This is a genomic window from Candidatus Pantoea formicae (assembly GCF_011752625.1).
In the GTDB taxonomy this organism is placed as follows: Bacteria; Pseudomonadota; Gammaproteobacteria; order Enterobacterales; family Enterobacteriaceae; genus Pantoea; species Pantoea formicae.
On record NZ_VWXD01000013.1, the window covers coordinates 1 to 57,671 of the forward strand.

The 57,671-nt window shown below is 54.0% G+C and carries 35 protein-coding genes (1 of these 35 running past the window's edge); 15 read left to right on the forward strand and 20 right to left on the reverse strand.

Annotated features, from left to right (window positions below; translation table 11 throughout):
• Positions 1-399: 399 nt before the first annotated feature.
• Complete coding sequence (acuI, locus tag F3J38_RS23630) at positions 400-1,383, reverse strand: acrylyl-CoA reductase (NADPH) (RefSeq protein WP_167142808.1); 984 nt, start codon at positions 1,381-1,383, stop codon at positions 400-402.
• 549 nt (positions 1,384-1,932) lie between these two features.
• Between acuI and F3J38_RS23635 the strand changes: the two genes are divergently transcribed.
• A complete protein-coding gene (locus F3J38_RS23635; RefSeq protein ID WP_167142811.1) occupies positions 1,933-4,083 on the forward strand; it encodes an ornithine decarboxylase in 2,151 nt (716 codons plus the stop codon).
• Between the two features lie 55 nt (positions 4,084-4,138).
• On the opposite strand, the gene F3J38_RS23640 is transcribed toward F3J38_RS23635, so the two are convergent.
• The 4 genes from F3J38_RS23640 to mutY form a co-directional block, all read right to left on the reverse strand.
• The gene (locus tag F3J38_RS23640; protein ID WP_167142814.1) at positions 4,139-5,566 is read right to left on the reverse strand and encodes an amino acid permease; all 1,428 of its coding nucleotides are present in this window, start codon (positions 5,564-5,566) and stop codon (positions 4,139-4,141) included.
• 485 nt (positions 5,567-6,051) lie between these two features.
• The gene (gene mltC / locus F3J38_RS23645) at positions 6,052-7,131 is read right to left on the reverse strand and encodes a membrane-bound lytic murein transglycosylase MltC (protein ID WP_167142817.1); all 1,080 of its coding nucleotides are present in this window, start codon (positions 7,129-7,131) and stop codon (positions 6,052-6,054) included.
• A 54-nt stretch (positions 7,132-7,185) separates the two neighbouring features.
• Positions 7,186-7,458: an oxidative damage protection protein gene (locus F3J38_RS23650; protein ID WP_034823278.1), complete on the reverse strand. Its 273-nt coding sequence runs from the start codon at positions 7,456-7,458 to the stop codon at positions 7,186-7,188.
• Positions 7,458-8,543 (reverse strand): A/G-specific adenine glycosylase, encoded by a 1,086-nt coding sequence (gene mutY / locus F3J38_RS23655; protein ID WP_167142820.1) that lies wholly within the window; start codon positions 8,541-8,543, stop codon positions 7,458-7,460. The genes F3J38_RS23650 and mutY overlap by 1 nt, the downstream gene beginning before the upstream one ends.
• Before the next feature lie 154 nt (positions 8,544-8,697).
• On the opposite strand from mutY, the gene trmB reads away from it, so the two are divergent.
• The 3 genes from trmB (at position 8,698) to F3J38_RS23670 (ending at position 10,721) form a co-directional block, all read left to right on the forward strand.
• On the forward strand, positions 8,698-9,417 hold the full coding sequence (gene trmB / locus F3J38_RS23660; protein WP_167142823.1) for a tRNA (guanosine(46)-N7)-methyltransferase TrmB: 720 nt from the start codon (positions 8,698-8,700) through the stop codon (positions 9,415-9,417).
• The gene (locus F3J38_RS23665; RefSeq protein ID WP_167142827.1) at positions 9,417-9,743 is read left to right on the forward strand and encodes a YggL family protein; all 327 of its coding nucleotides are present in this window, start codon (positions 9,417-9,419) and stop codon (positions 9,741-9,743) included. The genes trmB and F3J38_RS23665 overlap by 1 nt, the downstream gene beginning before the upstream one ends.
• Before the next feature lie 258 nt (positions 9,744-10,001).
• Positions 10,002-10,721: a YggN family protein gene (locus F3J38_RS23670; RefSeq protein WP_167142830.1), complete on the forward strand. Its 720-nt coding sequence runs from the start codon at positions 10,002-10,004 to the stop codon at positions 10,719-10,721.
• Between the two features lie 183 nt (positions 10,722-10,904).
• Here F3J38_RS23670 and ulaA read toward each other — a convergent pair whose 3' ends face one another.
• The 3 genes from ulaA to F3J38_RS23685 are packed head-to-tail and all read right to left on the reverse strand — an operon-like array spanning position 10,905 to position 13,088.
• Positions 10,905-12,281: a PTS ascorbate transporter subunit IIC gene (ulaA, locus tag F3J38_RS23675; protein ID WP_167142833.1), complete on the reverse strand. Its 1,377-nt coding sequence runs from the start codon at positions 12,279-12,281 to the stop codon at positions 10,905-10,907.
• Positions 12,282-12,325: 44 nt separating this feature from the next.
• Positions 12,326-12,595, reverse strand: a complete 270-nt coding sequence (locus F3J38_RS23680; protein WP_084936559.1) for a PTS sugar transporter subunit IIB — start codon at positions 12,593-12,595, stop codon at positions 12,326-12,328.
• Between the two features lie 46 nt (positions 12,596-12,641).
• On the reverse strand, positions 12,642-13,088 hold the full coding sequence (locus F3J38_RS23685; RefSeq protein ID WP_167142835.1) for a PTS sugar transporter subunit IIA: 447 nt from the start codon (positions 13,086-13,088) through the stop codon (positions 12,642-12,644).
• Positions 13,089-13,506: 418 nt separating this feature from the next.
• Here F3J38_RS23685 and F3J38_RS23690 point away from each other — a divergent pair, with 418 nt between their 5' ends.
• Entirely contained in the window at positions 13,507-14,241 is a 735-nt protein-coding gene (locus F3J38_RS23690; RefSeq protein ID WP_167142838.1) for a GntR family transcriptional regulator, read from the forward strand.
• A 44-nt stretch (positions 14,242-14,285) separates the two neighbouring features.
• On the opposite strand, the gene hemW is transcribed toward F3J38_RS23690, so the two are convergent.
• Genes hemW through F3J38_RS23710 form a run of 4 tightly spaced genes read right to left on the reverse strand, consistent with a single transcriptional unit; the run spans position 14,286 to position 17,312 of the window.
• Complete coding sequence (gene hemW, locus F3J38_RS23695) at positions 14,286-15,431, reverse strand: radical SAM family heme chaperone HemW (RefSeq protein ID WP_167142841.1); 1,146 nt, start codon at positions 15,429-15,431, stop codon at positions 14,286-14,288.
• Positions 15,424-16,017 (reverse strand): XTP/dITP diphosphatase, encoded by a 594-nt coding sequence (locus F3J38_RS23700; RefSeq protein WP_167142844.1) that lies wholly within the window; start codon positions 16,015-16,017, stop codon positions 15,424-15,426. Before F3J38_RS23700 ends, hemW begins: the two co-directional genes overlap by 8 nt.
• 20 nt (positions 16,018-16,037) lie before the next feature.
• Positions 16,038-16,592 carry a YggT family protein gene (locus F3J38_RS23705; protein WP_084936564.1) on the reverse strand — a complete coding sequence of 185 codons (555 nt, stop codon included), beginning with the start codon at positions 16,590-16,592 and terminating at the stop codon, positions 16,038-16,040.
• 12 nt (positions 16,593-16,604) lie between these two features.
• Positions 16,605-17,312, reverse strand: a complete 708-nt coding sequence (locus F3J38_RS23710; RefSeq protein WP_167142847.1) for a YggS family pyridoxal phosphate-dependent enzyme — start codon at positions 17,310-17,312, stop codon at positions 16,605-16,607.
• 16 nt (positions 17,313-17,328) lie between these two features.
• Between F3J38_RS23710 and F3J38_RS23715 the strand changes: the two genes are divergently transcribed.
• A complete protein-coding gene (locus F3J38_RS23715; RefSeq protein WP_167142850.1) occupies positions 17,329-18,321 on the forward strand; it encodes a type IV pilus twitching motility protein PilT in 993 nt (330 codons plus the stop codon).
• A 9-nt stretch (positions 18,322-18,330) separates the two neighbouring features.
• On the opposite strand, the gene ruvX is transcribed toward F3J38_RS23715, so the two are convergent.
• The 8 genes from ruvX to metK all read right to left on the reverse strand — a co-directional run bounded on the left by ruvX (position 18,331) and on the right by metK (position 26,462).
• Positions 18,331-18,747: a Holliday junction resolvase RuvX gene (gene ruvX, locus F3J38_RS23720; protein ID WP_167142853.1), complete on the reverse strand. Its 417-nt coding sequence runs from the start codon at positions 18,745-18,747 to the stop codon at positions 18,331-18,333.
• On the reverse strand, positions 18,747-19,310 hold the full coding sequence (locus F3J38_RS23725; RefSeq protein WP_167142856.1) for a YqgE/AlgH family protein: 564 nt from the start codon (positions 19,308-19,310) through the stop codon (positions 18,747-18,749). The genes ruvX and F3J38_RS23725 overlap by 1 nt, the downstream gene beginning before the upstream one ends.
• An 82-nt stretch (positions 19,311-19,392) precedes the next feature.
• Entirely contained in the window at positions 19,393-20,337 is a 945-nt protein-coding gene (gene gshB, locus F3J38_RS23730; protein WP_167142859.1) for a glutathione synthase, read from the reverse strand.
• Between the two features lie 78 nt (positions 20,338-20,415).
• Entirely contained in the window at positions 20,416-21,147 is a 732-nt protein-coding gene (gene rsmE, locus F3J38_RS23735; RefSeq protein ID WP_167142862.1) for a 16S rRNA (uracil(1498)-N(3))-methyltransferase, read from the reverse strand.
• A 73-nt stretch (positions 21,148-21,220) separates the two neighbouring features.
• Positions 21,221-21,928 (reverse strand): deoxyribonuclease I, encoded by a 708-nt coding sequence (gene endA, locus F3J38_RS23740; RefSeq protein WP_167142865.1) that lies wholly within the window; start codon positions 21,926-21,928, stop codon positions 21,221-21,223.
• A 76-nt stretch (positions 21,929-22,004) separates the two neighbouring features.
• On the reverse strand, positions 22,005-22,517 hold the full coding sequence (locus F3J38_RS23745; protein WP_167142868.1) for a SprT family zinc-dependent metalloprotease: 513 nt from the start codon (positions 22,515-22,517) through the stop codon (positions 22,005-22,007).
• Positions 22,518-23,405: 888 nt separating this feature from the next.
• Positions 23,406-24,800 carry a sugar porter family MFS transporter gene (locus F3J38_RS23750; protein ID WP_167142871.1) on the reverse strand — a complete coding sequence of 465 codons (1,395 nt, stop codon included), beginning with the start codon at positions 24,798-24,800 and terminating at the stop codon, positions 23,406-23,408.
• A gap of 510 nt (positions 24,801-25,310) precedes the next feature.
• Positions 25,311-26,462, reverse strand: a complete 1,152-nt coding sequence (gene metK, locus F3J38_RS23755; RefSeq protein ID WP_167142874.1) for a methionine adenosyltransferase — start codon at positions 26,460-26,462, stop codon at positions 25,311-25,313.
• A gap of 795 nt (positions 26,463-27,257) precedes the next feature.
• Between metK and speA the strand changes: the two genes are divergently transcribed.
• From speA to F3J38_RS23800, 9 genes are all read left to right on the forward strand, one after another.
• Positions 27,258-29,237 (forward strand): biosynthetic arginine decarboxylase, encoded by a 1,980-nt coding sequence (gene speA / locus F3J38_RS23760; protein ID WP_167142877.1) that lies wholly within the window; start codon positions 27,258-27,260, stop codon positions 29,235-29,237.
• Positions 29,238-29,981: 744 nt separating this feature from the next.
• Positions 29,982-30,671 (forward strand): EAL domain-containing protein, encoded by a 690-nt coding sequence (locus F3J38_RS23765; protein ID WP_167142880.1) that lies wholly within the window; start codon positions 29,982-29,984, stop codon positions 30,669-30,671.
• Positions 30,672-30,988: 317 nt separating this feature from the next.
• Complete coding sequence (locus F3J38_RS23770; protein ID WP_167142883.1) at positions 30,989-48,379, forward strand: Ig-like domain-containing protein; 17,391 nt, start codon at positions 30,989-30,991, stop codon at positions 48,377-48,379.
• Between the two features lie 80 nt (positions 48,380-48,459).
• A complete protein-coding gene (locus F3J38_RS23775) occupies positions 48,460-49,914 on the forward strand; it encodes a TolC family outer membrane protein (protein WP_167142886.1) in 1,455 nt (484 codons plus the stop codon).
• The gene (locus tag F3J38_RS23780; RefSeq protein ID WP_167142889.1) at positions 49,911-52,097 is read left to right on the forward strand and encodes a type I secretion system permease/ATPase; all 2,187 of its coding nucleotides are present in this window, start codon (positions 49,911-49,913) and stop codon (positions 52,095-52,097) included. The genes F3J38_RS23775 and F3J38_RS23780 overlap by 4 nt, the downstream gene beginning before the upstream one ends.
• Positions 52,097-53,320, forward strand: coding sequence for an HlyD family type I secretion periplasmic adaptor subunit (locus F3J38_RS23785; RefSeq protein ID WP_370661739.1), 1,224 nt, complete (start codon positions 52,097-52,099; stop codon positions 53,318-53,320). Before F3J38_RS23780 ends, F3J38_RS23785 begins: the two co-directional genes overlap by 1 nt.
• Positions 53,321-54,052: 732 nt before the next feature.
• Complete coding sequence (locus tag F3J38_RS23790) at positions 54,053-55,036, forward strand: KpsF/GutQ family sugar-phosphate isomerase (RefSeq protein ID WP_167142895.1); 984 nt, start codon at positions 54,053-54,055, stop codon at positions 55,034-55,036.
• A 90-nt stretch (positions 55,037-55,126) separates the two neighbouring features.
• A complete protein-coding gene (locus tag F3J38_RS23795) occupies positions 55,127-56,275 on the forward strand; it encodes a capsule biosynthesis protein (protein ID WP_167142898.1) in 1,149 nt (382 codons plus the stop codon).
• A gap of 11 nt (positions 56,276-56,286) precedes the next feature.
• Positions 56,287-57,671 carry the 5' portion of a polysaccharide biosynthesis/export family protein gene (locus tag F3J38_RS23800; RefSeq protein ID WP_167142901.1) on the forward strand. The gene runs 292 nt beyond the window's last position, so 1,385 of the gene's 1,677 nt are visible here — the first part of the coding sequence; it begins with the start codon at positions 56,287-56,289; its stop codon lies off the right edge, out of view.

Here is a 57,671-nt window from a genome sequence, read left to right on the forward strand (position 1 = left end):
CCTGACGGACCGGCGCAGACGGGACTTTCCCTGTCCCGGCTGCACCTTTCGCCAGCATCCATGCTGGCTCTCCTGGCTTCCTCATTCCGTTCAGCGCTGCGAAATGCCCGCCCCAGAGCGGCACCAGTCTGCTTGCTGACATCTGTTTACGCTGTTGGAAAGGGCGAGATGTTTCAGGAGGTAGCATTTTTACTGCTATAAAGGGCGCGATGGCTCAGGCGACAGCGCTTTTATTGCTACAGAGGGCACATTGTTTGAGGGAGCAGCCGAGGTGCTGAGGCCCGCACCAACATGCCCACCCGCGCATAATAAAAAAGGCCGCCATTTTAAGAAAATGACAGCCTCACCTGAAGAGCCCCTTAACTGACAAGCATTACGCCATTTATGGCGCCCAAAACGTTAACGGCAATCCACAATTAATCGTCCGCGTACATTCCCTGCCAGCAATGCCTCTGCACCTTCACGCGCTTCACTGAGCGGTATCACCTTGGTGAGTTGCTCCAGCAGCGCGCTATCCACTAATTCGGCCAAACGCTGCCACGCCTTTTCACGTAACGGCTTAGCGCACATTACGCTATCCACACCGGCCAACACCACGCCGCGCAGGATAAAGGGTGCTACGCTGGTGGGCAGGTCCAGACCTTGTGCCATGCCACAGGCGGCTACCACACCATCACGTTTAATGCCTGCCAGCACGTTGGCCAGCGTATGGCTGCCGACGCTATCGATGGCCGCAGCCCAACGCTCTTTCGCCAAGGGTTTGCCGGGGGCGCTTAATTCAGCACGATCAATAATCGCGGTTGCGCCCAGGGTATTGAGCAGGTAATCGCTATCGCTGGCGCGACCGCTGGACGCGACAACTTCATAGCCTAAACGTGACAGTAAACTGACGCTGAAGCTGCCGACGCCACCGCTGGCACCCGTGACCAGCACCGGGCCGTGCTGCGGCGTAATGCCCTGTTTTTCCAGTGCCAGCACGCACAGCATGGCGGTGAATCCGGCGGTGCCGATCGCCATGGTTTGCAGTGGGCTAAGCGCTGCTGGCACTTTCACCAGCCAGTCACCTGAAACGCTGGCCTTCTGTGCCAACCCGCCCCAATGTTTCTCGCCCACGCCCCAACCGGTGAGGAGGGCGACATCATCCTGCTGCCATTCGGGATGGCGGCTGCTGATCACACGGCCAACGAAATCGATACCGGGAACCATCGGGAACTGGCGCACAATCGGGCCTTTATTGCAGATGGCTAACGCGTCTTTGTAATTAAGCGTGGAGTAGCTAACTTCGAGGGTGACATCCAGATCGGGCAACTGTTGCTCTGACAGGTCTTGCAGAGTAGTGCGGTAACCCTGTTCATCATTTTCAATGACCAATGCCTTGAACATGCAGCCTCCGGCTGATTGAGGAAAGTGCGGGTCATATTACTCTCCTGAGATAAGGGGGCAACATCGCTTCAGTCATACCTTGCATAAATTCTCATAACACAAGGATATTTAAGCGTTTTTATAACGAGCCCGCTTGATAAATACTTATTAATCATATGTTTATTAATTGCGTTTTATGCGTATCAAACTCGGTGCAGTGGGTTGTTCCAGCAAAAAAAAGATGCCATCATTGCGCCCCAGTTAATGACTCATCTCTCCAACACTGAGGACGCCGCCATGGTCGGTACAATGCACTCTTGCACTTGTTCCCGCTCGCTTTACGATAAGCGTCTCTCCGTCATCTGTTGTTCGCATTTCTCGCTCACCATGCGGTGAGGCCAGTTTAACCTGACTGCTGTTGGACATGATTAAAGACAGACACGATCTGACTTTACTGATGTCTATCGGTTATGGCGGTTGCACCGCTCGAATTGACGTTATTCGCCGGGGAAATTTCCTCATTGCTGTGCCATTGGCACCCACTCATCCTTCATTACGGGGATTTGTGCTATGAACCCATTGAAAATCGCTGCCAGCATAGCTGTAGCGCCAAGCCTGAGCCTGAACACCACGCGTGATGTGGTGACGCTGGACAATACTGATTTTACCGATGTGGCGGCCGTTGTCGTCTCACTGGCGGATACACGCAGCGGCGTGTTAACGCTGTTGCGCCAGACTGGCTTTAATTTGCCGGTGTTTGTCGCGAATGCGTTCGATGAAGAAGTGCTGAAATTGCCGGGTGTGACCGGTGAGATCAACGGCGCACCGGAAGAGTGGGAAGCGTTGGAAGAGGCCGCTTTGGCCTATGAATCCGACCTGCTGCCGCCATTTTTCGATACGCTGACGCGCTATGTCGATATGCAGAACAGCACCTTTGCCTGTCCGGGCCATCAGGGCGGGGCGTTTTTCCGCAAACATCCAGCGGGACGTCAGTTCTATGAGTTCTATGGCGAGAACGTATTTCGTTCCGATATGTGTAATGCCGACGTCAAGTTGGGCGACCTGCTGATCCATGAAGGTTCAGCGAAAGATGCACAGAAGTACGCAGCGAAAGTCTTCAACGCCGACAAAACCTATTTCGTGCTGAACGGCACCTCCAGCGCCAACAAAGTGGTGACCAACGCCATGCTCACGCGCGGCGATCTGGTGCTGTTCGACCGCAACAACCACAAATCCAACCATCACGGTGCCTTGATTCAGGCAGGTGCAACGCCGGTATATCTGGAAGCGGCACGTAACCCGTTCGGCTTTATCGGTGGGATTGATGCGCACTGCTTTGACGAAGCTTATCTGCGCGAGCAAGTGCAAAAAGTCGCACCGCACCGCGCTAACGAGCAGCGCCCGTTCCGCCTGGCGATTATCCAGCTCGGCACCTACGATGGCACCGTCTACAACGCGCGTCAGGTGGTGGATCGCATCGGTCATCTTTGTGATTACATCCTGTTTGACTCCGCGTGGTTAGGCTATGAGCAGTTTATCCCGCTGATGGCAGGTTGCTCTCCGCTGACGCTGGAGCTGAACGAGAACGATCCCGGTATTTTCGTCACTCAGTCGGTGCACAAACAGCTGGCAGGCTTCTCGCAGACCTCGCAGATTCACAAGAAAGACAACCACATCCGTGGTCAGAAGCGCTTCTGTCCGCACAAGCGCCTTAACAATGCTTTTATGCTGCACGCCTCAACCAGCCCGTTCTATCCGCTGTTTGCCGCGTTGGATATCAATGCGCGCATGCACAAAGGCGAAGCCGGACGCAGCATGTGGCACGAATGCGTCACCATTGGCATTGATGCGCGTAAAGCGATTCTGGAACGCTGTGAGATGATTCAGCCGTTCTTGCCAGAGAGAGTGCACGGCAAGTTGTGGCAGTCGGCGGAAACGGAAGTTATCGCTGCCGATCCGGCCTACTTTAGTCTTGCGCCGGGTGAGAAGTGGCACGGCTTTGAAGGGTACGCCAGCGAGCAATATCTGGTCGATCCCTGCAAGCTGCTGCTGACGACGCCAGGCATTGATGCCGCAAGCGGCGAATACACCAGCTTCGGGATTCCGGCGACCATTTTAGCTAACTACCTGCGTGAGAACGGTATCGTGCCGGAGAAGTGCGATCTTAACTCCATTCTGTTCCTGCTGACGCCAGCGGAGAATCCGGAGAAGATGGCGCATCTGGTGGCGATGCTGGAGCAGTTTGAACACCATGTGAAAGAGGATGCGCTGCTGGCTGAAGTGCTGCCAAGCGTCTATCGCAAAAACATGGAACGTTACAAAGGCTATACGCTGCGCCGTCTGTGTCAGGAGATGCACGATCTCTACGTCAGCTATGATGTGAAAGATCTGCAAAAAGCGATGTTCCGCGAGGCCTGCTTCCCGAAAGTGGAAGTCAATCCGCAGGATGCGCATCAGGCTTATATTCGTGGTGAAGTTGAGTTGGTAGCGATTGCCAAAGCAGAAGGGCGTATTGCTGCCGAGGGCGCATTGCCTTATCCACCGGGCGTGCTGTGCGTGGTGCCTGGCGAGGTGTGGGGTGGTGCGGTACAGCAATACTTCCTCGCGCTGGAAGAGGGTATCAACTTGTTGCCGGGCTTCTCGCCGGAACTGCAGGGTGTTTACACTGAGGAAGACGAAAGCGGTCGTAAGCATTTAGTCGCCAACATGATGCTCAGCTAATCGAGTAAAAAGGTGTGCGGCGCATTAAAGCCGCACACCATCATGCTTTTAGATATTAGTGCCGGGCCACCTGAATTTTCTCTTTCGATATTCTGGCGGTACTAAATATGGCTTCCTGCTTTTTACGTTTCCCTGTGACGTATATCCCGGCACAAAGCACCAACAGCGTCACTCCCATCGTCATCAAACTTTCGTAGCGATACTGCGGTAAATAAAACATATATCCCAACACGCTGAGAATCATCAAAATACTCAGCCAGGTTAACCATGGGAAAAACCACATCTTGAAGTCGGGTGTGATGCCGCGTTTTTCCAGTGCGCTGCGCATTCTCAATTGTGAAACCGCAATCACCAGATAAACAATCAGTGCGATGGCGCCGGTGGTGGAGATGAGGAAGGCGAAGACTTCACCGGGGAAAGCATAGTTTGCGATACAGGCGACAAAGCCCGCCAGTGTGGAGCCCAGCACGGCAACGCGTGGCACGCTACCCCGAGTGACAGTGGCGCATGAAGCGGGTGCATTACCGCGTTTGCCAAGAGAATAGAGCATGCGAGATGCGGTATATAAACCCGAGTTCATGCAGCTGCATACGGCAATCAGCACCACCACATCCACCACCAGTTTGGCACCGGGGAAATTGAGGGTAGAGAGCACATACTGGAAGGTTCCCTGCTTGAGCAGTTCGGGATCATTCCAGCTGATGAGCGAGACCACCAGGAAGATTGAAAGCAGATAAAACAGGGCGATGCGATACACCACCAGATTAATGGCACGGCTGATTTTTTTACCGGGATCTTTGGACTCCACGGCGGCAATGGTGACCACTTCGGCACCAAAAAACGAGAAAATAGTCAGCAGAATCCCCGTCAATACTGCGCCAAAACCGTGGGGCATAAAGCCGATGTTATTGTAGAGATGAGCAACACCACTGACATTGGCCAACGGCCAGTGACCGAATATCGCCATTAAACCAATACCAATAAAACCAATGATGGCGACGACTTTAATAATGGCGAACCAAAATTCAAACGCACCAAAATTTTTCACACTAAACAGGTTTGTTACGGTCAACAGCAAGATAATGGCGGTGGTAAATTGCCAGGCTGCGATGGAAGGAAAATAGGCATGCAATATATCTGCACCGGCAATCGCTTCGACCGGAATCAACAATACCCAAAACCACCAATATAACCAGCCGATAGTGAAACCCGCCCAAGGGCCAATCGCTTTCGCGGCATAGGTGGAAAAAGAGCCGGTATCGGGTTGCAGTACGGCCATTTCACCCAGCATCCGCATAACCAGTAATACCAGCACACCGGTCATAGCGTAAGAGAGGAGAACTGCCGGGCCAGCGGTAGCGATGGCATTGGCGGAGCCAACAAATAATCCAGCACCAATGATCCCGGCAATCGAGATCATGCCAATTTGTCGATCCGAAAGGCCATCGCCTAACGAATTATTTTTTGCGGGTGAATGGCTCATATATATCCTCTTATCCTGTCAGGCATGACATTTGATCACCCATAAGCACGTATTGGATGAGAATGTTTTATTGACGGGTTTCATGTTATTAAAAAATAAATATCGAAAGCGCGTTTCGATACTATTTCCAAATCAGAGGTGACAGTGGTTATTTAATTTGATGTTCAATCCAGACGATCAGTTGTTGTTGAAATAATCATTGCACCTTATTTAAAAAGTGGTCAATGAGCATGAGTTCGTCTAATGGGATGAAAAGTGAAGATAATAGAAGATTAAGAAAAGACGAGAAAACCATTGTAATTAAAAACAACAGGTTAGCATTGGTGTTTTATAATCATACTGATTTCTTATTTTTGTGAGGTTAGGCGAATTTCACTTCAGGCATGAATTTTTCTAGGGCAAATAAAAACAGGCAGAGGAGAAGTCAATCTTTTCTCCGCTGCCTGTCATGACAATAACTAATGCACCATCCTAACCCTAAGCGATCAATACCGATGATAACTACGCTGCGCCTGGTTCACCTTATACAGATAGCGGCGTGACTCGCCCGATGGGTGGCTGGTGGTCAGCGTCTGATACACTTCATTCGGCGACATGCCGTTAATCAGCGAGAAGGCACGATCTTTATCACTCGAGAACACGCGCAGCACGCTACCCGCGCCGCCGTTATAGGCGGTGATCACTGCGTAGCGGCGTGACACCGGATCCTGAATCCCACCTAAATAACTCTTCTGCAGCAGTGACAGATAGGCCGTACCCGCATCAATGTTATTGGCCGGATCGAGCAGATAGCTACGGCTCGGTTTACCCCATTTGCCCTTCATGCGGAACACATCCACACCAGCGGTATGCTGAACCACCTGCATCAGGCCCAATGCGTCGGAGTTACTGACCGCATAGGGGTTGAAGCTTGATTCGGTCTGCATAATCGCCAGGATAAGTGACGCATCCACGCCATACTCTTCCGCTGCTTTACGCACCAGCGGCAGATATTTGTGCGCACGTTTGTCGAGGTGGTTCGGCACCATCGGAATGGTAACAGACCAGATCACGTGGAGGCCGGAAGTGCGTTTTTGCAGTTTGTTCTGGATCAGATAATCGGCAAAGCTGGCTGCGCGACCCTGCCAGCGAATCGGCTGTCCGGTGTTATCCAGTACCTGGCCGTAAAGCAGCGGTTCTTTACTGATCTGAATATCGTTGGCATCGGAGTAGAGATCGACATTGCCTGGATCGTCACCGATCAGCAGCGTGGTGATGATCGCCTGACGCAGGCTGGCCATCGGATCGGTGCCCGCAATGGTCTCAATGGTGATGCTACCGCTGTCGAAGTTAATGTGGCTACGGGTGTAATAGCTGTCGCTATATTTGACGTAATCTTTCGGTCCGGCGATCAGAACCTCGTTGATTCCCCAAATATTTTCAATGTTGGCGGCGAATTGCCCCATCAAAATGTCGAAACCGTTGGTGTCCTTGACCCACTCTTCGTGATACTGCGATTTTTTTTGTCCGGAGCAGGAAACCAAAAGTGGGGCAATCACTAACAGCGCTATCAGTTTTTTATTCATTGTAAATGGGTGCCTGATTCGAAAAAGAGGGCCTCAAAGGGAGGCCCTGAACGATTATTTTTCTGGCGGGGTGAAACCTTCGATGTGCACATCTTTGCCTTCAAACAGGAAATTGATCATCTCCTTCTCCAGCACTTTGCGATCTTCCGGGTTCATCATGTTGAGCTTCTTCTCATTGATCAACATGGTCTGCTTGGACATCCACTGCTGCCAGGCTTCTTTGGAAATCTCATTGTAGATGCGCTTACCGATCTCGCCTGGATAGAGCTGGAAATCCTGCCCTTCAGCGTCGCGTTGCAGAAACGTACAAAAAATGGTGCGGCTCATTACTCTTCCTCTTGGATCACGCGCGTGTGCAGTGCCAGTTGCTGGGGATGGCGCAATTCATGCAGCAAGCGCTCAACTGGCGCAGCCAAACCCACTGACGGTGGTTGCGCTAAGTTATACCAGAGACCGCTCGCTTCATCCATCAGCGACCCGGCAGAAGGCCACGCCAGCCACATAGGCACAATGTCTAAGTGGAAATGGCTGAAGGTATGGCGAAAGGCCGTCAGCTGCTGCGGTTTAGCGTGAATACCCCGTTCGGCTAACCAGTCAGTTAGTGCTTGCTCACTGGTGAACTGCGGGAAGCAGAATAACCCGCCCCATAATCCCACTGGCGGTCGTTGTTCAAGGAACACGTCGTCGCCGTGCTGAATCATCAGGAACCAGCCGGTGCGCTCGGGAATCGTCACTTTGGGTTTCTTGCCGGGATACTCCGCCCAACTGCTGTTGGCGTAAGCCACGCAACCGCTGCTGACCGGGCAAATCTCACACTTAGGGCGTGAGCGAGTGCACACTAACGCACCGAGATCCATCATCGCCTGGTTAAACTGGCTGACGCCTTCAGCAGGCGTGACCTCTTCGCTGATCTGCCACAGCCGTTTTTCAACGTCTTTCTTGCCCGGCCAGCCGCCAACGGCATAACAACGTGCCAGCACGCGTTTGACGTTGCCGTCGAGAATCGGGAAATGCAGGCCCAGTGATAATGACAGGACGGCACCTGCGGTAGAACGGCCGACGCCAGGCAGTGCGGCGACATCATCAAAATTACGCGGGAATTCACCGCCGTGTTTGTCGACCACTTGCTTCGCGGCTTTATGCAAATTGCGCGCACGGGCGTAATAGCCGAGGCCGGTCCACAGGTGCAGCACTTCATCCAGCGGCGCTGCCGCCAGATCGGCAATCGTGGGGAAGCGCGCCATAAAGCGTTCAAAGTAAGGAATAACGGTGGCAACTTGCGTCTGCTGCAGCATTACTTCAGAGAGCCACACCTTATAAGGTGTCTTCTCCTGCTGCCACGGCAGAGTTTTGCGGCCAAAGCGGTGATACCACTCCAGCACCTGTTGCGCGAACTGCGGCGCTTGCATCATTAGAAGGAAATTTTCCCTGTTTGCTCTACAATCAGGCAGGAATTCCAGCACAGAGACATCGGGGTGTAAACCGGAAGATTGCAAAGGCTTGCTTCTGCTATCTAACTTTGCATAATGCCCGTTTCCCAGAATAGGCTAACCAGCAGGCTTCAACATGATTAATGACGTCATCACCCCAGAATTTGATGAGAACGGGCGGCCATTGCGTCGCATCCGCAGTTTTGTGCGCCGCCAGGGGCGCTTAACGAAAGGGCAGCAGCTCGCGCTCGATAATTACTGGCCGGAGATGGGCGTCGAATTCCAGCAGGAGCCGCTGGATGTGGCCGCACTGTTTGGTCGCGAAGCGCCAGTGGTGCTGGAAATCGGTTTTGGCATGGGCGCTTCACTGGTGACCATGGCGCAAAATAATCCACATCAGAACTTCCTCGGCCTTGAAGTGCATGCGCCGGGCGTGGGTGCCTGTCTGGCTTCCGCGAAAGAGGCGGGCGTGGAAAACTTGCGCGTGATGTGTCACGACGCCGTTGAAGTGCTGCAGAAGATGATCCCGGATAATTCGCTGCGCATGGTACAGCTGTTCTTCCCGGATCCATGGCATAAAGCGCGCCACAACAAACGTCGCATTGTGCAGGTACCTTTTGCCGAGCTGGTGATGCGCAAGCTGAAGCTGGGCGGCGTATTCCACATGGCGACTGACTGGGAAGATTATGCGACTCACATGCTGGAAATCATGAACAGCGTGGATGGGTATAAAAACCTGTCAGAAGGTAACGATTACGTGCCGCGTCCCGAAACGCGTCCGTTAACTAAATTTGAGCAGCGCGGGCAGCGACTGGGCCACGGTGTTTGGGATCTGATGTTTGAGAGGGTGAAATAATGGCCGTACAGCGTAGCCGTCGTTTACGTAAAAAACTGCATATCGATGAGTTTCAGGAATTAGGTTTTTCTGTGGCTTGGCGCTTTGCTGAAGGCACCACAGAGGAGCAGATTGATGCCATTCTGGATCAGTTTATTACTGAGGTGATTGATCCGAATGGTCTGGCGTATGACGGTAGCGGTTATCTGGTGTGGGAAGGTTTGGTTTGCCTGCAAGAAACCGGTAAATGCACCGACGAGCACCGCGAGCTGGTGCGTAAGTGGCTGGAACAAAAAAATCTCACCGACATTCAAGTGACTGAACTCTTCGATGTTTGGTGGGACTAAGTAAGTTATTAGTCTGAGATAGCGCTTCAGGCTAGCTCACTTGCGCTTTTGGCGCCGGGCAGTGCTCACACAAGTGGCGATAGCGACTTGAACGCCCAAAGGGCGTCTCCGAAAGGGGCGAGCAACACGAGTCATCTTTATGCACTCAGGTGCGCTTCGATTGCTGCGCGCTGACCGTCATTAAATTCGCCGCGCCGCCTACGCCTGACCTGCTTTAACAGCAAAGGCGTAGGCGGCTTTTCATTTAAGGAAGATTTCATGGTTCGTAAGGCTCTTCTTACCGCACTGCTGCTGGCTGCGGCGACGCAGGCGCAGGCTGATTATCAGTGCAGCGTTAATCCAAAGGATGATGTGATCATCAAACCGCAGAGCGTGCAGGTGGTGGGCACCAGCGGTAATCTTGAAATCTCACCGCAGGGTGATGTGACCTTCAACGGGCAGAAAGCCAACGTCGATAACGCCACGCGCCAGAAAGCCATTGATTATCAGAATGCCTTACGCCGTGATTTACCTTGGGTGGATAACGGTGCATCCACGCGTCTGGAACGCAGCCGTGTGGCGCTGGACAAAGTGATTGTGGAAAAACTCGGTGCCAACAGCAACGTGCGCAATCGTCTGACCACTCTGGATGGTCAGTTAAAGCAGCAGATGAATCGCATTATTGAGCATCGCCCGGACGGTTTAACCTTCCACCATCAGGCGATAGATCAAGTGCGCGCTGACGGCGAAAAACTGGTGCAGAGTACGTTGGGCGGCATTATGCAGGACAGCCTGAACGAGATGGGCAGCAGCAAGGCGGCCAGCGGCAGTAATCCACTACAAGCGATCATGGGCAACTTGGGCGGATTACAGCAGGCGGTTCAGGCCGAGTGGAACAATCAGGAACAAGATTTCCAGAACTTCGGTCATGAGGTGTGCAACCGGGTGACCGATCTGGAAGGTCAGCGTAAGGCTCTGATGCAGGGCGTTAAAGGCTAAAAACGTCGCTATCGTCTGGTAGGTTAAACGGCACCAGCCTGCTCTGAAACGCCAGTGCGCGCAGTAAAAAGGGCACGGACTCCGGCATTCTCACCAAAACGAAAAAAGCTGCCACTTTTAACAGTGACAGCTTTTGTGAATATGGCCTTAACTGACGAGCATTACGCCGCGATGCAGGGCTAATTACTCGCTCTTCGCTTCCTCTGCCGTCGCCTTGTTGCTGGCAACGTAGTTGTAGATAACCAGCAGGGCAAAGATACCGGTGATGACCATCATGATGACACCCTTATCCAGGTAGCGTGCCATATTGCCAAGGATGATGCCGGTGACGCCAAAATCGGTGTCTGAGAAGGTGGTATTGGTTAATCCAATCGCACCGAGCACTGGCAGCAGGGCGACCGGGAGGAACGTAATCAGAATACCGTGGGCAAAAGCGCCCAGCATGGCTCCACGTTTCCCGCCGGTGGCGTTACCAAATACGCCCGCCGTTGCACCACAGAAGAAGTGCGGCACCACACCCGGAAGAATCAGCACCCAGTGCAGTTGCCCCAGGAAGAACAACCCCACTAATCCACCCACGAAGCTGGAAATAAAACCCACCAGAACCGCATTCGGTGCGTACGGGAAGACAATCGGGCAATCCAGTGCCGGGCGAGCATTTGGCACCAGTTTCTCGGAGAAGCCCGTGAAAGCCGGCACAATCTCCGCCAGAATCAAGCGCACCCCTTGCAGGATAATGAATACGCCCGCCGCAAAGGTAATCGCCTGCACGAACGAATAAACCAGGTAGTTCTGACCATGACTAAATTGGCTCTCTACATATTCTCGGCCCGCAGAAACCGAAAGAATAAAGTAAATAATCATCATGGTGAGTGAGATGGAGATGGTGCTGTCGCGCAAAAAACTGAGGTTTTTTGGCATGTTCATCTCTTCAGTGGATTTGGAGCCTTTACCCACTAACGAGCCGATCCAACCAGACAGCACGTAACCCACAGTACCCGTGTGTGCCAGGGCGACCTGATCGTGTCCAATGATTTTGCGCATATGCGGCTGAGCGATGGCCGGGAAAATCGCCATCAGCATGCCGAGCGTCAGAGAACCGGTATAAATCAGCTGCACACCTTCGAAACCCGCCACTGACAAAATAATGGCAATCATACAGGCCATATAGAAGGTCACATGGCCTGAAAGATAGATGTATTTCAGTCGCGTAAAGCGGGCAACTATAATGTTCGCCACCATACCAAACGCCATAATCAGCGTGGTCGGCGCACCGTACTTCTCTAAAGCAATGGATACCATCGCTTCATTGTTTGGAATAATTCCCTGTACATCAAAGGCGTGCTTAAAGATGTCGCCGAGTGGCGTTAACGACCCCACCAACACCGTTGCACCGCCAGCCAATACCAGAAAACCCAAGATAGTTTTAACCGTACCTTTGATGATGTCTGGGAACGGTTTTCTCTGTGCGATCAGTCCAAACATGGCCACCAAACCGACCAGAATGGAGGGGACTTTCAGCACATCCACAACTACCAATAAAAGGTTTTGAATAAACATAGTAACCTCAGCGGTAAGTGTTCTATTTCAGTAGGTTGAGTGAATTATTTATTAAAATAGGCGCGGACTTTCTGCTCAATTTCTTTGAGGTCAATGATGTTGTTGATGATGATCACTTTGTCTTCTGGAAGGTTGGCGCTGTAGGCGATGTCTTTTGCCATCACGAACACATCTGCCACATCCGGCGTGACTGACCCCAGATCGGAGTGCTCGACATCGGCGGTCACATCAATCAGCTTCAGCACTTTTTTGATGTTCATTTCCATCATGAAACTGCTTCCCAGGCCTGAGCCGCAAACTGCCATAATTTTCATCTTATACCTCGTTGATTTTTATAAACTAATGCCAAATTAAACGGATTTAGGATAACAACAGACGGCTGAGTTCAGCCTGGTTAGCCGCGCTTAACACCTGCGCCATTTTTTCTTCATCAGAGAGCACTTCAGCCAATTGAGTAATCATTTCTATATGGCTGTTGCTGTCGGGTGCAGCGAACATGAACAGGATGTCGACTGGGTCATTTTCATCTGCATCAAAATTGACGCCCTGAGCCAGTTTAAGCACCGATAAACCGAGTTTTTCTGCACCTTGTTCTGGTCGCGCATGCGGCATGGCGATACGTGGGGCGATGACAAAGTAAGGGCCAATATCCTGCTTCTGCTGGATGATGGTATCCACGTAACGCTGAGAAATGGCCTGTTCCTGCAACAGCGGCCGTGCCACGGCTTCGATGGCGGTTTGCCAGTCTGGAACACTTTCGAGGAACTGAATTTTTTCTTCATTCAGCCATTTAGCAAGATGCGCCATGTTGATCTCCTGAAGTCGAGATGACTGTGGCCACCGGCTTTATAACGATGAGATGTACAGTCATGTTTGAATGAATTTCCCTGGTGTTGATGTTGTTTTTAATCGACAGTCTTATCTGAGTGCACTTAAAACAAGTGGTTATTTTTATAAGATAATGATTTTTATCTATTACTTTATGATTTCACTTCGTGCATCGATGTTATAAAAGATGTCTAGTCATCTCGATAATGCTCCTAGACCTGTACAGATACAATATGTAAGATTGAAATCTGGCTGGACAGGTTGCACCTGAATGTAAAAGCGTTAACTGGATCACATCCATAAGCGGTAAGGGTGGCGCGAATAAAATAAATTCAGGCATACGTGTTGAGTCACCGAGCGCAGATTTGCACTCATACACTTATTGGGAAGCACGTTGATGATCGATGGCATTACTGAGAAGCAAAAAGAGGTTGTCGATTACCTCCTGCAAAAAATCAAAGACGATGGCTTGATGCCGGGTGACAAACTTGACACCGAAATCGCTATCGCTAAAAACATCGGTATCACCCGTGCCACGGTCCGCGAAGCCACCCGTATCCTGATTGAGCAGCAGCGTATTTACCGGGTGAAAGGCTCGGGTCTGTTTGTCGGCTCAACCGGCAAAAGCGATCATGTTGGTCGGTTTCACGCGCTGTCCCCCTTTGATTTCCAGGCGCAGAAGAAAGGGTACAAAGGGGTCAGGAAAGTGATCACCGTCAGTATCATGAAAGTACCAACGGCAGAAATGGCGCAGGCGTTACGCATTAAGAGTGGCGACCAAATTTATAAAGTGGTGCGTCTGATGAGTTTTGATGATATTCCCGTGGCGCTGGAATATAACCATTTCCCAGTCAGCATGTTTAGCAGCATGGAATTCAGCAAACTGGAAATATCGAAATACTCTTACATTGAGCAAATTACAGGCAAGAAAGTCCAGCGCAGGGAACAGCATTTAAATGCCATCAATGTGACCGATGAAGAACAACTTAGGCTGCTGAATTTTAACGAAAATGATGCGGCTTTAGAAATCTATGAAACGGTCTATCTTGATGATGGTTTGCCCTGCGAAGTGAACAGAGCCATTATTAATACGCAGCTTCTACAACTGCGGCAAAATACGGAAAGACCTTAACTGATGACCCAGTCATATTGCTCAATCACTGGGCCATCAGAATGTCATGACTTCTCTTCAGGCAAAAACAGTTCCAGTAGCGAATTCAGGAAGAGTTTTCCTTTCTCGGTGATTTGCCACTGTTCTGCCGTTTCATCCACGTAACCCGCGGCAATCGCTTCGTCTAGCTGTGTACGAATCACGGCTTCATCCAGCCCGGTATAGCGACGGAAATCAGCGCGCGGAGCAGCCTCCAACAGGCGGAAGCGGTTCATAAAGAATTCGAACGGCTTGTCGTGATCCTCAACTTCATGCTGCTTATCGAGGTAGTTGCCTTTCATGAAACCGCGCGGATGGCGTGTTTTCACCGTACGCACAATACGGCCATCCGGTTGCGTTAGCTTGCCGTGGGCGCCACACCCAATACCGAGGTAATCACCAAAACGCCAGTAGTTGAGATTATGCTCGCAGCGATAGCCCGGCTTAGCGTAGGCCGAGGTTTCATACTGCTGATACCCAGCCGCGCTGAGCAACTGATGGCCCTGTTCGAAGATATCCCACAGCGCGTCGTCATCCGGTAACACCGGCGGGCGCGAGCTAAACAGCGTGTTGGGTTCAATCGTCAGTTGATACCACGACAGATGCGGTGGATTGAGCGCAATCGCCTGACGTAAATCGTCCAGCGCCTCTTCCAACGACTGATCCGGTAACCCGTGCATCAGATCGAGGTTAAAGCTGCGCAGGCCGAGGCCTTCGGCCAAATGTGCCGCGCGTTTGGCTTCTTCTGGCCCATGAATACGACCAAGGCGTTCAAGCTTTTGCGGACTGAAACTCTGCACGCCAATCGAAATACGGTTAATACCGGCTTTCTGATAGGCACTGAAGCGGTCAGCTTCCACGGTGCCTGGGTTGGCCTCCATGGTGATTTCCGCATCAGGCGCCAGTGGCAGACGTGCACGCACACCGTCCATCAGCATCTGCATGGCATTGCTGCTCAGCAGGCTCGGCGTGCCACCACCAATAAAGATCGTGCGCACTTCACGTCCTGCGGTGAGCGGTAAATCCTGTTCAAGATCGTTGAGCAAGTGCTGCACATACTCGATATGCGGCACTTCTCCCTTCAAGGCGTGCGAGTTGAAATCACAATAGGGACACTTCTGCACACACCACGGGATATGGATGTAAAGGCTTAGCGGTGGTAACTCAGGCATTGCGCATCGCTTCCAGCAACAGCGTCAATGCTTTGCCACGGTGAGAAACGGCGCGCTTTTCATCTTTACTCAGCTCGCCCGCGGTTTTACCCAGCTCAGGGATATAGAAGATAGGATCGTAGCCGAAGCCGCCTTCGCCTGCCGCCGCGCGCGTGATTTCTCCGTCCCAGCTGCCGTGGAACACCAACGGAACCGGATCTTCAGCATGACGAACGTAGACCAGCACGCAGTGGAATTGTGCCTGACGCTGACCGTCTGGCACATTTTCCAGCGCGACTAACAGCTTATCGAGGTTCTGCTGATCGCTGGCGTCGAGGCCCGCATAGCGCGCCGAGTAAATACCCGGCGCGCCACCGAGTGCATCTACTGCCAGACCCGAGTCATCGGCAATGGCCGGTAAGCCGGTAATCTGCGCCGCATGACGCGCTTTAAGGATGGCGTTTTCAATAAAGGTCAGGCCGGTCTCTTCGGCTGACTCAACGCCCAGTTCGGTTTGCGCCACGATATCAAGGCCGAAAGCCGCTAACAGATCGGCCAGTTCACGAACTTTGCCCGGATTACCGGTGGCGAGAACAACTTTTTGCATAACAGTTCCAGATTAACGAATTAGAGCAGGTACCAGAGACCTGGGAACAGGTCCATGCCGAGGAAATTCAGCGCGTACAGCACCAGAATCACAATCATGGCAGAAAAATCGATGCCGCCCATGGCAGGCAGAATACGGCGAATCGGTGCCATCAGCGGTTCAGTCAGTTGGATTAACACGTAGTCAATCGGGCCGCGGCCTTGGCTGATCCAGCTCATCAGCGAGCGAATGATGATCACCCAGAACACCAGATAACCGGCAGATTTTAACAACGACAGCAGCCCCACCAGCAGGTTGGTTGGGTCCACAGAGAATACGCCGACCTGAATCAGTAGCAGCACGGGATATTTCAGGGTCGTCAGCACAAACGCCAGCACCAGCGAGGCGGTATCAATCGGGCCCAGCGCAGGCAAGATGCGACGCAGCGGCTTAATGATTGGCTGGGTGATCTTCACCACGAACTGTGACAATGGGTTGTAGAAGTCACAGCGTGCCCACTGCATCCAGATGCGCAGCAGCAGCACCATCACGTACAGGTCGATCAGCGTTTTGACTAAAAACGTCATTGTTAACATGAGGTTCCTCAATTATTGTTGTGAAGGTCGCGCATAATCCCGCGCGCCAAAAACGGCGGTGCCAATTCGCACCATGGTGCTGCCAGCGGCGATTGCCGCATCCATGTCGTCGCTCATTCCCAGAGAAAGCGTATCGACCTCGGGGTAATCCTGTTTTAGGGCGTGAAACGCGCTCGCCATTTGCTGGCAGACCGCCAGCTGTCGATCATAATCCGCTTCCGGTGCTGGGATAGCCATCAGCCCGCGCAGGCGCAAACGCGGCAACGCGGCAATCTGCTGAGCCAACCCGGGAATGGCCTCCAGCATGATGCCAGATTTGCTGTTCTCGTCACTGATATTTACCTGAATTAACACATTCAGTGGCGGCAGCGCGTCCGGGCGCTGGTCATTCAGGCGTTGCGCAATGCGCTGGCGATCAACGGTGTGACACCAGGCAAAATTCTCCGCCACCAGGCGACTTTTGTTGGATTGTAGCGGCCCAATAAAGTGCCATTGCAGATCAGGATGTGCGGCCAGCTCTGCCACTTTTTCAACCCCTTCCTGCACGTAATTTTCACCGAATGCCTGCTGTCCGGCGGCAATCGCTTCTGCGACTGCACTCGCAGGTTTGGTTTTGCTCACGGCAAGCAGGGTAATTTCTTCTGGCGCGCGGCCGCAACGTGCGGCGGCAGCGGCGATGCGTGCGCGCACTTGCAGTAAGTTGTGCTCAATGGAAGTCATAGTCAGGAGAAGTTAAATGGATTTGGATGAAGTTGTGGCCCTTAGTGTAAAGCATAACGCCGCCGATCTGCACCTTTGCAGCGGACATTTGCCGCACTGGCGCTGTCATGGCGTGCTGGCGCCGATTCCGCAGCAAAACGTTCTGGGAGGCGAGTGGCTGGAAGCCTTTGTTCAGCAATGGTTAAACCAGGTTCAGCAGGCGGAACTGGAGGAGAGTGGGCACGTGGATTTTGCCCTCACGTTGTCAAGCGGGGTGCGACTGCGTGCGAATCTGTTTATGCAACGCCATGGCTTGTCGCTGGCGCTGCGGCTGGTTGCCAGCCAGGCCCCGGATATCACCAGCCTGCTGTTACCGGATGTGGTGTCATCCTTGATGCAACTCGATGAAGGGCTGATCTTAATCACCGGTGCCACGGGCAGTGGTAAATCCACGACGCTGGCGGCACTGGTGGATAACCTCAACCGTGAGCAGGCACGCCATATCATTACGTTGGAAGATCCGATCGAGTTTGTGCATCACAGTCGGCGATCGCTGATTCAGCAACGGGAAGTGGGCGTACACGCGGCTTCATTCGAACATGGCTTGAAGGCGGCTCTACGCGAAGACCCCGATGTGATTCTGCTGGGAGAGTTGCGAGACAGTGAGACGATTCGGCTCGCGCTGACTGCCGCAGAAACCGGTCATCTGGTGCTGGCAACCTTGCATACGCGCGGCGCAACTCAGGCGGTGGATCGCTTGGTGGATGTGTTTCCCGCTGAAGAGAAGAACCTAGTGCGCACTCAGCTGGCGGGCAGTTTGAAAGCGGTGCTGGCGCAGCGACTGGTCCCCGCAAGAGCAGGCGGTCGAGTGGGATTGTATGAAGTGCTGGTGGCGACGCCAGCGGTGGTCAATTTGATTCGCGAAGGAAAGATGCACCAATTGCCTGGCGTGTTACAAACCGGCGCACAGGCAGGCATGCAGACCTTCGCGCAAAGCGAGCAGGCGCGACGAGTTGCAGGATTGATTTGAATAACAGGCTTAGTGCGTATCGAACCAATCTTCGAGAATGATCACCGCCGATTGCGAATCGACCTGGCCTTTTTGCAGCGCACGAAAGCCGCCGCGTTCGAACAGGTCGGCACGAGCCTCAACGGTACTCAAACGCTCATCTTGCAACTCAACGCGTACCCCAAATCGGCCATGGATGCGATTAGCAAACTTACGGGCACGGTCGGTTAAGGGTTGTTCGGTGCCGTCCATATTCAGCGGCAAACCCACCACCACATAATTTGGCTGCCACTCTTTCAGCAGTTTCTCAATCAGTTTCCAGTCGGGCGTACCGTCCTGCGCTTTCAAGGCGGTAAGTGCGCGAGCCGTGCCAGTCAGTTGTTGGCCGACGGCCACGCCAATACTTTTGGTGCCGAAATCAAATCCCAGCAAGGTTTCACTGGCCATCAGGCGTGTCCTGCATCGCTGGTCATATTATGGATATCGACCCCCATGCTGCGTGCGGCTTCACGCCAGCGTTCAGCAATCGGAGTATGGAACAGGATGTTGGTATTCGCGGGCGTGGTCAGCCAGGCGTTTTCCAGTAATTCATTTTCCAGCTGGTCTTTTTCCCAGGCACAGTAACCCAGCGCCACCAGCACGTTCTCCGGCTGTGAAGCAGTACCAATTGCTTCCAGCACATCGCGTGATGTGGTGATCACGGTGTTGTCGGAAATACGGATACTGGAGGAGTAAACTTTCTGCGCAGAGTGCAAGATAAAACCACGGTCTTCCGCCAGCGGCCCACCCGAGTAAACCGGCTTATCCAGTTTGATGGCGGGGTCGCGATCGGTAGCGCTGATTTTAAGCTTCTTCAAAATACCTTCGACGGTTAAGTTCTCCATTGGCTTATTCACAATCAAGCCCATGGCACCATCTTCATTGTGCTCGCAGATATACACCACCGAGCGTTTGAAGAGCGGATCCTGTAGCGACGGCATCGCAATCAAAAAATGGTGCTGTAAATTCATTATCACTCGTGTTTCAACAATTACCGGCATGGCCAAAGCCACACCGGTTTTGGGTTCTTGCGGCGCTTACGCGCCGCCGACATCAGCCCAAACGTTTTTCAATGGCATCCATCAGCATGCCGGTGATTGAAATCGGGAATGCGGCTTCGATTTCACGCACGCAGGTTGGGCTGGTAACGTTAACTTCGGTGAGTTTATCACCAATGATGTCCAGGCCGACAAAAATCAACCCTTTGGCTTTCAGCGTTGGGCCAACGCGACGGGCAATTTCCCAATCGCTATCGCTCAGCGGACGCGCTTCACCACGGCCACCTGCGGCCAGGTTACCACGGGTTTCACCGCCTTGCGGAATTCGCGCTAGGCAGTAAGGCACCGGTTCACCATCCACCACCAACACGCGTTTGTCGCCATCTTTAATCGCTGGCAGGTAGTTCTGCGCCATGCAGAAGTTCTGACCGTGGTTGGTCAGGGTTTCGGTGATCACACCGAAGTTGGGATCATCCTGCTTCACGCGGAAGATAGATGCGCCACCCATACCGTCCAGCGGCTTGAGGATCACATCACCGTGCTCCTGCCAGAAAGCGCGCAGCTGCTCTTTGTTGCGGGTGACCAGCGTATCGGGGGTCAGATCGGCAAACCATGCGGTGTAGAGCTTTTCGTTACAGTCACGCAAGCTCTGCGGTTTGTTCACAATCAGGGTGCCTTGCTCTTCTGCGCGCTCCAGCAGGTAGGTCGCATAGATAAATTCGGTATCAAATGGCGGATCTTTACGCATCAGCACGACATTCAGATCGGCCAGTGGGATCAGCTGCTCACTGCCGAACTCATACCACTTGTCGTAGTTCTGCTCGACGCTCAGCAGGCGTGTGCGTGCATAGGTCACGCCACCGCGCAGGGAGAGATCGCTCATCTCCATGTAATGAATTTCGTAACCACGGCGCTGTGCTTCCAGCAACATGGCGAAGCTGGTGTCTTTTTTAATGTTGATGGACGAAATTGGGTCCATAACGATGCCAAGCTTGATCATTATTCTCTCCTCAAAGGGGGAATCAGCTTCCCGTTCCGTGTGTTGCACGTGCTTCTCTCTGTAGCCCGGAATTATCGCTTAACCGAGGTCACCAAACCTCACCTGAAGTGCCGTAATGGCGGTGAGAGCGGTTGTTTCGGTGCGCAACACGCGCGGGCCGAGCAGAATATCAGTGAAACCTTGCTGTGCGGTCATTGCTATTTCATCAGCAGACAAGCCGCCTTCTGGGCCAATCAACAGACGAACACGTTCCACGGGTTGCGGCAGCGTATTAATACTCTGGCTGGCACGCGGATGCAGATTCAGCTTCAGACCGTTATCCGCTTCGGCGCACCAGGCTTCCAGCGTCATCGCTTGGCGGATTTCCGGCACGCGATTACGGCCGCACTGTTCACAGGCGGCAATCGCGATTTTCTGCCACTGCTGAATCTTTTTCGCCAGTCTTTCGGCATCCAGCTTTACGCCGCAGCGCTCAGAAAACAAGGGGGTAATCACATTCACGCCGAGCTCGATCGATTTCTGTATCGTGAATTCCATTTTTTCCCCGCGCGACATGACTTGTCCGAGGTGTAAATGTAGCGGGGATTCACGGTCATCAGGCTGACTGGCAAGGATATTTACTTTTACACGCTTTTTATCGGCTTGGGTGATTTCGGCGCTAAAAGTCAGATTACTGCCATCAAACAGCTCAATATGTTGACCCACGGTCATACGCAGCACGCGTCCAACGTGGTTAGCGGCATCCTCATCGAGGAAGACTTCACTATTCACGTCGAGGGGTTCGGGATGATAAATGCGAGGTATACGCATGCGGTTCCTGCCAGCGTTATGCCGTGCCAGCGGGCACGGCGCAATCGAAAAAAGCTAGTGTAGGGTAGCGCTTTTAGCGCTGGCAAGCCTGTTGTACATAGGGATTGTGATTTCCTTGTACCTGCGCGATGCGATTGTCACGTTCACACTCCCACGCCGTGACCGGATATTGCTTGTTCCAGGCGGTAAATAGCTGGGTTTGCTGGCGTGACAAATTGAGATGATATTGATCGCGCATGTAGAAGTAGGTGCGGGCGATGGCACCGCGAGCACGTTCTGGCGGTTGGGCCAGCTTCTGCTTAAAGTCGATCTTCATTGAGCACTGCCCGTATGGCTGATCGCCACCGTTCCACTGGCTGTACTGGAAGTTATTGCGGTCGCCATTCACTTCACCAATCGCCGGTTGCAGGTTATGCAGGTCACTCTCAATGCGACGATAGTCAGCATCTTTACTGCAGTTTTTACGTCCGCCGTTTTGCCAGCACTGTCGTTGATGGCCGAACTCCCATGCGGGCATCACATGTTCCCACTCAATGCGTTCCGCTCGGTTAGCATTTTTACGAATGTTATAGCCGCAGCTGCTGAGGTCGGGCACGCCTTTCTTGCCGTGCCAGCTGATTTTGCAGCCGCAGTAGAAATCGGCTGGGGCATCAGCATTAATCTGCGCCGCGACGGTTTTAGCCTGCTGGAAATTGTTCTGATGATAATTCGAAAAGCTCAGACTGAAGGCACTAAGGGGTGCCATTAGTAAGGTGAGTAACAACAGCGTTTTGCGAGACATATTCCAAAATTAACCTGGTGCGGAAAAAGGCGGCAGGTTAACAGAATGGCAAGAGGGGTGATATCAGATTCGCGGACTAACTTGCTGTAAATTCACCGGGTTGCAGCAGCGTTCCGCAATGCACACAGCGATATTCGCTTTCGCCGCGCAGCACGCGGTTGTGGCGGCGTACCGTGAGCTGATGCTGCTGACAGCGGCAGCGATAGGGGAAGGTGTTGCTGCGCACCGAGGCGATTTCAAACTGATGTGTGCGACGGGCGGGTACGCCCAGAACGCTCTCCATCATCCACTTCCACTCTTTGCCGTGCGGCGGTACGCGACCAAAGGTTTTCCATACCAGTAGATGCGCCAGTTCATGCGGCACCACTTCATCAATAAATGGCTGTTGGTTTTCCAGCAACAGCACGGGATTCAGACGGATTTCCCATTTTTCCAACCAGGCCGTGCCAGCGGCGGTTCCTCGCTGCTGATAAACCAGTTTTGGCTCGTCATAGTGACGTTCCAGCTTGTCATTGGCGAGCTGCAAAAAATGGCGCAGAGATCGCATCACGGCTTGTTGCAGGGCGATAGGAAGGCGAGGTGTTTTCATGTTCGGCAGAATAAGGTGTCGCGATAAACAGATCAACTGAGCGCGATAAATTGCACTGCTGCAGAGCCTGGCGCATTGGGTCTTGGCGTCGCTTGTTGCGTAAAAAAGCCACCTTGCGGAAAGATGTTTGTCAGTTAAGCATGGGGTGATATTGCAGTTTGGTCAGTCAAGCATGTTGTGATAACGCAGTCTGGTGCCGCTCTGGGGCTGGTGTTCAGGTGATAACGCAGTCTGGTGCCGCTCTGGGGCTGGCTGTCCTCGCGCCGCTGACGCGGTACCTTCACTTCACTCGTCAGCCTGACGGACCGGTGCAGACGGGACTTTCCCTGTCCCGGCTGCACCTTTCGCCAGCATCCATGCTGGCTCTCCTGGCCTCCTCATTCCGTTCAGCGCTGCGAAATGCCAGCCCCAGAGCGGCACCAGCCTGCTTGCTGACATCTGTTTACGCTGTTGGAAAGGGCGAGATGTTTCAGGAGGTAGCATTTTTACTGCTATAAAGGGCGCGATGGCTCAGGCGATAGCGTTTTTATTGCTCCAGAGGGCACATTGTCTGAGGCCACAGCGCCTCGGCTGCTGCAACGGGCTATTCGCAGCGCTGAGGCGGAGACGTTGTGCCAGGAGCCAGGCGCAGGGATGCGACAGGCAGTTCGGGTAGGCCAGGACGGCCGTACCCGAACGTTCCGGCCGGCACAACGTTGCAGCCGAGGGTACCGCGAAGCGGCGCGAGGACGGCCCGGCAGCAGCCGAGGTGCTGTGGCCCGCACCAACATGCCCGCCCGCACATAATAAAAAAGGCCGCCATTTTAATAAAATGGCGGCCTCATCCGAACAGGAGCTTAACTGACAGGCATTACACCTTGCGGCAGCCCTTGTTCTCGTTTCTCAGCCTTACTGCTGGCCGATATCACGCAGTTTTTTACCCGACATCAGGTTGCGCTCGATGTGCTCCAGCGAGACGTTTTTGGTCTCTGGAATCAGCGCCACGGTCAGCAGGATAAAGAAGACATTCAGACCCGCATAGACCCAGAAGGTCGGCGCGTTGCCCAGCGTGTTCAGCATGGTCAGGAAGGTCGCACCAACGATCATGTTCGCAATCCAGTTGGTTGCGGTAGAAACGGTGATACCAAAGTCGCGGCCTTTCAGCGGCTGAATCTCTGAACACAGTACCCAAATCAACGGACCGGCAGACATCGCAAAACCAACGATAAACATCAGCAGCATCGCTACAGCAAAATACTGTGCAGAGGCAGAGTTAATGCCAACGTGCAGCATGGTCCCCAGGATGCCCATACCGGCAGCCATCACGATGAAGCCCAGTACCAGCGTCGGTTTACGACCCCAGCGATCCACCAAACCGATGGCAATAAAGGTCGCCAGTACGTTCACCAGACCGACAATCACCGTGCCCCACATTTGCTGAGTGGTGTTGGCGAAGCCGGCAATCTCAAAGATTTTAGGCGCGTAATACATGATGACGTTCATACCGGTGAACTGCTGCATCACCTGTAGCAACACGCCGAGGAACACGGCACGGCGGAAGTGGCTGTTGCTCTGAAACAGCTGCCAGCCAGACTGTTTGATCTTCAGGCTTTCACGAATCTCATCCAGCTCACGTTTAGCTTGTTCGCTGGTATCACGCAGACGGTCAAGCACTCGCTGTGCACTGCGGAAATCACCTTTTGCCGCTAGCCAGCGTGGGCTGTTGGGCAAGAAGAACACGCCAATCAGCAGCAGAACGGCAGGGATGGTGATGACGCCCAGCATCCAGCGCCATGCACCGGCATCACTGAACGCGGTGTCAGACAGGTAAGCTGCCAGAATCCCGATGGTGATCATCAGCTGATACAGTGAAATCATACTACCGCGAATTTTTTCTGGCGCGATTTCAGAAAGATACAGTGGGGCGGTATAAGAGGCGACACCCACGGCCAGGCCGAGAACCACACGAGCCGCAATCAGCATATCCGGGCTAGTGGCCATGGCGGACCACAAGGAACCGATGACGAACAGGATGGCACCCGCCATCAGGCTCTTTTTACGGCCCAGGTGAGAAGACATCCAACCGCTACCAATGGCACCGACTGCCGCACCAAACATCATGGAACTGACGATCCACTCTTGCTCATGTGCAGTGACGTTGAAATCTTTTGCGATAAAGGGCAGGGCACCAGCGATAACGCCGATATCCAGGCCAAACAGCAGGCCGGCCAGAGCCGCTAAGAAGCAGACAAACAAGGTCATGACCTTGTTTGATGTTCTGCTCTTATGAGTAGTACCAGGCATAATGCCTCCGAAGTTTATCCATCATTGTTTTTATCAATGTTATGAAACCTGTCGGCGGAAAAAAGTGAGTTCGATCACATCAGTGTAATCGGTTACACGCACTGAAACCCTGAAATCCAGCATTTTCCGCCCGAAATAGTCACGTAACCAGTAAGGTATAGCACCCTTTAAGTTTCTGACATCACTCTAAATATCGGCTATCAGACGACGCTGAAAATAACGCATTTTCACAGGAATAACTACGCTGAAAATTCTCTAAATTACAGATAACAAAAGAATTTCAAAATGTAATCGTTAACACTTTGTTGTAAGCAGAGTGATCAGAGTGTAGACAATGAAAAAAAAGCTGTGCGCGGTAGGCTGAGCAGCGAGCGTGAATGGCAATTAAGCGACAGGTGGCGAGGATGATTAGAGAAACGCGATGAATCGCACAGTGCTGATGCATAAGCCCTGCGGCAGGCACAAAAAAGCCCGCATTAAGCGGGCTGATTTTCGCTGGACTGAAATGAATTACAGGCCCGCAGCCTCACGCAGCTGAGCGGCTTTATCAGTCTGCTCCCACGGGAAGTGCTCGCGACCAAAGTGACCGTAAGCGGCGGTCTCTTTGTAGATTGGCTTCAGCAGATCCATCATTTGGATCAGACCGTATGGACGCAGATCGAAGAACTCACGCACCAACAGGGTCAGTTGCTCGGTAGAGACTTTCTCAGTACCGAAGGTTTCCACCATGATGGAAGTTGGCTCAGCCACGCCAATCGCGTAGGAAACCTGAATTTCACAACGGTCGGCCAGACCCGCAGCCACGATGTTTTTCGCCACATAGCGGGCAGCGTAAGCAGCAGAACGGTCAACTTTAGAAGGATCTTTACCAGAGAATGCACCGCCACCGTGACGTGCCATGCCGCCGTAGGTATCAACGATAATTTTACGACCAGTCAGACCGCAGTCGCCCATTGGGCCGCCGATCACGAAACGACCAGTTGGGTTGATGTGGTATTTGGTGCTGGCATTCACCCACTCAGCAGGCAGAACCGGCTTGATGATCTCTTCCATCACAGCTTCACGCAGATCGGCTGTTGAAACGTCTTCAGCGTGCTGAGTAGAAAGAACAACTGCATCGATACCGACAATTTTGCCGCCATCGTACTGGAAGGTGATCTGGCTTTTCGCATCCGGACGCAGCCATGGCAGTGAACCGTTTTTACGCACTTCAGCCTGACGCTGCACCAAACGGTGTGCGTAGGTGACAGGGGCTGGCATCAACACATCAGTTTCGTTGGTAGCATAGCCAAACATCAGGCCCTGGTCGCCCGCGCCCTGTTCCAGCGGATCGGTACGGTCAACACCTTGGTTAATGTCTGGAGATTGCTTACCAATCGCGCTCAATACTGCGCAGGAGTTAGCATCAAAGCCCATATCGGAATGCACATAACCAATTTCACGTACGGTATTACGGGTGATCTCTTCGATATCCACCCACGCGCTGGTGGTGATTTCACCGCCAACCAGCACCATACCGGTCTTCACGTAAGTTTCGCAGGCCACGCGTGCTTTAGGATCCTGTTCAAGGATGGCGTCCAGCACTGCATCGGAAATTTGGTCAGCGATTTTATCAGGATGTCCTTCTGATACGGACTCAGATGTAAAAAGGTGTTTAGCCATTCTGTTCTTTACCTTACAAATGGTTTGAATTCGACTGCATAGCGTAAGTGGACCAGGCCGACTCGACGCCCCTTCAGGCAAAGCCGCGAGCAATAGGGAGTATGGGTACGTAGCACCGACACCGCCTGGATGTTAATCAGTTTAGATGGACAACCATCTGGACGGCTATTCTAGGTTACTCAGTGAGCACATTTCCAGTGCTTTTTCAGATTCAGCACGTTTACGCAAGCGTAAGAATGGAACAAATTCCTGACACCACACACAATTCATGGACAAAGATTTTGCTTTTTCACTCTTCTGGCTGTATAAAACGCCGCTGTTGTTTTAAAGGATGACGTCGCTGTACGTCTCGCCGTCAGAGCCGTTCTCTGGCTTTCACCCAAGCCGTTTTTCGTTTGCTTATGGCAGACGTTGGAGGTGATAAAAGTAATGAACCACACTTCTTTTCTTTTCGGTTCTCTGCGCTCTTTAGGCGCGCTGGCAATCCTTCCCCAATCCAGTTCTGTTCTTTTCTCTCGCCGAAGTTTTATGCGTTGCGGTAATTATCCCGACACGAGCGCCGGCTAAGCTATTCCCACATTTCTAATGCTGTGTTTCACTCGCTATTGGCCGTGAAAATCGTAGGCTTTCGCCCCGTTTTTTACTGAATTTGGCGTGGTGTTTTACACTTAGAGTCAGCAACGTGCATGGCAACCCGATAGGCGGAGCTCAGCAAGATGGGGAAATCTTTACCCGGACTTAAAGCAATAAAACCCGGCAACTGTTTCATATTTCAACGGAAAATTGAGGTTCGCGATGTCTGACGACATGAAGAATATCAAGGGTTCGTCAGCTGGCGAACAGGGTGTACTCCGCTCCATGCAGGAGGTGGCGATGAACGATCAGGAAGCGAGCAGAATGCTGCGTACCTACAATATTGCCTGGTGGGGTAATAACTATTATGACGTCAACGAGCTGGGACATATCAGTGTGTGCCCGGATCCGGACCAACCGGAGGTACGCGTTGACCTGGCGAAGCTGGTGAAAGAGCGTGAGGCGGACGGTCAGCGTTTGCCTGCGCTGTTCTGCTTCCCGCAAATCCTGCAGCATCGTCTGCGCTCCATCAACGCCGCCTTTAAGCGGGCGCGCGAATCCTACGGCTATAAAGGTGACTATTTCCTGGTCTACCCGATCAAGGTTAACCAGCATAAACGCGTCATCGAATCGCTGGTTAACTCCGGTGAGCCGCTGGGACTGGAAGCCGGTTCAAAAGCCGAACTGATGGCGGTACTGGCACATGCCGGAAAAACCCGTTCGGTGATCGTCTGTAACGGCTACAAAGACCGTGAATATATTCGTCTGGCACTGATTGGTGAAAAACTGGGTCACAAGGTTTACCTCGTGATCGAGAAGATGACCGAAGTGCGTTTAGTGCTGGAAGAAGCGGAACGTCTGAACGTGATCCCGCGCCTCGGCATCCGTGCGCGTCTGGCCTCGCAGGGGTCGGGCAAATGGCAGTCGAGCGGTGGTGAAAAGTCCAAGTTTGGTCTGGCCGCATCGCAGGTCTTGCAACTGGTAGACATCATGCGCAAAGCAGGTCGTCTGGATAGCCTGCAACTGCTGCATTTCCATCTCGGTTCGCAGATGTCGAACATTCGCGATATCGCGACCGGCGTGCGTGAGTCCGCGCGTTTCTATGTCGAGCTGGCTAAGCTCGGCGTGAATATTAAATGCTTCGATGTCGGCGGCGGTTTGGGCGTTGATTATGAAGGCACGCGCTCGCAGTCTGATTGCTCGGTCAACTATGGTCTGAACGAATACGCCAATAACGTCATCTGGGCGATTGGTGATGCCTGTGAAGAAAACGGTCTTGAACATCCAACGGTGATCACCGAATCAGGCCGTGCGGTTACCGCGCATCATACCGTGTTGGTTTCCAACATTATTGGTGTCGAGCGCAACGAATTCAGCACCCCAGTGGCACCGGATGTCGATTCACCGCGTCCAATCCAGAGTCTGTGGGACACCTGGCAGGAGATGCACGAGCCGAACGTCCGCCGTTCGCTGCGTGAATGGCTGCATGACAGCCAGATGGACCTGTTCGATATCCACACCGGCTACTCTTCGGGCACGTACGATCTTGGCCAGCGAGCATGGGCTGAACAGCTGTACTTAAGCATCTGCCACTATATTCAGCAGCATCTTGATCCGAGTAACCGTGCGCATCGTCCAATCATTGATGAACTGCAAGAGCGCATGGCGGATAAGATTTACGTCAACTTCTCGCTGTTCCAGTCAATGCCGGATGCTTGGGGTATCGATCAGCTGTTCCCGGTTCTGCCGCTGGAAGGGTTGAACAAAACGCCTCAGCGTCGTGCTGTACTGCTCGACATCACCTGTGACTCGGATGGCACCATCGATCACTACGTTGATGGCGACGGTATTGCGACCACGATGCCGATGCCAGAATACGATATCGACAACCCACCGATGCTGGGCTTCTTTATGGTGGGAGCCTATCAGGAGATTCTCGGCAACATGCACAACCTGTTTGGTGATACCGAAGCGGTTGACGTGTTTGCCTTCCAGGACGGCAGTGTAGAAGTGCAGCTGTCGGATGAAGGCGATACGGTGGCCGATATGCTGCAGTATGTGCAGTTGAATCCTAATGATCTGATGACCCTGTTCCGCGACCAGGTCACCCAGCAGAAGGATATCGGTGAAGACCTGCGCGCGCAGTTCCTCGAAGAGTTCGAAAGTGGCTTATACGGCTATACCTATCTTGAAGATGAGTAACAGGCGCTAGTGGCGAGTTTTCACTCGCACGGTAGGTATTAATCGAGTGAGGGCCCTAACAAAGGCCCTCACTTTTTTTTGAAGTTATTTATTTCAATGATTAATTTCATTTGAATTGTGATAAATGTCACAAAGCTAATTAAACGCCCCATGATGTTTAAATGGTCTTTAAAATACCGCTTCACTATCCCTTTCATTTACCTAATAAAGCAATCTACACCACGTTTCCAGAATCGCAATACCCCTCTTTTAACTACTGATTTATCAACCATTAGCCAGTCATGCTGTTATGTTTTTCTTTCGATTTATAATGAAAACTTAAACATTAATGATTGAATAGTCACTCTCAGTGATTTCATTTTTTGGAGTTTATTGGAGCCTGGGTTCTGAAAAGAATGTAAGTGCATTTTGAGTCAAAAATAAAAAACACAATTTGTTGACTAATTTTTTTTGATTTAAAATCAATTGAGTACACTTTTATCATTCTGTCAATAGTCACTTTAACTTAAATTTTTATAGGAATTATCTGATCTCTTTTCGCATTTAAAAGAAACTAATCATCGTTATTGATAGCTTTAAACGATTGAAGTTGTTATTGAGGTTGACTGAAATCTATTTTTCAAAAGGAATGTTGTACGTTAGGCTTCCGTTAACGTGTTAAGTTTTGTCGATGTTTTCCTTACATCTAACTTGAGAAATACTGACATTTCAGAGGTATCAATCAGTTGCCTAAGGGATGGTGTAATGTGCAATCAACCTAATTTCGTTTTTTTGCTGGAACCTGTACACGCTATATCCGGCGAGTTGATTGCGTGGGAACTGTTAACACGTTTCCCAGATGATGCAGACACAAATAATAAACGTAACCCGAACAGGGATGCAGGGTTCTTCAGTCGGCTTCCTGCTGACGATAAATGGCAGTTATTCCTCCACCAGATCGGAAAACTTATTCAGCTATACAAAGAAGGATTTCAACAGGTCATTAGTGTCAATGTGGATAGAGATATCGTTGCCGGTATTTTTGAAGATATTGAAATACAACAAAAACTGGCTCAACTCACGCTGCTGCGTTTAGAGATATCCGCATTCTTCACTGCGCGATTTAACAGCGCCGATCTGTTGATATTAAAAGGTGTTGCGAAAGTGACGCCAGCTCCTCTTTGGCTTGATGATTTTGGTCCAGGTTATTCCAACCTGACCATGCTCGATAGCGGAATATTTGAAATCGTCAAGATTGACAAAGAATTTTTTTGGCAATTTGGCGACGGTCACATTTTTGACACGCTACTTACTCACCTCAATCAATTATGCGATGGCGTCATTGTTGAGGGGGTTGAAGACCAGACGCAGATTGACCTGTTGTCACGTAAAGCGATTTACGGCATGCAGGGCTATCACTGGAAGAGTGTCTACTTAACTGATTTGCTTAAATAATCCTGAAAATGGCTCTGGTGCAGTCTATTCCGTCGGGGAAGCAAAAATGTCTAATAAAGGGTTTGTCGCATTCCATCTGATTTGTGCCCGCCCAATGGAAAATAAAGACATTTTTCCCGTTGTACTGCTGAAAAATAAACCCAGTCCATTCTCCGGGTGGAGGCTTAACTCGGCTCAGCGCGACTTCATCATCAGTTTGTATGAGGTCGACCAAGAGAAAAGGTGAATAAACGCATGGGTTATTCACTATTGAAGCCGGTATCTACGGATGCCGGGCGTTTTTATGGAATTTAATAACTGCGCGGGATTTCGATAACATGAATAATATCTCTATCACTCCTAAAGGTGGGACGGTTGACTCAGTAGTCAATGGCAGCCAAGTCAATTTAACAGCACCCAGTGTTGTTAAACTCCACCTTAATCAATCAGATATTAAGTCTTTCACACGCAATGGTAATGATTTAGTCGTCACCACTAAGTCTGGTGAAGTCCTTGTTATTCACAATTTCTACACTGCAGCCGGCGATAGCGATCTGGTGCTTCAAGACGACAAAGGCGCGCTGTGGTGGGTTGAAGATCCCGGCACTGAAGGATTCCATTACGTCTCTATTGACACCACCGAAGGGTTATTAGCGGAGAACACCACCAACGATGGCACGATCGCGGCCTTTGGTATCGGTGGTGCGGCGCTAGCGGGCTTGGGTGCGATGTTTGCAGGTTCTTCCGGCGGTGGCGGCGGTAATGCGCCGGCCAATGATGGCAATACCGGCGGCGGCGACAACGGCGGTGGAAATAACGGCGGCGGTAACAACGGCGGCGGTAACAACGGTGGGGGCGATAATGGCGGTGGCAACAATGGCGGTGGTGATACCACAGCGCCTTCTGCTGCGACCAATCTGGTCTTAACGGACAATGTCGGCACGATTCAAGGCGCCATCGTCACTGGCACGATCACTGACGACAACACCCCAACCTTAACCGGCACAGCTGAAGCCGGTGCCACAGTGAGCGTCTACGATGGCAGTACCTTGCTGGGTACGGTAGTCGTAGGTGCTGATGGTACCTGGAGTTTCACTTCTCCCGCGCTGGCGGACGGTCAGCACAGCCTGACCACCACCGTCACCGATGCCGCAGGCAACACCAGTGCAGCCAGCGATCCCATCACCTTTACCGTTGACACCATCGCGCCTGCGGCGGCGGCAGGGTTGGTGGTCAGTGATGATGTGGGCGGCACTCAAGGGGCGTTAGCCGCAGGTTCAACCACCGATGATAATACCCCGACGCTCAGCGGGACAGCCGAACCAGGGACTTACATCAGTGTTTATGACGGCACAACGCTGTTAGGTACGGCAACAGTGGGGGCAGATGGTACCTGGAGCTTCACCACTCCGGCCTTAAGCAACGGCGCGCATAGCCTGACGGTTACCGTGACGGATGCCGCAGGTAACGTGAGCTCAGCCACCGATCCGTTCAACTTTAGCGTGACAGCAGACTTGCCTCCAGCGACCACCACGTTGGAAATTACTGACGATACGGGCAGCACGCTGGTGCAGCTGGGCAATGGCGCCTACACCCACGACAGCACGCCGGTACTCAGTGGTCTGGCGACCGCAGGTGCAGTGATTACGTTGTATGACGGTGAAACCGTCTTGGGTAGCGTAGTGGCTGGGGCTGATGGTCAGTGGGTGTTTACCCCCAGCGCACTGGCCGATGGTTCACATGCATTCCATGCCAGCATCACAGATGCCTCCGGCACCACCCAATCCGACACTATCACCATCAACATCGACACCGTCGCGCCTGATGCGGCGAGCGATCTGCAACTCGACAATGACAGTGGCAGCACCGTTGTGCCGATTGCGGCGGGTGGCGACACCAACGACAACACGCCGACACTGAGCGGTACCGCAGAGCCAGGCAGTGTGGTGACGATTCGTGATGGTGATACCGTGTTGGGCTCTGTCACCGTGGGCAGCAACGGAAGCTGGCAGTTCACCAGCCCAACGTTGGCTGACGGTACACACAGCCTGACCACCACAGTGACCGATGCGGCTGGCAACGTCAGCGCACCTTCCAGCCCTATCGATTTTACGGTGGATACCGGCGTGCCAGCGGCGGCAACCGGGCTGACCGTGACGGACGATGTGAATGGCACGCAGGTCCTGACTTCAGGTGCCGTGACCGATGACAACACGCCAACCCTGGCGGGGCAAGCCGAACCGGGCACGGTGGTCAGCGTTTACGACAATAACACCTTGCTCGGCACGGTGACTGTGGGGGCAGACGGTAGCTGGAGTTTCACCACCGCCGCGCTCAGCAATGGTAACCACAGCCTGACTGTGACCGTAACCGATGGGGCAGGTAACGTCAGTGATCCAACCCCCGCCTTCGATCTGACCGTTGATGCTGGCTTACCGCCTGCGACCAGTTCGCTGGAGGTGACCGACGATACCGGCAGCACCTTAGTACAGTTGGAAAACGGTGCTTACACTCACGACAACTCGCCAACCCTGAGCGGTCTGGCTGGGCCGAATGACACCATCACCCTGTACAACGGCGACGTGGTGATTGGTTTTGCTACCGCTGACGCTAATGGACAGTGGGAGTTTGATACTTCCGACCTGCCGGATGGCACTTATGCTTTCCGTGCTGTTGCGACAGACGCGGATGGCAACGATACCGCTTCGGCAACCATTACCATCATCATCGATACCGCTGCGCCACCGGCTGCTGATGGCTTGCAGTTAAGTAACGATCAGAGTGGTACGCCAGTACCTGTGGCCGAAGGCGGTGCGACCAACGATAAAACACCGGTTCTGAGTGGTACGGCTGAACCTGGCAGTGTCGTGACAATTCTGGATGGCACGACCGTACTGGGTACCGCTACCGTGGGTAGTGACGGGACCTGGAGCTTTACGACTCCGGCATTGACGGATGGTGCTCACAGTCTGACCACTACCGTGACGGATGCGGCTGGCAACACCAGCGGCAGTTCTAACCCGTTCAACTTCACCGTGGATACTCAGGCACCTGCCGCGGCGAGCGATATACAGCTCAACAACAACAACGGTAGCGTCTTGTCACCGATCACCGGTGAGACCAACGACAATACCCCAGTACTGAGCGGAACTGCTGAACCTGGCAGTACTGTCACGATTTCTGATGGCACCAGTGTTTTGGGTACCGTGATTGTCGGCAGTAATGGCAGTTGGACCTTTACCACGCCGACACTGGGCGAGGGCGCTCACAGCCTGACCACCACGGTCACCGATCCGGCTGGCAACAGCAGCGCCGCTTCCGCGCCGATCACCTTCAACGTTGATACGACCGCACCTGAAGCTGCCAGCGGATTGACGGTAACAGGCAACGCAGACGGAACGACGGAGACATTGACGTCGGGTGCCACCACTGACGACAGCACGCCGACCCTGAGCGGCCAGGCTGAAATCGGTAGCATTGTAAAAGTCTACGATGGCACTACCCTGCTGGGGAGCGCCAGCGTAGGCGCGGACGGTAACTGGACCTTTACCACCTCTGCACTGAGTAACGGTAACCATAGCCTGACCGTGACCGTTACCGACGCTGCTGGCAACGTCAGCCAGCCGACTACTGCCTTTGATTTGACCGTTGATGCCGCCTTGCCGCCAGCCACCAGTTCCCTGGAGGTCATCGACGATACGGGCAGCACCTTGGTTCAACTGGCCGATGGTGCCAGCACGCATGACAATACGCCGACGCTGAGCGGCCTGGCGGGCGCGAATGACACCATTACGTTGTATAACGGTGATGTCATCATCGGTAATACCACGGCCGATGCGAATGGCCAGTGGCATTTTGACACGTCCAACCTGCCAGATGGCACCTATGCTTTCAAAGCCACGGCAACCAATGGGGAAGGTGTCTCCACCGATTCATCTGTTATTACCATCATCATTGATACCAGTGCGCCAGCGGCGGCCACTAACCTGCAACTGACCAATGATGACGGCAGCACACCGGTTGCCGTTGCGGCGGGTGGTGCCACCAATGACACCACACCTGTGTTGAGCGGTAACGCAGAGCCGGGCAGTACCGTGACCATCTCGGATGGCACCACCGTGCTGGGTACGGCAACTGTAGGACAGGATGGCACCTGGAGCTTCACCACGCCAACCCTGACCGACGGCAGCCACAGCCTGACCACGACTGTGACCGATCCTGCGGGCAACACCGGCCCAGCCTCCAACCCCTTCACCTTTACCGTTGATACGCAGCCTCCGGCTGCGGCGGGTGACCTGCAACTCAGTAATAGCAGTGGTATTACCATTGTCCCAATTGCTTCAGGCGGAACAACCAACGCGGATCAGCCAGTACTGAGCGGCACCGCTGAGCCAGGCAGCACCGTGACCATCACTGATGGCACCCAGGTTCTGGGCAGCGTGACGGTTGGCGCGAATGGTAGTTGGAGCTTCACTTCTCCAGTGCTGCAAGACGGCTCACACAGTCTGACGACGACGGTCACCGATCCTGCGGGCAACACCGGTCCGATTTCAACGCCAATCACCTTTACCGTTGATACTACCGCTCCGGCTGCGGTGAATGATTTGCAGGTAACGGATAATGTGGGTGATCAACAGGGACCGTTAGCCTCCAATGACTTCACTGATGACAACACCCCAACACTGAGCGGCACTTCAGAACCGGGTGCGCTGATCAATATCTATGATGGCACTGTATTGCTGGGTAACGTCACCGTTAGTCAAAATGGTAGTTGGACCTTTACGACGCCAGCGCTGAACAACGGTGTGCATAACCTGACTGTCACCGTGACTGATGCGGCAGGTAACGTCAGTGATGCCACCTCGAACTTTGTATTAAATGTTGACGCCGGTCTGCCTCCTGCGACCACCTCGTTGCAGATTACAGATGACACGGGCAACACGCTGGTGCAGTTGGCGAACGGTGCCAGCACGCACGATACCTCGCCGACGCTGAGCGGTCTCGCTCAGGCTGGCAATGTGATTGCGCTGTATGATGGCGATACCTTACTGGGTACGGTTGTCGCCGATGCCAATGGACAGTGGACCTACGCAACCAGCGGGTTGCCGGAAGGGCCGCATACTTTCCATGCCTCAATTACCGATGTTAACGGTAACACCTCCAATTCACCGTCGCTCACCATTACCATTGATACCACTGCGCCAGCCACGGCGACGGATGTGGTACTCAGCAATGATGCAGGTAGCTCACCGGTTCCGATTGCAGCGAATGGCGTCACCAACGACAGCAGCCCGCTGTTGACCGGTGTGGGTGAACCTGGTGCTATCGTTAAGGTCTATGACGGTACCACGTTGTTGGGTACTGCCATCGTAGGCAGCAATAGCAACTGGAGCTTCAGCTCACCAGCACTGGGTGAAGGCAGCCATAGCCTGACCACCACGGTGACAGATGCCGCAGGCAACGTAAGCCAACCTTCCGCTGCGATTACCTTTAGTGTGGACACGGTGGCACCTGCCGCGTCGAGCATCCTGGTTGGCGCCAACTCGGGCGCATTGACCTCGGGCGCGACTACCGATGACAACACGCTGGATCTCAGTGGTCAGAGCGAAGCGAATGCGGTCATCCGTGTTTATGATGGCACCGTGTTGCTGGGTTCAGCCGTCGCTGATACCAATGGCGCATGGACCTTCAGCACCGCAGCACTGACCAATGGCAACCATAGCCTGACCGTCACCGCCACCGATGTGGCCGGTAACCTCGGTCCAGCCACCTCACCGTTTGTGGTGAACGTCGAAGCAGGCTTGCCAGCCGCGACGCTGACCCTGGAGGTGACCGATGACAGCGGCAACACCCTGGTTGCCCTGGCTGATGGTGACAGCACACAAGACACCACACCGGTGCTGAGTGGCCTGGCAATCGCCAATGCGGTGGTGACGCTCTACGATGGCACCACCGTGTTGGGTACCGCAGTAGCAGATGCCAACGGACAGTGGAACTTCACACCTACCGCTCTGCCAGATGGTGCGCATGCGTTCCAGTCCAGCTTTAATGATGCAGGCGGTATTCCGGTACTATCACCGGTCATTACCGTGACGATTGATACCATTGCGCCTGCACCGGCATCAGGTATTGGTCTGACGAATGGTGATGGGGATCCTATCCCTTCTGGTGGCGCAACCAATGATACTAGTCCAGTGCTGAGCGGGAGCGCAGAACCGGGTAGCACCGTCACCATCACTGATGGCACCACCGTGCTGGGCACCGCCACCGTCGATGAGAACGGTGGCTGGACCTTCACCACGCCTCCATTGACTGAGGGCAACCACGATATCACCACCACTGTGACCGATCCGGCGGGCAATACCAGCCCAGCATCGGATCCCGTCTCGGTCGTGATTGATACTCAGCCACCTGCCGCACCGGGCAACGTCCAGCTCAGTAATAATGAGAGCGGTACGCCGGTTCCGATTACCAATGGCGCAACTAACGACACCACGCCAGTATTGACCGGGACCGCTGAACCTGGCAGCACCGTTACCGTTTCTGATAACGGGACACCTTTGGGTACGGCGACGGTCGGTACAGATGGGACATGGAGTTACTCTCCAACTCTGGATCCTGGCGATCATAGCCTGACGGCGACGGTGACCGATCCTGCGGGCAACGTCAGTAATCCTTCTGCACCTATTGCGGTGAATGTGGATACCACCGCACCGGGCGCCTCAGGTCCAATCGTGATCAGCAACGATCAGAGTGGCACACCGGTTCCGATTACCAACGGCACCACCAACGACACGACGCCAGTGCTGAGCGGCACAGCGGAGCCGGGCAGTACCGTGACGGTTTCCGATGGCACAACCGTATTGGGTTCTGTGAGTGTGGGTTCCGATGGCAACTGGAGCTACACCACTCCAGCGCTGAGTGAGGGTAACCATACACTGAGCGCCACGGTCACTGATGCTGCAGGCAACAGCAGCACCACGGCGACATCCGTCACCATCATCATTGATGTGACGCCGCCAGCTGCTGCCACGGATGTCACGGTCAGCAACGGCGCTGGTACAGAGATCAACTCTGGTGGTGCGACCAATGACACCACGCCTGTCATCAGCGGCAGTGCCGCGGAAGGCAGCACCGTGAATATCTATAACGGTACTGAGTTGCTGGGCACAGCGACCGTGGGTGACGGAGGCACCTGGACCTTTACCCCAACCACGGGACTGGGCGAGGGCCAACACAGCATCACTGCCACCGTGGTAGATCCAGCGGGCAACACCAGCGCGCCTTCTACACCGGTTATCGTCAACATCGATCTTACACCGCCAGTTGCAGCGGGCGATTTGGTGCTGAGTAATGACAGCACCGGAACCGCTGTGCCTATCACTAATGGCGCAACCAATGACACTACGCCGGTATTAAGCGGTACAGCTGAGCCAAACAGCATTGTCACTGTCTTTGATACGGTTGGCACGACAGTCACCACGCTGGGTTCCGTCACGGTGGCTGCTGACGGTAGCTGGAGCTTCACCTCCCCGGCTCTGGGTGAGGGGGCGCACAGCCTGACCACCACGGTTACCGATCCGGCAGGCAACGTTGGACCGGATTCAACTGCGGTTGATTTCACCGTCGATCTGACACCACCAGATGCTGCAGACAATGTGGTACTGAACAACAACAACGGCACCACGCTGGTTCCGATTGTTGACGGCGGTGCCACCAACGATACTACGCCGATATTAAGTGGTACGGCACCAGAAGGCAGTGTCATCACCGTTTATGACGGCACTAACGTGCTGGGCACGGTGGTGGTGGACGCCACTGGAGAGTGGAGCTACACCACCGCCGCTCTGAGCCAGGGTCAACACAGCCTGAGTACGACGGTCACCGATCCTGCTGGCAACGTCAGCGATCCGTCTCCAACCATCGGCTTCACGGTGGATACTGTGCCACCAGCAGCAGCCACCGAGTTGCAGCTGACGAATGACGCGAATAACCCGATTGCGACAGGCGGAGCCACCAATGACACCACGCCGACCCTGACCGGTACGGCCGAAGTGGGTAGTACGGTCACCGTTACGGATACGGTTAATGGCGCTGTCACCACGCTCGGAACGGCCACTGTCGATGGTGATGGTCGCTGGACCTTTACGCCGACCGATGCACTGCCTGCGGGTGGTCACACCCTGGCAGTGACGGTCACCGACCCAGCGGGCAATACCAGCTCCGCGTCCAGTACAATTAGCTTCACTGTCGATTTGACTGTGCCAGCCGCTGCTTCTGAACTGCAACTGAGTAACAACGAGGGCAGCACGCCAGTTGAAGTAGCAAACGGCGGCTCAACCAATGACACCACGCCAGCATTAAGCGGTATCGCAGAGCCTGGCAGCATCGTAACCATTACGGATACGGTTGGTACGACGGTAACGGTGTTGGGTTCAGCGACGGTGGCCGCTGATGGTAGCTGGAGCTTTGTCTCACCAACTCTGGCAGCGGGCGGGCATAGCCTGACAACCACGGTGACCGATCCGGCGGGTAACGTCAGTGATCCATCCACTCCTTACACCTTCACGGTTGATCTGACGCCTCCGGCCCAAGCAGGCGACGTGTCGCTGGCGACGGACGATGGAGTGGCGATTACCGGTGGCTTCACCAATGACAGCACTCCTGTGCTCAGCGGTAATGCTGAAGTGGGCAGTGTCGTCACAGTTCGAGATGGCTCGACTGTGTTGGGTAGCTTTGTTGTGGACGGCAGTGGCGAATGGAGTTACACCACGCCAACCCTTAGTGAAAGCAGCCACAGCTTGACCGCAACCGTTACGGATGCGGCCGGTAACAGCAGCGATCCGTCTACACCAATTGTGTTCACGGTGGACACCACACCGCCAGCAGCAGCAACAGGGCTGGTAATCAGCAACGACAGCAGCGGTTCGCCTGTCGCTATCACCAATGGCATCACCAATGATAATACGCCGGTGCTGAGTGGTACGGCGGAAGTGGGTAGTACGGTCACCATTTCTGATGCCAGCGGTGAGTTGGGTACAGCGGTGGTAGGTCAAGACGGCACCTGGAGCTTTGATGTTCCGCAGTTAGCGGATGGTACTTACAGTTTCACCACCACCGTCACTGATGCCGCGGGCAATACCGGGCCGGTCTCTTCACCGGTGGCCATTACTATTCTGGCTACGCCACCGGCAGATGCCATAGACCTGCAGTTGACGAACAATAACGGTGCTTCACCCGTTATTATTGCCGATGACGGGCGTACCAACGACACCACACCGGTGCTGTCGGGTACGGCCACGGGTGGCAGCTATGTCACTATCTCCGAAGGAGGCGTGCCGCTTGGCACGGCGATTGTCGGCTCAGATGGTAGTTGGAGCTTTAACGTTCCTACGTTAAGCGAAACCACTCATACCTTCACCACAGTGGTGACCGATGCCGCAGGCAACGTCAGTAGCGGCGATGAAGGTACCTTCACGGTCACCATCGATGTAACACCACCGGCTGCATTGACGGATCTGAGCGTTGAAACCGATGCGGGCGTTCCTATCAACGGTGCAACCAATGATACGGCTCCTGTGCTGAACGGTACGGCTGAAGTGGGTAGCCTTGTGACCATTTACGATGGTGACAATCCTATTGCTTCGGTGACGGTTACGGATCCTAGTGGTGCCTGGAGTTATGACTTCGCGGCGATGCCATTAACTGAAGGCAATCACACGCTGAGCGCGACGGCCACTGATGTGGCGGGTAACGTGAGTGGAGCGGGTACCCCACTCACGGTGACCATCGATCTGACACCACCTGCGGTTTCTAGCCTGGTGGTGACTGACGACAATGGCACGACGCCTGTGACGGTGGGCAACAACGGTTACACCAATGACACCTCGCCAGAGATCAGTGGTACGGCTGAGCCGGGTAGTTCAGTGGCGATCTACGATGGTCAGACCTTGCTGGCAACGGTACCGGCCGATCCAGACACCGGCGCCTGGAGTTATACCGCTGATTTCGCATCAGGTACCACTCATGCCTTGAGCGTGGTGGTCACCGATGCGGCAGGTAACGTTGGCTTGGCTTCGGACGTGGTGAATATCACTGTCTCTACTGAGGCTCCAGATGCAGTGGTCGACCTTACCGTCAGTAATAATAATGGCAGCACGTTGGTTGCGATTCCTGAAAACGGTTCGACAAATGACACCACGCCAGAGCTGAACGGTACCTCAAATGTGATTGGTGGCATCATCACCATTACTGCGGTCTCTGCGGGCGTGACGGAGGTGCTCGGCACGGCCACCGTGGGTACGGATGGTAAGTGGACCTTCACCACAGATATCTTGCCTGAAGGGGCATATAGCATCAGTGTGACGGTGACCGATGCGGCGGGTAACGTGAGTGTTCCGTCTAATGTGGTGGACTTTACCGTTGATACCACCGCACCTGTTGCGGCAACTGATCTGCAATTCAGTAATGACAATGGCAATACAGTAGAGCCGATTGCGTCTGGTACGCCGACCAACGACACCACGCCGTTGTTAACCGGTAATGCTGTGGGCGCACCGGATGGCTCAGTTGTCACCATCACGGAAGGCGGTACGGTGTTGGGCACTGCGACGGTCACAGGCGGTGCCTGGAGCTTTAGCACGCCAATGTTGGGTGATGGTACACACACGCTGGGTGTGTCGGTGACCGATCCAGCGGGTAACGTTAGCACGGATAACCCAACTATCTCCGTCACGATTGATACCCAAGCCCCTGCTGCTGCAACTGATGTCACGCTGAGTAACGATGTTGATTCAAGCAATGTGGTGGTCATCCCGAACGGCGGCCTGACCAACGACAGCACGCCAGTGCTGACGGGCCAGACCGACGTGGGCAACACCGTCAGTGTTTCCATCAACGGTGGCCCAGAGCAAGCGGCTACCGTTAACCCAGATGGTAGCTGGTCCTTCACCCCTACGCAGTTGGCTGACGGCACCTATACCTTCAGTGTCGTGGTCACCAGTCCTGCGGGTAACGTCAGTGCACCAGTGACCACTGTGGCACAGATTGATGCGACGCCGCCTGCAGATGTCACCGATGTGACGCTCGCCAATGACAACGGATCGGTTCCAGTCACAACAGCGGACATCACCTATACCAGTGACAGTACGCCAGTGATCTCTGGCAGTGCGACGGCGGGTCTCATTGTTAACATTTATAACAATGGCAGTCTGCTTGGCACCACCACGGTCGGTAGCGATGGCAAGTGGAGCTTCATCCCTACCACGCCATTGCTGGATGACGCCTATAGCATTACAGCACGCGCTGTTGATGCGGCGGGTAACCTCAGTAATGAAACCGCACCTCTCGAATTCACGGTGGATACCGTAGCGCCAGTCGTGGGCACAGTGACTATCACTGACAATGATGCAACGCCGAATACAACCGTGGCGAATGGTGGCTACACCAATGACACCACACCTTTGCTGACAGGCAGTGGCAGCGAAGAGGGTGACATTGTCCGCATCTATGACACCAATCAGCAGTTGCTTGGTACGGCTATCGTGCAGGATGGTGGGGGCTGGACCTTCCAACTGCCAACACTCTCAGCGACGCAGCATACGCTGACAGTGACCGTCACGGATGAGATCGGGAACAGCAGCAGCACCTCAGTGGTGGTCAACATTGATACCACAGCACCTGAGCCGGTTGCCGCTGTCACGATTGAAAGCGACGTTGTGCCAACTGCGCCTGTCACGGTAGCCAACGGTGGTTCAACCAACGACACTACACCAACCATCAGTGGTACGGCGGAGCCGGGCAGTACCATCACGCTACTCAACGCAGATGGTTCAGTGTTTGGTACCGCTACAGCGGATGCCACCACCGGAGCATGGAGCTTCACACCAGAGGACGCGCTGGCCAATGGCACCACTTATTCGTTGACGGTTACGGCGACGGATGCGGCGGGTAACGTCAGTGTGGGATATGACGTGAGCTTCACCATTGATACCGTTGCGCCAACGTTGGGTGCTTATACCGTCAGCAATAACAACGGGGCTACGCCTGTTGCGATTGCCAACAATGGCTTGACCAACGACGACACGCCGGTATTGCGTGGTACCGGAGCCAGCGCTGGCTCGATCATTACGATTTCGGATACCACCGCGAGCGGTACGACCGTGTTGGGTACAGCGATAGTGGCGGACAACGGCCAGTGGCGTTTTGAGACTGGTGGGCTGCCTCAGGGAACGAATACCTTCACGGTCACCGCCACCGATGCGGCGGGTAACGTGACGACCAGCACTACCAACTTTGTCATTAATGTTGATAGTGTGGCCCCTGCGGCCCCTGACGGCGTGACTGCAACCACCGCGGACGATGGCAATCTCACCACTGGTGGAACAACAACCGATAACGTCATTACCTTTGGCGGGTCAACAGAAGCAGGCAGCGTTGTCACCATTTACGATGGTACGACAGTGCTGGGTACCGCAACCGTAACGGGTACAACCTGGACATTCACCACACCAACCTTGAGCAATGGTTCGCACAGCTTTACCGCAACGGCGACCGATGCAGCAGGTAACGTCAGTGATGTTGCGCCTAATCCAGCGTTTACTCAGACTGTGAATGCGGGTGTGCCTGACACGGATAGCACGCTGGTTATCACGGATGACTCGGGTTCAACCCCGGTCACGTTGGTGGACGGTGCCAGCACCAAAGACACTACCCCAATACTGAGTGGCTTAACCGATCCACTTTCACCTATCCAGATCTTCGATAATGGTGTTCTGGTCACCATCGTGCAGTCTGACATTAATGGCCAGTGGAATTACACCTTGACCTTAGGTCAGGGGGCTCACGCCATCAGTATTGTGGATGATTTATCAGATGTGACCGGCCCGATTAACATCAACGTGGACAGCATCGCGCCTGCGGTGGTCACCGATCTGGTGGTTAACAATAACAGCACCGGCACTAACGTTCCGGTGACGACAGGAGCCACTAACGACAACACGCCTGCATTGACCGGTACAGCTGAGCCAGGAGCGATAATTACCGTCTATGATGGCAACACCGTTCTGGGTACAACAGTGGCAACCGGTGGTGTGTGGAGCTTCACTACGCCAACGCTGACCAGTGGTTCACACTCATTTAGCGTGACTGCCACGGATGCCGTGGGCAACGTCAGTGATAAATCCACCGCCGTACCGATCACCATTGATACCATTGCCCCAGCAGCCGCTACGCTGGTGGTGAACAATGATATTACCAATACGGTAGTGGCGAATGGCGGTGTCACCCGCGATTCAACACCAACGCTAACGGGTACGGCTGAGGTGGGGGCGCTGGTCACGATCTACCAGGGCACTACAGCGGTTGGCTCAGTAGTAGCGACCAATGGTAGCTGGAGCTACAACATTGGTACTCCATTGGCTGACGGTACTTATGGCTATAGCGTCAGAGCCACCGATGCGGCGGGCAACACCAGTGTGGCCTCCAGCACCACCACCATCACTGTGGACACCACCGCACCAACCGGCCTTACCGTCACTGCCAGCAACAACAATGGCACCACGCCAGTGGCGATCACTAACGGTGGTACTACTAACGACAACACCCCAGCCCTGAGCGGTACGGCAGAGCCGGGCAGTGTTGTGACCATCAGTGAGGGTACAACCGTACTCGGCTCAGTCACAACGGCAGCGAATGGCACTTGGAGCTTTGTCACCGGTACCTTGCCTGACGGCCTGCATACCCTGAGCATCACCGCGACCGATGCGGCGGGTAACACGGGTACGGCATCCACTGTAGCCTTTACCGTCAACACGGCGGCGCCGACTACGCCAACGCTGGTAGTAACCAATGATGTTACGGCGGTCACTGTGCCAAACAATGGTGCTACCAATGACAGCACGCCGACTCTGTCAGGCACAGCAACGGCGGGCAACGTGATTACCATTTACGATGGCACCACGGTGTTGGGTTCCACCACGGCTATCGCGGGGAACACCTGGAGCTTTACCTCACCAACGTTAACGAATGGTAGCCATACCTTTACCATCAAAGCGACCGATGCTTTAGGCAACGCCACGGCGCAGGTGGGTAACACCACCGTCACCATCGACACCGTGGCACCTGTGGCTTCGACGCTGGTGCTTGCTAACGACAACGGCACCACGCCGGTGACGGTGGCGAACGGTGGTTCCACCAACGACACCACGCCACTGCTGAGCGGTGTGGTGAGTGCGGCGGAGGCGGGTGATACTGTCAGAATCTACGACAGCATCAGCGGCACCCAGACGTTGCTAGGCACGGCCATTGTTCAGTCGAACGGTAGCTGGAGCTTCAGCCCGACACTGGCGGCGGGCACCCATCCGCTGAGCGTGACGGTCACCGATCCAGCCGGTAACGTCAGTGGTACCACCTCGGCTACGGTCACCATTGATACCACAGCACCAACCGGCCTGACTGTTGCTGCTGCCAACAATAACGGCAGCACGGCGGTAGCGATTGCCAACGGCGGTTCCACCAACGACAACACGCCAGCGCTGAGCGGTAACGCTGAGGCAGGCAGTCTGGTGATTATCCGTGAAAATGGTGTGGCGATTGGCTCTACTACGGCAACGTCTACGGGGGCATGGAGTCTGACGCTGTCTACCCTGTCTGATGGCTTACACACCCTGAGTGTGACGGCCACAGACGCCGCGGGTAACGTGGGAACCGCTTCAACCATTGCCTTCACGGTAGATACCGGTGTACCAGCAGCAGCCACTGCCCTGACGGTCACCAACAACGACGTTACACCAAATGTGACGGTCGCTAACGGCGGTTCAACCAACGACAGCACCCCAGTGTTGAGCGGTTCGGCTGAAGCCAACGCGATTGTGACTATCTACGACGGCACCACGGTATTGGGTTCCACTACCGCTAGTGGTACTGGCGCATGGAGCTTCACTACACCAGTGTTGACCAATGGTAGCCATCCACTGAGTGTGACGGTGAAAGATGCTGCGGGTAACATCAGCCCGGCCTCTGGCACCTACACGGTAGTGGTCGATACGGTGGCACCAGTGGCCTCAACGCTGGTGATCACCAACGATGTCACCAACACTGTCGTGGCTAACGGCGGTTCAACTAACGACACTACGCCAACGCTGAGCGGTACCGTCAGTGCAGCTGAGGCTGGAAGCCGAGTCAGCATTTACGACAATGGCGCACTATTGGGTACAGCGATTGTGCAGGCGAACGGCACCTGGACCTATACCACGGTGGCTCTGCTGCAAGGTACGCATCCCATCACTGTCACCGTCACCGATACCGCAGGTAACGTCAGTGGCACCACGTCGGCTTCTGTGATTATCGACACCACCGCACCAGCGGCGTTGACGATTGCTGCCAGCAACAACAACGGCAGTACCGCAGTGGCAATCCCGAACAACGGCACCACCAACGACAGTACACCGCTGTTGAGTGGTACCGGTGAAGCGGGTGCCAAAGTCACCGTGTACGATGGCACCACGCTGTTGGGTACCACCACCGTGGGCAGTAACGGCCAGTGGACCTTCATCACGCCAACGCTGACGAATGCAACGCATACCCTGAACGCGACGCAGACCGATGCGGCTGGCAACGTGAGTCCAAACGCTGCTGTCACGCTGACGGTGGATACCGTGGCACCGACCAACTCTACGCTGGTGATCACCAACGACTCCGTGGCACCAACAGGTACAGTGGCGAATGGCGGCTCAACCCGCGATACCACGCCTGTGCTCAGCGGTGTGGCGGAACGTGGTGCTATCGTCACTATCTATGACGGTGCAACGTTGTTGGGTTCTGTGGTGGCAAACGCCACAACAGGTGCCTGGAGCTACACCACCGCTGTGCTGGCCAACGGTAGCCATCCGATTAACGTGACGGTGACAGATACCGCCGGTAACGTCAGTGGTACCACCACGGCAACGGTGATTATCGATACCGTGGCGCCAACGGCGGCAACCGGGCTGGCGATCAACAGTACCGGTACGATTGTCACCGGTAGTGGTGAAGCGGGTACCACGGTCACGGTGCGTGATTCGGGTGGTAACGCTATTGGTAGCGGCACGGTCGCGGCGAACGGTACCTTCTCTGTCTCGCTGACCACCGCGCAGACAACGGGGGCTAACCTGTCTGTTTCTCTGACGGACAGCGCGGGTAACGTTTCACCTACGGCATCGCTGGTAGGCGCCATTAACATTGTGGCGACACCGGATACGTCAGAGGTGGACTTCACCACTCAAGCCGGTTCACTCACTAATGCGAATACCAGTGTGACGCACTCGGCTCTGCTGACAACCTCACTGCTGAATACCGTCAATCTGAGCGTGCTGAGCAACGGTAATGCCTTCCTGTTCACGGTGGGCAGTGGTGATACCCGAACCATGACGGTGCAGGCTTCTGCCTCAAGCCTCGTGGCGCTGAGTACCAACTACACGCTGTATCTGTATGAGCAGGTCAACGGTCAATGGGTGCAGCAGACCAACTACACCGTTTCCAACTACATCAGCATGCTCCTTTATATCGGTACGAAAACTGGGGCAGCGGTGACCTATACAGGGCTGACCAGCGGAAACTATGCGATTGTGTTGGGCGCATCAGGGGCGATTAGCCTTGGTTTGCTGCCTTCCACGACCATCGCGACGACATCGGATGTGACATCCTTTGTCGCCACCGTTGCGGCGACGGTCACCGGTAACCTGCTGACCAACGATAGCAGTTCGATTGCGCATACCGTTCCAGCGGGTACGGCGGTCACGGCGGTGTCGGGGGCGGCGGTAAGCAGTGTCACCACCACCACCATCAACACCACCTACGGCACCCTGGTGATCGACTCCCACGGCAACTACACCTATACGTTGAAAGCGGGTCTGGACGTGGCAACACTGCCATCAACCGACACCTTCACGTATACGGTGACGGATGCCTACGGCGCGGCAACGTCCTCGACGCTTACCGTGACGCTGCACAATGGCGTGGCAACCAGCCTGGTGGCAACCAACAGTCTGTTTGCCGCCACCACCACGGCAGAGCATGACGCCAGCGGTAGCATTTACGCTGACTCAAGCACCAGCCATACCGGAACCTTGAGTATTACTAATGAACACGGCGATACCACCACCGTGAGCAGCACCGGTTCTACTCTGATTTCGGGCGACTACGGTACGTTAAGTATCGCGGCGAATGGTACCTACACCTACTCACTGACGGCGGGTCTGGATGCACAGTCCATCACGCATAAAGAGGTGTTCACCTATAGCCTGGCGGGTACCAACGGCACCATCACCACCAACACGTTCACCATTGAGCTGCATCCGACCATTACTGGTACCGCAGCGGCAGACACGTTAACCAGTAGTGCCTACGACGACACCATCACCACCGGTGCTGGCGCAGACACCTTGGTCTACCACCTGCTGGCTAGTGCGGACGCCACAGGCGGCAATGGGCACGATACCTGGACTGACTTTAATGTTGCGCAAGGCGACAAAATTGATGTCAGTAACTTGCTAATTGGTTGGAATGATTCCACAAGTAATATTAATGATTTCGTGAAAGTGGATCATACTTCAGATGGCAATACCGTGCTCTCGATTGACCGTGATGGTACGGGTACGGCTTACAGTAGTACTCAGCTGGTGACGCTGGAAGGCGTGAACGTTTCACTGGAGGAGCTGCTGCAACAACCGCACCAAAACACCACGGCCTAATCACGGCCGGTTCAGGAAGCAGGGAAGCAGTATGGGCGCAGGGATGCGCCCCTTTCTCTATTTTGACTGGTGGATTAAAGATGGATCTGATGCAATCAGGCACGACAACTCGCCGTTTTACTAAGCTCAGCGTTTTATGTGCTGGCATCGCGTTTTTTCACAGTTCTTACACCTTGGCTGTCAGTGATGCGCTCACGTCGGCAGGCCGAATTACTTCATCAGGCCTGGCGCAACAGCAGCAGGAACTGCCTTCTCTTACTGGCGAAGTCGCCGAACCGGCATTAGCTCATGTGCCGGATTCTTTAACCATCAATCAGGCCGTACAACGGGCCATCCACTGGCACCCTGACATCGCCGAGGCGGTAGGGAAAATGCTGGAGCAGGCCAACCAGGTGGATGTGGCCAAAGCGAAATACTATCCACAAATCAGTGGGGGTATGAACAACGGCTACACCAATGCTTATACCGAAAAAGGCTTCAGTCCCTCGTTTGTATTATCGGTTTCGCAGATGCTGTATGACTTCGGTAAAGTCAGCAGTTCGGTGCGCTCCGCTGAAGCGGGTGTCGCACAGGAGCAAGCCAATGTGCTGGTCAGTATCGATACCGTGGCACATGACACCGCTTCTGCATTGGTAGAAGTTCAGGGCTATCAGCAGCTGGTGAAAATCGCCCAGCAGCAGCTGGATGCGCTGAGTAAAATTGGCGATCTGGCGCGTCAGCGTAACGACGAAGGTGCGGCTTCGCTGTCCGATGCCACCCAAACCGATGCGCGTATCGAAGGAGCGCGCACCACCCTAATTCAATACCAAGCCAACCTTGATCGCTGGCGTGCCACGCTGGCGACCTATCTTGGCTGGCCGCTGGTGAAAAAAGTCAGCGATGACTTCCCGGTGAACCTGACGCGCTCCTGCGCGGTGGGGAAAGCGGATGACAAACTCAATCCCGCCGTGCTCGCCGCTTGGGCGCAAGCCAATCAGGCACAAGCCAAATTGGATAACGCCAATGCCCAGAATATGCCGACCATTTCGCTGGAGCCGCAGGTCACCCATTACCTTAACGATCACTACTCCGGCAGTGAAACTTTAGACCGTACCCAGTATCAGGCATTCGTTAAAGTCGAAATGCCGATTTATCAGGGCGGGGGGATTACAGCGGCACGTGACGCGGCAGCCAATGCGTTACAGGCAGCGAATGCGGCGGTGAATTCTGCGCGACTCAAGGCCCGACAACAGTTGAGCGAATCGCAGAATCAGGCACTGAGCCTGTCGCAAAGTCTGGCGATCATGGGCAGACAGCAAACGCTGGGTGAGAAAACTCAGCAGCTGTACCAAGACCAATATTTGCAGCTCGGCACCCGTCCGCTGCTGGATGTGCTTAACGCCGAACAGGAAGTGTTCCAGACTCGCTTTACGCTGCAGCAAACCATCAGTCAGTTGCGCTCACTGCAGCTCGACTGCTTGTACAGCACCGGACATATACGCTCGGCATTCGCCTTGAATAATCAGCGGATCCAGAATGTGGAGATCCAGCCATGACACAATTGCAAATTCCTGACGCCCCCAACGGTGATACCGACAGTGCCGCGGGTGGCAGCGTACCCTTACACGGTTGGGCCACAGCCATCATCTTGATTGCGACCCACTACCGCTTACCCTGCTCGCCGGGCATGATCATGGCGGCCGCAGAGTGGCAGGGCAAACAGACGCGTGATAAAGCACTGCGTCATCTGGCACGCCAGGCGGGTTTATCGCTGCAACTGTACGATGACAATAAGTGGGAAATCACCAGCTGGCGTCTGCCGCTGGCGGTGGAACTGACGGATGGGCAGGTCGGGGTAATCACCAGTTTTGATGGTGATGATGAGGTACGCGTCCATTTCGCCGGTGATGAGCAACCGGCCCCCGTGGCGCTGGAAACGCTGCTGCCGGAAATCCGCTTTGCGGCGGCGCTGCGCCCGGTCACGGCAGCGAAAGACAGCCGCGTGGATCGCTATCTGGCTACCGTGAAACCCAACTGGCTGATGAAGCTGGTGCTACACGATATGCGGCCCTATATCCACGTGATGCTGGGTTCATTCCTGATCAACCTGATGGCGCTGGTCGGCATTGTGTTCTCGATGCAGGTGTATGACCGCGTCATTCCGGCGCAATCCTACCCGACGCTGTATGTGCTCTACATCGGGGTGATCATCTCCGTGGTGTTCACCTACGTGCTGCGTGTTGGGCGCGATCACGTGACAGACTTGCTCGGTAAACGCGCGGATATGCGTGTGTCTGACCGGGTGTTTGGTCATGCACTGCGTCTGCGTAACAGTGCGGTTCCGCGCTCCACCGGCACCTTCATTTCTCAACTACGTGAACTGGAATCGATCCGCGAGATGGTGACCTCTACCACCGTTTCCGCGATTGTTGATATGCCGTTCTTCCTGCTGTTCCTGCTGGTGATGGCGATCATTGCGCCACAGCTGGCATGGATCGCCCCCGTCGCGGTGATTTTGATGGTGCTGCCGGGTCTGTTTAGTCAGAAAAAACTGGCGAAGCTGGCGCAGCAGGCGATGAAAGAGTCAACCTTGCGTAATGCGGTACTGGTAGAGAGTGTGCAGGGGCTGGAAGATATCAAGCTGATGCAGGCAGAGGACCGTTTCCTGCAACAGTGGAACAGCTACATTCGTATCACGGCGCAGTCCGGCGTCGAGATGCGTAAAGTGATGCACTCGCTGATCAGCTGGGGCGTGACGGTACAGGGTTTGGTGTATGCCAGCGTGATCGTGGTGGGTGCGCCCATGGTCATCAACGGCGATATCTCTACCGGTGCGATTGTGGCAGCCTCGCTGCTCTCCTCACGCATGATTGCGCCAATGGCCACGCTGTGTGGTGTGCTGGCGCGCTGGCAGCAGGTGAAAGCGGCTAAAGTAGGTTTGGATGCGTTGATGAACCTGCCGGTAGAAAACAGCAAAGACGAGACCCGCATCCACTGTCCGGTGCTGTTTGGCCACTATCAGTTCAACGAAGCGATGTTCCGCTACTACACCGACTCCCTCACCGTTGCTCTGCGCATCAAAAGCCTGACCATCAAACCAGGTGAACGCATTGCGGTATTAGGACGCAACGGCTCGGGTAAATCGACTCTGCTGCAAGCAATGGTGGGCGGCATGGATTTAGTCGGCGGTGAACTTCGTCTGGATAACCTCAGCTTGCCGCACATTGATTTAGCGGATGTGCGCCGCAACGTGGGTTTGCTGACGCAAAACGCGCGTTTGTTCCACGGCACGCTGCGTGAAAACCTGACCATGGGCGCGGCACACGCCACTGATGACGCTATTTTTGGTGCGCTGACGGTGAGCGGCGGCGCCGATTTCATCCGTCGTCTGCCGCTGGGGCTGGATCATCCGATCATGGAGGGCGGCGTCGGCCTGTCAGGTGGACAAAGACAGTTACTGCTGCTGGCGCGTATGTTGCTGCGCGATCCAAACATCATCCTGCTGGATGAACCGACAGCGGCTCTTGATGATCATACCGAGAGAGAGTTTATTGAGCGGCTGGGTGCATGGTTGAATGGCCGCACCCTGGTGGTGGCGACGCACCGCGCGGCTATTCTGGCGCTGGTGGATCGTGTGCTGGTGCTAAAGGATGGGCAGCTGGTGATGGATAGTCCGAAAGAGAATGCGTTACCCGCGCCACGTGCTGGCGGTAACAATCAGCCGGAGGCGCAATCATGATGAAACAACTTCCTGGCAAGCTGCGGCTGGTTACCGCTGCTGAAGTCGACTCTTCCGACGATCTGCTGGGCGAACTGAAATCAGAGGCTCACTACACCGGTGCGGTGCGTTTGATCACCATCAGTACCGCCTTGATTCTGGTGACGCTGGTATGGGCATGGTTTGGCGTTCTGGATGAAGTCTCTACCGGCACCGGCAAAGTGATCCCAAGCTCGCGTGATCAGGTGATCCAGTCCCTGGAGGGCGGCATCCTGACCGAACTCCTTGTACATGAAGGAGATAAGGTGAAAGCCGGGCAGATTGTGGCTCGTCTTGATGCCACGCGATCGGAATCCAACGTTGGTGAAAGTGCGGCGCGTTATCGTGCCGCGTTGGCTGCCGCTTCGCGCCTCTATGCTGAGGTGAACGATCAGAAGTTAACCTTCCCAGCGGAGTTGAACAATTTCCCCGATCTGATTGCCTCCGAAACCCGGCTGTATAAAACCCGTCGCGCTCAACTTACTGATGCCACCGCGCAGTTTAATCAATCGCTGGCTTTGGCGAATCGTGAACTCGCGATTACTCAGCGACTGGCAAAAACCGGCGCGGCCAGTAGTGTTGAGGTTTTGCGTTTGCAGCGCGATAAGTCGGACCTGGAACTGAAGCTGACGGACATGCGCTCGCAATACTATGTGCAGGCGCGTGAGGAGTTGGCGAAAGCCAGTGCCGAAGCGGACAGCCTGGCGCAGACCATCAAGGGACGCGAAGACACCGTGACCCGTTCAACCATTCGCTCGCCGATGAACGGCATCGTGAAAAACATCAAGGTCTCCACGGTGGGTGGGGTGATTCCACCGAACGGGGAGTTGATGAACATCGTGCCGATGAACGACCGCTTGCTGATCGAAGCGCGTCTGTCACCGCGTGATATTGCCTTTATCCATCCCGGCCAGCGTGCGGTAGTGAAGATCTCTGCGTATGACTATGCCATCTATGGCGGGCTGAACGGAGTGGTGGAGAGCATTTCCCCGGATACCATTCAGGATGAAGTGAAACCCGAGGTGTACTACTACCGGGTGTTTATCCGCACGGACAACGACTACGTGCAGAACAAAGCCGGTAAGCGTTTTGCCATCAGTCCGGGTATGGTCTCGACGGTGGATATCAAAACCGGCGAGAAGACAGTGATGGATTACCTGATTAAACCGTTTAACAAAGCTAAGGAAGCGATGCGCGAACGTTAATTACCGCTACGTTTACGCTCGTAAGCCGCTGTTTATACGATAAACAGCGGTTTTTTTTGGCCCTAACTTAGACGCAAACTTAAGTCGGGTTGATGTGTTCTGCAACATTGGTGCGGAAAGTGACCAAGCGGATTAAGAGCAGAAAAGACAACCCACTGAAGGGCGTTTTCATCTGTCACTTTGCGAACTAAGCCATCAGTAGCGAGGTAAACCCTGACGAAAACGCTAAGCGAAAGCTTGTGTTATGGCGCTTATCGGTTCTTTTCTGGAAGCTTTTTGACATCTTTAGAAATTTTTAGTGTCATTAAGAGATTAACGCTTATAATTTGGCTTATTCTTGCGATTAATCGCCGTAAATTAGGGGTTTAATATCATTTGATGCTTGTGGGTGATTAAGATTTAATCGATTGGTTGTAGGGGTTTCAATAAGAATATACTTAAAAACCTTGTGCCTGATATTGCTGTGTGTTACATAGAGTGTCGAATTTATATCCCTTGCTTACTTCAGATTTTTCCGTAAGCGCCGTAGTGCCAAATAATAAAAAGAGCTTACTTCACTACCCCTACAGCGGGCGCTAATGCTTGCGTTTCAACTTGTCATGCAGCGTGATAAAACCGCCGCGTAACTGGGTGGGATAGAAAAGAATAATTAATACAATTCGTCGTTTTGCTTCCAGTGCGCTGTGAGCATGGCGACAGCATTTGCTAAACACCCCATGCAAAGGAACTGACATGACTCAGGTTGTTACTCAGGAGCAGCACAGCGGCTTAATTCAACCGGAGTTGATCGACTCCGTTCGTGAAACGCTGGCAGAGCAAGCCGCCGCGTTGCACAACCTCTCGCAACAACTCGATAGCCAGCAATATCAAAATGCGCTGCGTCTGATCATGAACTGCAAAGGTCACGTGATCCTCTCCGGTATGGGTAAATCAGGCCATGTTGGACGCAAGATGTCTGCCACGCTGGCTTCAACTGGTACGCCGAGTTTCTTTATTCATCCCGCTGAAGCCTTCCATGGCGACCTTGGCATGATCACGCCCTATGACCTGCTGATCCTCATTTCAGCCAGCGGCGAAACGGATGAAATCCTCAAGTTAGTCCCCTCGCTCAAGAACTTTGGCAACCGGATTGTCGCTATCACCAACAAGGGTGACTCCACGCTGGCTAAGAATGCGGATGCGGTGTTGGAACTCAATATGGCCAGTGAAAGCTGCCCGAATAATCTCGCACCCACCACCTCCACCACCTTAACCATGGCGATTGGCGATGCGTTGGCGATTGCCATGATTCATCAGCGTAAATTCATGCCTGATGACTTTGCCCGCTACCATCCGGGTGGCTCGCTGGGCCGCCGTTTATTGACACGCGTTGTGGATGTCATGCAGCGCGATGTGCCGACGGTAAAAGTCACTGCTTCGTTTAAAACGGTTATTCAGCGCATCACCAGCGGCTGCCAAGGCATGGTGGTGGTAGAGGACGCGGCGGGGAATCTGGCGGGTATTATCACCGACGGAGATTTACGCCGTTTTATGGAGAAAGAAGATGCGCTGGGTTCAGCTACCGCCGAGCAAATGATGACGCGTGCACCGCTGACGATGCCTGAAGAAACCATGATTTTTGAAGCCGAAGAAAAGATGCAAAAGCATCGAGTTTCAGCGCTTTTAGTGACAGATAAACAAAATAAAATTACCGGGCTGGTACGAATTTTCGACTAGCCAGATAACAAAGGGTGTGTCGCGCGGTGAGCCGCAAGTCGTACCTCAACACGTGCCTAAGCACCCCAATAAAAAATTGATGATAGTTCCATGTTGATGAAAGTGAAGTCCGCCGCATCCACGATGCGTACGCGTTTTTCTGCTATTTCACTGGCGGAAATCCAGAAACACCTGGCGAAAATTATCATTCTATTGCCGATGGCGCTGCTGCTGATCTACCTCGTGATCTTCAGCCAGCCGCGCTATATGAGCGAATCCAAAGTCGCGATCAAGCGTTCGGATGACCTGAACAGTAGTAGCCTGAATGTCGGTTTGCTATTGGGCGCATCGAACACTAGCTCAGCAGAAGATGCACTCTATTTGAAAGAGTACATCAACTCGCCGGATATGCTGGCAGCACTGGACAAGCAACTGAATTTCCACGAGGCCTTTAGCCATAGTGGGCTGGATTTTCTTAATCATCTTGGTAAAGAAGAGACAGCAGAACGCTTCCTGCAATATTACCTCAGCCGTATTAGCGTCTCTTACGACGACAAAACCGGTTTACTCGATATTCAAACTCAGGGTTTCTCGCCCGAATTTGCACTGAAATTTAACCACGCAGTGCTGAAAGAGTCTGAGCGTTTTATCAATGAAATGTCGCACCGTATCGCGCGCGACCAGCTCTCTTTTGCAGAAGAAGAAATGCAGAAAGCGCGTGCGCGCTTGAATGCCAGCAAGGCCGATCTTCTCTCCTATCAGAACAGCACCAATATGCTGGACCCTGAAGCACAGGCACTGGCCGCCACGACCTTGATCAACACTTTGGTCGGGCAAAAAATCCAGATGGAAGCAGACCTGCGTAATTTGCTGACCTATCTGCGAGATGATGCGCCACAGGTGGTGAGCGCCCAAAACGCTATCAAGTCACTGCAGGCCCAGATCGACGACGAAAAGAGCAAAGTCACTGCACCTCAAGGTCACAAGCTGAACCGTATGGCGGTCGATTTCGAAGAGATTAAATCGAAAGTAGAGTTTGATACCGAGCTGTACAAGCTGGCGCTGACTTCGATTGAGAAAACCCGCGTGGAAGCGGCGCGCAAGCTGAAAGTCTTGTCGGTGATCAGCTCACCGCAGCAGCCGCAGGAATCCACTTTCCCTAATTATCCATACTTGATCGCCTGCTGGTTGCTGGTGTGCTGCTTACTGTTCGGCACCCTGAAACTGCTGCTGGCTGTTATTGAAGATCACCGGGATTAATTGAGTTTGTCATGAAATTACTGAAGTCATTATTACTGATTGCAGCCTGGCAGGCTGCGCAAGCCAGCGCGGCCGTGGATATTAACGCCGATCCTAACCTGACGGGCGCGGCTCCGCTGCCTTCGTTTTTGACCGGCCAGCAAACCCAGGTTCAGAGCAGCGATGGATTCGACAACACGCCACCTCCAGCCGCACCTGTCACTATGAGCCGTATGTTTGGTGCCCAGCTGTTTAACGGCACCAGCGCCGACAGTGGCGCAACCGTGGGCTTCAACCCCGGCTACGTGCTGAATCCTGGCGACAGTATTCAGGTACGTTTGTGGGGCGCGTTCACCTTTGATGGCGCATTACAGGTTGACCCTAAAGGCAATATCTTCCTGCCAAACGTCGGTCCTGTGCAGGTGGCGGGCGTCAGCAACAGCCAGTTAAACGCGCTGATTACGACTAAGGTAAAGCAGGTTTATCAGGCCAACGTCAGCGTTTATGCCTCACTGCTGCAAGCGCAACCGGTTAAGGTGTATGTCACCGGTTTTGTACGCAGCCCTGGCCTCTATGGCGGCGTGACTTCCGATTCTCTGCTCAACTACCTGATTAAAGCGGGTGGCGTCGATCCCGATCGCGGCAGCTATGTCGATATCGTGGTAAAGCGCGGTAATCGCGTACGTTCCAGCATCAACCTATATGACTTCCTGCTGAACGGTAAACTGGGTCTGACACAGTTTGCCGATGGCGACACCATCGTGGTGGGGCCGCGTCAGCACACCTTTAGCGTGCAGGGTGATGTGTTTAACAGCTATGACTTCGAATTCCGTGACAGCAGCATTCCGGTTACTGAAGCCTTGAGCTGGGCACGTGCCAAACCTGGCGCGACCAACATCACCATTATTCGTCAGCAAGGTCTGCAGAAGCGTAGCGAGTACTACCCGATCAGCTCTGCACCAGGCCGTATGTTGCAGGATGGCGACACGCTGATTGTCAGCACCGACCGCTACGCAGGTACCATTCAGGTACGGGTTGAAGGTGCGCATTCTGGCGAACACGCGATGGTACTGCCTTACGGTTCAAGCATGCGTGCGGTGTTGGCGAAGATCCGTACCAACAGCATGTCAGAAATGAGTGCGATTCAGCTTTACCGTCCGTCTGTGGCGCAGCGCCAGAAAGAGATGTTGGATCTCTCCCTGCAGAAGCTGGAAGAAGCCTCACTCTCTGCTCAGTCCTCTACCAAAGAAGAAGCCAGCCTGCGTGTGCAGGAAGCACAGCTGATTAGCCGCTTTGTGGCGAAAGCTCGCACTGTGGTGCCAAAAGGTGAAGTGATTCTCAACGAGAAGAACCTCGACTCCATTCTGCTGGAAGATGGCGATGTCATTAATATTCCGCAAAAAACCTCGCTGGTTAT

What these genes read in the sequence shown, in the direction of transcription:
- F3J38_RS23795 (WP_167142898.1), top strand. Translation starts at nt 55,127, where the DNA reads ATGTTGATGAAAGTGAAGTCCGCCGCATCCACGATGCGTACGCGTTTT.
- metK (WP_167142874.1), bottom strand. Translation starts at nt 26,462, where the DNA reads ATGGCTAAACACCTTTTTACATCTGAGTCCGTATCAGAAGGACATCCT.
- mltC (WP_167142817.1), bottom strand. Translation starts at nt 7,131, where the DNA reads ATGAATAAAAAACTGATAGCGCTGTTAGTGATTGCCCCACTTTTGGTT.
- F3J38_RS23725 (WP_167142856.1), bottom strand. Translation starts at nt 19,310, where the DNA reads ATGAATTTACAGCACCATTTTTTGATTGCGATGCCGTCGCTACAGGAT.
- hemW (WP_167142841.1), bottom strand. Translation starts at nt 15,431, where the DNA reads ATGCCTGAGTTACCACCGCTAAGCCTTTACATCCATATCCCGTGGTGT.
- ruvX (WP_167142853.1), bottom strand. Translation starts at nt 18,747, where the DNA reads ATGGCCAGTGAAACCTTGCTGGGATTTGATTTCGGCACCAAAAGTATT.
- F3J38_RS23715 (WP_167142850.1), top strand. Translation starts at nt 17,329, where the DNA reads ATGGATTTGGATGAAGTTGTGGCCCTTAGTGTAAAGCATAACGCCGCC.
- gshB (WP_167142859.1), bottom strand. Translation starts at nt 20,337, where the DNA reads ATGATCAAGCTTGGCATCGTTATGGACCCAATTTCGTCCATCAACATT.
- F3J38_RS23775 (WP_167142886.1), top strand. Translation starts at nt 48,460, where the DNA reads ATGGATCTGATGCAATCAGGCACGACAACTCGCCGTTTTACTAAGCTC.
- speA (WP_167142877.1), top strand. Translation starts at nt 27,258, where the DNA reads ATGTCTGACGACATGAAGAATATCAAGGGTTCGTCAGCTGGCGAACAG.
- F3J38_RS23685 (WP_167142835.1), bottom strand. Translation starts at nt 13,088, where the DNA reads ATGGCGCATCTTGCTAAATGGCTGAATGAAGAAAAAATTCAGTTCCTC.
- trmB (WP_167142823.1), top strand. Translation starts at nt 8,698, where the DNA reads ATGATTAATGACGTCATCACCCCAGAATTTGATGAGAACGGGCGGCCA.
- F3J38_RS23780 (WP_167142889.1), top strand. Translation starts at nt 49,911, where the DNA reads ATGACACAATTGCAAATTCCTGACGCCCCCAACGGTGATACCGACAGT.
- F3J38_RS23790 (WP_167142895.1), top strand. Translation starts at nt 54,053, where the DNA reads ATGACTCAGGTTGTTACTCAGGAGCAGCACAGCGGCTTAATTCAACCG.
- rsmE (WP_167142862.1), bottom strand. Translation starts at nt 21,147, where the DNA reads ATGCGTATACCTCGCATTTATCATCCCGAACCCCTCGACGTGAATAGT.
- endA (WP_167142865.1), bottom strand. Translation starts at nt 21,928, where the DNA reads ATGTCTCGCAAAACGCTGTTGTTACTCACCTTACTAATGGCACCCCTT.
- mutY (WP_167142820.1), bottom strand. Translation starts at nt 8,543, where the DNA reads ATGATGCAAGCGCCGCAGTTCGCGCAACAGGTGCTGGAGTGGTATCAC.
- F3J38_RS23640 (WP_167142814.1), bottom strand. Translation starts at nt 5,566, where the DNA reads ATGAGCCATTCACCCGCAAAAAATAATTCGTTAGGCGATGGCCTTTCG.
- F3J38_RS23700 (WP_167142844.1), bottom strand. Translation starts at nt 16,017, where the DNA reads ATGCAAAAAGTTGTTCTCGCCACCGGTAATCCGGGCAAAGTTCGTGAA.
- F3J38_RS23765 (WP_167142880.1), top strand. Translation starts at nt 29,982, where the DNA reads ATGTGCAATCAACCTAATTTCGTTTTTTTGCTGGAACCTGTACACGCT.
- F3J38_RS23670 (WP_167142830.1), top strand. Translation starts at nt 10,002, where the DNA reads ATGGTTCGTAAGGCTCTTCTTACCGCACTGCTGCTGGCTGCGGCGACG.
- F3J38_RS23750 (WP_167142871.1), bottom strand. Translation starts at nt 24,800, where the DNA reads ATGCCTGGTACTACTCATAAGAGCAGAACATCAAACAAGGTCATGACC.
- acuI (WP_167142808.1), bottom strand. Translation starts at nt 1,383, where the DNA reads ATGTTCAAGGCATTGGTCATTGAAAATGATGAACAGGGTTACCGCACT.
- F3J38_RS23745 (WP_167142868.1), bottom strand. Translation starts at nt 22,517, where the DNA reads ATGAAAACACCTCGCCTTCCTATCGCCCTGCAACAAGCCGTGATGCGA.
- ulaA (WP_167142833.1), bottom strand. Translation starts at nt 12,281, where the DNA reads ATGTTTATTCAAAACCTTTTATTGGTAGTTGTGGATGTGCTGAAAGTC.
- F3J38_RS23665 (WP_167142827.1), top strand. Translation starts at nt 9,417, where the DNA reads ATGGCCGTACAGCGTAGCCGTCGTTTACGTAAAAAACTGCATATCGAT.
- F3J38_RS23705 (WP_084936564.1), bottom strand. Translation starts at nt 16,592, where the DNA reads ATGTTAACAATGACGTTTTTAGTCAAAACGCTGATCGACCTGTACGTG.
- F3J38_RS23635 (WP_167142811.1), top strand. Translation starts at nt 1,933, where the DNA reads ATGAACCCATTGAAAATCGCTGCCAGCATAGCTGTAGCGCCAAGCCTG.
- F3J38_RS23710 (WP_167142847.1), bottom strand. Translation starts at nt 17,312, where the DNA reads ATGACTTCCATTGAGCACAACTTACTGCAAGTGCGCGCACGCATCGCC.
- F3J38_RS23690 (WP_167142838.1), top strand. Translation starts at nt 13,507, where the DNA reads ATGATCGATGGCATTACTGAGAAGCAAAAAGAGGTTGTCGATTACCTC.
- F3J38_RS23770 (WP_167142883.1), top strand. Translation starts at nt 30,989, where the DNA reads ATGAATAATATCTCTATCACTCCTAAAGGTGGGACGGTTGACTCAGTA.
- F3J38_RS23680 (WP_084936559.1), bottom strand. Translation starts at nt 12,595, where the DNA reads ATGAAAATTATGGCAGTTTGCGGCTCAGGCCTGGGAAGCAGTTTCATG.
- F3J38_RS23785 (WP_370661739.1), top strand. Translation starts at nt 52,097, where the DNA reads ATGAAACAACTTCCTGGCAAGCTGCGGCTGGTTACCGCTGCTGAAGTC.
- F3J38_RS23650 (WP_034823278.1), bottom strand. Translation starts at nt 7,458, where the DNA reads ATGAGCCGCACCATTTTTTGTACGTTTCTGCAACGCGACGCTGAAGGG.